Source organism: Methylobacterium sp. J-043, from assembly GCF_022829505.1.
Classification (GTDB): Bacteria; Pseudomonadota; Alphaproteobacteria; order Rhizobiales; family Beijerinckiaceae; genus Methylobacterium; species Methylobacterium extorquens_A.
Map to the genome: position 1 here is coordinate 1 of NZ_JAKSYB010000009.1, position 50,552 is coordinate 50,552.

14 protein-coding genes are annotated in these 50,552 nt (G+C 68.8%); 7 read left to right on the forward strand and 7 right to left on the reverse strand.

What is annotated here, in order from left to right; translation table 11 throughout:
- The coding region (locus MKK50_RS00170; RefSeq protein WP_499019551.1) for an LEPR-XLL domain-containing protein at nucleotides 1-33,547 on the reverse strand (33,547 nt) is incomplete at its 3' end.
- A 175-nt stretch (nucleotides 33,548-33,722) separates the two neighbouring features.
- Complete coding sequence (locus tag MKK50_RS00175) at nucleotides 33,723-34,523, reverse strand: SapC family protein (protein ID WP_499019554.1); 801 nt, start codon at nucleotides 34,521-34,523, stop codon at nucleotides 33,723-33,725.
- A gap of 847 nt (nucleotides 34,524-35,370) precedes the next feature.
- Here MKK50_RS00175 and MKK50_RS00180 point away from each other — a divergent pair.
- Entirely contained in the window at nucleotides 35,371-36,375 is a 1,005-nt protein-coding gene (locus tag MKK50_RS00180; RefSeq protein WP_499019556.1) for a helix-turn-helix domain-containing protein, read from the forward strand.
- A 96-nt stretch (nucleotides 36,376-36,471) separates the two neighbouring features.
- On the opposite strand, the gene MKK50_RS00185 is transcribed toward MKK50_RS00180, so the two are convergent.
- Genes MKK50_RS00185 through MKK50_RS00205 form a run of 5 tightly spaced genes read right to left on the reverse strand, consistent with a single transcriptional unit; the run spans nucleotide 36,472 to nucleotide 42,449 of the window.
- The gene (locus MKK50_RS00185) at nucleotides 36,472-37,404 is read right to left on the reverse strand and encodes a radical SAM protein (protein WP_499019558.1); all 933 of its coding nucleotides are present in this window, start codon (nucleotides 37,402-37,404) and stop codon (nucleotides 36,472-36,474) included.
- 17 nt (nucleotides 37,405-37,421) lie between these two features.
- On the reverse strand, nucleotides 37,422-38,297 hold the full coding sequence (locus MKK50_RS00190) for a hypothetical protein (protein ID WP_499019559.1): 876 nt from the start codon (nucleotides 38,295-38,297) through the stop codon (nucleotides 37,422-37,424).
- Nucleotides 38,294-40,687, reverse strand: coding sequence for a tryptophan 7-halogenase (locus tag MKK50_RS00195; protein WP_499019561.1), 2,394 nt, complete (start codon nucleotides 40,685-40,687; stop codon nucleotides 38,294-38,296). The genes MKK50_RS00190 and MKK50_RS00195 overlap by 4 nt, the downstream gene beginning before the upstream one ends.
- 29 nt (nucleotides 40,688-40,716) lie before the next feature.
- Nucleotides 40,717-41,376, reverse strand: coding sequence for a nucleoside/nucleotide kinase family protein (locus tag MKK50_RS00200; RefSeq protein WP_499019563.1), 660 nt, complete (start codon nucleotides 41,374-41,376; stop codon nucleotides 40,717-40,719).
- Nucleotides 41,373-42,449 carry a methyltransferase gene (locus tag MKK50_RS00205; protein WP_499019565.1) on the reverse strand — a complete coding sequence of 359 codons (1,077 nt, stop codon included), beginning with the start codon at nucleotides 42,447-42,449 and terminating at the stop codon, nucleotides 41,373-41,375. The genes MKK50_RS00200 and MKK50_RS00205 overlap by 4 nt, the downstream gene beginning before the upstream one ends.
- A gap of 362 nt (nucleotides 42,450-42,811) precedes the next feature.
- On the opposite strand from MKK50_RS00205, the gene MKK50_RS00210 reads away from it, so the two are divergent.
- From MKK50_RS00210 to MKK50_RS00235, 6 genes are all read left to right on the forward strand, one after another.
- Nucleotides 42,812-43,108, forward strand: a complete 297-nt coding sequence (locus MKK50_RS00210) for a DUF3467 domain-containing protein (protein ID WP_003606160.1) — start codon at nucleotides 42,812-42,814, stop codon at nucleotides 43,106-43,108.
- 92 nt (nucleotides 43,109-43,200) lie between these two features.
- Nucleotides 43,201-45,102, forward strand: a complete 1,902-nt coding sequence (locus tag MKK50_RS00215) for an efflux RND transporter periplasmic adaptor subunit (protein WP_499019567.1) — start codon at nucleotides 43,201-43,203, stop codon at nucleotides 45,100-45,102.
- Between the two features lie 11 nt (nucleotides 45,103-45,113).
- Nucleotides 45,114-47,261 (forward strand): PqqD family peptide modification chaperone, encoded by a 2,148-nt coding sequence (locus MKK50_RS00220; RefSeq protein ID WP_499019568.1) that lies wholly within the window; start codon nucleotides 45,114-45,116, stop codon nucleotides 47,259-47,261.
- On the forward strand, nucleotides 47,254-49,290 hold the full coding sequence (locus MKK50_RS00225; protein WP_499019570.1) for a preprotein translocase subunit SecA: 2,037 nt from the start codon (nucleotides 47,254-47,256) through the stop codon (nucleotides 49,288-49,290). The genes MKK50_RS00220 and MKK50_RS00225 overlap by 8 nt, the downstream gene beginning before the upstream one ends.
- Nucleotides 49,291-49,303: 13 nt before the next feature.
- The gene (locus MKK50_RS00230; protein ID WP_253372385.1) at nucleotides 49,304-50,173 is read left to right on the forward strand and encodes an efflux RND transporter periplasmic adaptor subunit; all 870 of its coding nucleotides are present in this window, start codon (nucleotides 49,304-49,306) and stop codon (nucleotides 50,171-50,173) included.
- 94 nt (nucleotides 50,174-50,267) lie between these two features.
- Nucleotides 50,268-50,522 (forward strand): hypothetical protein, encoded by a 255-nt coding sequence (locus MKK50_RS00235; protein ID WP_499019573.1) that lies wholly within the window; start codon nucleotides 50,268-50,270, stop codon nucleotides 50,520-50,522.
- Nucleotides 50,523-50,552 lie beyond the last annotated feature (30 nt).

Consider the following 50,552-nt stretch of genomic DNA (forward strand, 5'->3'; position numbering starts at 1 on the left):
CCAGCACGCCTGCGGTGAACACGGCCCGGCCGTTGTCGCCGAGGATGACGTGGTTGCCCGCGCCGCCATCGCTGGAGTCGGCGCCTGCGCCGCCGATGATCGTGGTGTCGCCGTCGGACGCGGTGATCGCGTCGCCGCCGCCGATCGCGGTCGCCCCCGAGGTGATGGTCGCGATCCTCCCGTTCGTGAAGGTGGCCGATCCGCTGTCGCCGAGCACGACCTGCGTGCCCTTGCCGAGCGTGATCCGGTCCGCACCCGCGCCGCCGATGACCGTGGCGCTGCCGTCCTTGGCCGACACGGTGTCGTCGTCGCCGATCTCGGGATCGATGCTCTCGATCGAGACCAGCGCACCTGCGGTGAACACGGCCCGGCCGTTGTCGCCGAGGATCACGTGGTTGCCCGCGCCGACCTCGATCGCGTCGGCGCCGGCGCCGCCGATGATCGTGGTGTCGCCGTCGGACGCGGTGATCGTGTCGCCGCCGCCAATACCGGTCGCCACCGAGGTGATGGTCGCGATCCGACCGTTCGTGAAGGTGGCCGAGCCGCTGTCGCCGAGCACGACCTGCGTGCCCTTGCCCAGCGTGATCCGGTCCGCGCCCGCGCCACCGATGACCGTGACGTTGCCGTCGCCGGTCTCGATGCTGTCGTCGTCACCGACGGCCGCCTCGTCGTCCGTGGTCTTGATGCTGGTCAGCACCGGGACCGGGACGGTCACGCCGTTGATGATCCGCGTACCCGGGACGAAGCGCGCCTCGCCGGTATCGCCGAGGATCACATGCGTGCCCCTGCCGACGGTGATGCCGTCCTTGCCGGCGCCGCCGATGATCGTCGTGTCGCCGTCGCTCGCCTTGATCGTGTCGGCGTCTCCGGTCGTCCCGGCGATGCTGCGCAGGCTGGTCAGGACGCCGTTCTCGAACACGGCCTCGCCGTTGTCGCCGAGGATGACGTGGTTGCCCGCACCCGCGGTGATGGTGTCGGCGCCGAAGCCGCCGATGACAATGTTGTTGCCGTCGGTCGCGGTGATCGTGTCGCCGCCGCCGATGCCGGTGAAGGTCGAGACGATCCGGCTGACGACGTGGGTGCCCTCGAGCGCGATGCCCGCGGTGGCCGAGCCGTCCTGCCAGATCTGGCCGTGATCGCCGACGATGACGTTGTCGCCGCCCTTGGCGTCGATCGTGTCGGTGCCCGCGGCCCGCGGCTGATCGATGAAGGGATCGGCGATCGTCACGATGCGGCGGACGTCGTCGAGGTTGAGGCTGGAATCACCGAGGATGGTGTCCGCGGCCGGTCCGCCGACGATCGTGTCGTTGCCGGTGCCGCCGGCGATGATGTTGCGCCCCTTGCCGCCGGTAATCGTGTCGTTACCGGCGCCGCCGTCGATGATGACGAGGCCGGTCGCACCCGAGGCATCGATGATGTCGTTGAGGCTGACGACGGTGTTGTCGCGATCCAGGGTTCCCTCGTCGCGGAAGCCGTAGGCGCGTCCGGTCTGCTTCGCGAAGGTGGAGTCGTAGCGGCTGCCGTCGGCGGTGGTATCGCCGAACAGGGCGAGCGTACCCTGCGAGCCGGTCACCTTGATCGTATCGGCGCCGCCGCCGCCATGGATCGCGGTGAGGGTGCCGACGGCCGTGCCGGTCACCGTGACCGTGTCGGCGCCGGAGCCGAGCAGCAGCTCGACCGACCGCATGCCGCTATAGGTCACGCCGCCCTCGAAGGTGCGCACGGTGTTGTTGGTGCTCGTCGCCGTGGTGACGTCGTTCGTCGACATGCCGAAGCCGTCGATATGCGTGGCACTCACCGTGCCGGAGACGCCCGCCGTCGTGGAGTCGTTGTAGAGCGTGACCTTGTCGAAGTCCGGCAAGCCATCATCGACGATGTTGCGGTTGACGACGGGGTTGTTCTCGCCCGGCAGGACGATCGCCGGGGTCAGCGAACGGCTCTCGGGGCCGACGCCGCCCTCCAGGACCAGCGGTCCCTCGATGGCGCTGAGTTCGTGCGGCTGACGCGAGAAGGTCTTGAGGTCCGAGGTCGTCCGCGCGCCGTTGGGGTCGCGCGCCACGGTGACCCGCACGGCCTGGTCCCAATCCGCCGCGGTGAAGGTGATGGTGGCCGGGTTGGTGCCGTCGGCCGCCTTGAACCGGCTGTCCGCGCTCGACGTGATCGTCTGGCCGTCTCCGGCCAGCGTGATCGTCACCGGCGCCTTCGGCTGCATGGTCAGGACGACGTCGTAATGGGAGGTCTGGCTCGGCGTCACCACGACGCCGCCCTCCTTGGGCGTCACCACCACACCGGCGGTGTTGCCGTCGGTCACCTGCACCCGCACCACCGGCTGGCCGACGAGCGCCGCCTTGAAGAAGCCCTCCGTCGCCGTGCCGTTCAGCGTGCTGGTGACGGTGTGGGTGATCTCCGCGACGAAGCGGTTCTCGGGCTTCAGGTCTGCCGGCGAGGAGACCAGCACCGTCTGCGGCTGGTTCCAGTTGGCGAGCGTGAAGGTGAGATAGGCCCGGCCGTTGCCGTCCCGCGGCAGCGGCGTGCCGTTGCCGTCGGTGAAGGCGACCTCCGTGCTCGACACGTTGAGCGTGACACGCACCTCTTCGCCGACCACCGGGGCGTTGTTGAGGACGACGGTGTAGCTGTCCTTGTTCTGGGGCTTGTTGCCGTTGCCCTCGATGACCGAGGTCCCGCCGCCGCTCTCGACGATGATCAGCCCCGGCTTGTCGTTGTCGATGACCTTGACCAGCGTGTTGCGAACGAAGGTGCCGTTCACCTCCGCATGGGAGCTGATCACCGAGTGGCCGATCGCCACGTTCTGGTCGCCCTCCAGCGCCGTGTCCGACTTGGCGCGGACGAAGACCGTCCGGTCGGCACTCCAGACGTAGGTGTTGCTGACGTTGTCGAGGACGGCGGTGAAGCGCAGCGTCAGCGCATCTGCCCAGGTGATGCCGTCCGTGGAGATCTCGAGGGTGCTCGCGTTGCCGGCCAGCGCGCGCATCTGCGCCGACGATTGCGCGGCCGAAACCGTGACCACGGCCCAATCGGTGCTGGTCAGGCCGGTCGTCTTCGGTGCCGGCGGCGCGATCTTGTAGGTGCCGACGCTGCTGCCGATGGCATCCGGCGTCGTGATGCTGGAATCCTCTCGCAGGGTCAGCCCGCCGCCGTCGCTGACGGAGCCCGCATCGGCCGCCGAGACCGACGCGTTGATACCCGGCACGAACAGGCCGTTGAAGGCCGGATCGGTGCTGGAGATCGTGTGGTTGATGACGGCCGAGTTGCCCTTGGCGTCGCGCGCGACGACCTCGCCGCTGACGTCGCCGGCGACGTGGAAGGTGTCGCTGCCGAGGCCGCCGATCAGCGTGGTGACGACGCCCGCCGGGGTGGAGAGCACGTAGAAGGTGTCGTCGCCCTCCAGGCCGTCGACCTCGACCGCCTGGATGTTGGTGAAGCGGATCGACAGGCCGGCACCGAAGATGCCGTCACGGGTCACCACGAAGGTATCGGCGAACTCGGTGCCGAGCGCGACGATCTTATTGAAGCCGGAGCCGCCATCGATGTCGAGCGGCGCGTTGATGTTGTATTCGATCCGGTCGTTGCCGGCACCAGCATTGAGCTTGATCTTGTTCTCGGACGCGGTGGCGAAGGCGCGCACGATGAAGACGTCGTCGCCGTCCTCGCCCTCAAGGCGCAGATCGGCCTTGTTCGAATAGATCTGGAAGGTGTCGTCGCCGGCACCGCCGTAGATCACTGCCGGGATCGAGATACCGCGGGACAGGTAGCCGCCGAAGGACAGCTTCGTCGTCTCGAACGCGTCCTCGACGAGCAGTCCATTGGGGACGTCGCGCGGCGTCGCGAAGACCTGGCCGACCTGGAAGAAATCGTTGCCCTCGCCGCCGTCGATGGTCATCAGCGCGCCGTTGTCGTCCATCGCGAAGCGGTCGTTACCCTTCCCGCCTTCGACGATGACGCGCCCGTTGATGCTCATGTCGTAGTTGATCCGCTCGACGACGGCGTTCACCGGGTAGGTGCCGTCGGCATTCGGATGGACGAGCGCGACGAAGTTGCGGCGCATCAGGAACTGATCGGCGGCATCGGTGCCGAGGATCGTCAGCGTGTCGATACCCCGGTCGGCATCGCCGGAATCCGTGACGTTGATGCGGTAGGACGAGGCGCCGGCCAGTTGGATGCGGATCGTGTCCGTGTCCTGGCCGCCGTCGATGTCGAGCGTGTCGGTGACGCTGCCGGTCTTGCTGGTGAGCGAAGGCAGACGATCCACGTTGATCGTGTCCGCGCCGTCCTCACCGAAGACCTTGGTGTTACCGGCGATCTCGCTGACGGCGAGGTCGAGTCTGTCGTCGCCCGCACCGAGCCGGATGGCCGTGGCCGCAGCGCGGACCCGGCCGCGCAGGACGAACCGGTCCTGGCCGCCGAGGCTGGTCAGCGCCAGGGTCGAGGTGGCGATCGTGGTGCCGAGCAGCGTCAGGGCGTTGTCGCCCGCGCCGAGATTCACATCGATGGTCTTGCCCGTGATCGTCGCGCTCTTGAGCAGCGTCGTGCCGTCGAGCGCGGCATCGACCACCGTGTCGTTGCCCGAGCCCGAAACCAGGCTGAAGCTGTCCGCGGCGGCGAGCGTGCCGGCGAGCGCGACTTGGTTGGCACCGTTGCCAAGGGTGATCGCGATGGTGTCGGCCGTCAGGTCGAGCGCATCCGTGACCGTCTGACCGGCCTTGCGGTGATCGCTGACGATGTCGAGGCCCGAACCGGTGGCGAGGCGGAAGGCGCCGGCAATGCGGTACATACCGGCGAGGGTGACCGTATTGGCGCCGTCGCCGAGGTCGATCGCGAGCGACTTCGCCTCGACGCTGGCCTTCTCCACCGCGCCATTCGCGACGCGCAGGTCGGTCAGCGTGTCCGCGCCGCCCGCTGCGGTGATCGTGAAGGCGTCGTCGATCTTGTAGCTGCCGGTCAACGTCAGGGCGTTGTCGCCCGCGCCCGCATTCACGGACATCGAGCCGGCCTTGTAGCTGCCCCGCAGGTCGATCTCGTCGTTACCGGAACCAGTCCTGATCGTGAGCGCGTTCGTGACCGTGTAGCTGCCGGCCAGGGTGATCCTGTTGTTCCCGCCGCCAGCGTCGAGGGTGTAGCTGCCGGCCTTGATCCCGCCGTTCAGGATGATGACGTCATCGGCGCTGCCGGTGACGAACTCCATCGCCCCCGCGATGTCGTAGCCGCCGACGAGATTGGCCGAGTTGACGCCGTCGCCGAGGTTGATCGACAGCGAGCCGGCCCGGATGTCGGTCGTGGGCGTATCGGACAGGGTGTCGATGCCCGACCCGCCCGTCATCGAGAGCGCGCCGGCGATCCGATAGGTGCCGTTCAGCGTGAGGTCGTTCCGGCCAGCCCCGGTTCCGGCGGAGATCCCCATCGAGCCGGCCGTGTAGCTGCCCTGCAGACCGATGGTATCGTTGCCCGCACCCGTCCGGATCGTAAGGGCGTTCCGCGCCTTGTAGACGCCGGAGAGCGCGAGGCTGTTGTTCCCCTCGCCCGCGTCGAGGGTGAAGCTGCCGGTATCGAAAGTGCCCGTCAGGCCGATCGTATCGGTGCCGTCGAGCGTCGTGAGCTGCATGGCGTTGGTGACGACGTAGTCACCGCCGAGGCCGACCGTGTTCGCGCCATCCCCGAGCGCGACCGTCACCGAATCCGCGCCGACGTCGGCCTTCCGCGTGACGCCGCCGAGCACCTGCGTGTCGACGAGCGTGTCGCTGCCCGCATCGGCGCCGATGATCAGCGCGCCGGTGGAGTAGGCGCCGAGCATCGTGATCTTGTTGTCGCCCGCGCCGGCACGCAGTTCGATGGAGCCGCTGCGCGTGATCGCGCCTTCCGTGACCGTCGCGGCGGTCGCCCCGCCGCTGATGGTGCGCTGACCCGTGGTGAAGATGCCGTCCAGCAGGATCTCGTCGCCGTTGCCCCCGGACTCGATCAGGATCGAGGAGCCGACGAAGGTGCCGGACAGCGTGATCTTGGAGGCCGTGTTGTCGGGCGTTCCGCTCGCACTGAAGTCCGAGCGCAGGGTGATGGTGCCCTTCGCCTTCACGACCGCACCCGCCTCGACGACGAGGTTGTCGCCGGCGTTCAGGGTCACCGAGCCGGCGGTCGAGAAGATCGTGACACCGGCCTTGACGGTCAGGTCGTCGCCCGACGAACCCGTTTCGCCGGCCTGCTCGATGATGTCGCCCGACGAGACGATGTCCTTGTCGATCGTCAGCGGGCTCGACGTGCGGATGCCGATCCGGCCCCGCGCCGCCTGCAGACCCGTGGTGTCGCTGGTGACGCCGCCGACGCGCAGGCCGCCGATGTTCCACAGCCAGATGTCGCCGTTGATCGAGCGGGCTTCGAGACCACCATACTGGTCGCCGTCGAGGCTGCGCATGTTAGCGACGATGCGCTTGGCCTCCGAGCCGATGCTGCCGGAAGCAACGAGATAGGCCTTGCCGGAACGGAGGTTGGAGCTGCCTCCGGTGGTCTCGTTGTAGTTGGTCGATCCGTTGAGGATGCTACCGGCGACCGCCGTGACGAAGGCCGTGCGCTGCGCGTCGGTGCCGACGCTGGCGAGGTAGAGATCGCCCGCACTCTCCAGCACGTAGAGGTTGCTCAGGCCGCTCTGAAGCGTGACGACACCATCCGTCGTGCGATCGACGTTGCTGTCGATCTCGAACTCGTCGCCGGCGACGCCGATGCCGTCGAGGGCGGTGAGCGAGATCGAGTGGCCGCTCACGTTGGCACGGCCCGAACCGGCCACCGGCGCGGAGTCGATGTCGCGCGGGTTGGAAAGGTCGCCCGCGTCGAGGATCGAGGCCTTGGCCGCCAGAACCACGTCACCCTTGGTGGTGACGGCCAGCACCTTCATGCTGGTTTCCGTCTCGGTCAGGACGATGTCGCCCGTGGCGCCGGCCCGGACGGTGCCGGTCAGCTTCATCTCGATGGCGTCGCCCTTGGCGCCGATCGCGCCGGCTGCCTTCAGGTAGACGTTGGCCGCGACGATCTTGTTGGTGTCCGTGTGGACACCGTCGAGGATGCTGCCCTTGTCCGAGACGAAGGTGACGTTGCCGCCCTGCGAATAGGCGGATTCCAGGTTCAGATCGCCGTTGCGGGCCGTGACGAAGATATCGCGCGCCGCACGGACGGCCAGGGTCGAACCCGTCGTCAGATCGATGCCGATCACCCGCGCCGCAGTACCGACGCTGCCGTCCCCGCCTTCGAGGACAGCGTCGCCGCCCTTGATGTTCACCGCATCCGCCGCCCCGCCGTTGAGGAGGCCGGTCGAGGACTTGAGGCGGATCTCCTTGCCGGTGACCGATTCCACGCGGCCGACGGTCAGGAGTGCGGCGGTGTTGATGAAGATCTGGGTGTTCGCGGTCACATCGAGGGCTCCGGTGCCCTCGATGACGACCGCCTTGCGCTTCTGGATCAGCAGCTTGGTGATCTGATTGAACGGATTCCCGGCGTCCTTGGCCGACTGGAACAGCACTAGGCTGCGGGCGCTCTCCGTCTTGAGCGTGCTTCCGCTCTCGAGGATGAGCGTCGAGGCGCTCGCCTGCTTGATCGTGAAGCTGGTGTCCTTGGTGGTCGCGTTGCCGGACTTCACGCCGAACGTACCGGCGACGCCGATCAGCATCCCGTCCTTGAAGCCGTCGCCGAGGAAGCTGCCCGACGCGCGGGTGACCACGGACACACCGGTCCCGTCGGTGGAGCGCACGCCGACATTCACGGTGACGCCGGTCTCGGGAACGAAGAGCTGCGTCGCCTCGAGCCGGATCACCGAGCCGCTGACGGACGCGATGCGGTAGACGCTCGTGGAGGCCGCGCTGGTGTTGGCTGTGCCGCCCGCGATGTAGAGCGTGCTGCCGACCGTGTAGGTGCCGTCCCACGCCGTGCCGTCGGTGCGGGTCAGAACACCCTGGTTGGTCGCCGTGTCGTTGCTGAAGCTGACGGTCAGGGTCGCAGGGGCCGCCTTGAGCAGGTCGAAGGCGACTTCGGCGGTCGCGCGCGGCGCCTCACCGGTGACGGCGATGCTGACGCCGATATCGATGTTGCGGGCCACACCCTGGCTGCCGAAGACCTTGTCGACGGTGATGACGTTCCCGACGACACTGATGATCTTGTAGCCCGTCGAGCTCTCGGCCGACGCATTCGGCGTCACGCCCCCGATGTAGAGCGTCCCGCTGTAGAGCTTGCCGTTCTTGTCGAAGAAGACGCTCGTATCCCAGTTCGCGCCGTCCTGGCGGGTCACGGTGCCGTTGCTACCGGACTGGCCGAAGACGACGTTGGTGGTGATCGGAGCCTTCGTGAGGAAGACGATGTCGCTCCGCTCGGCGGCGCCGAGATCGATCTGCTGATCCGTTGTCAGCGGCGCGGAGCCGGGTCCGATGTCGATCAGGCTGGTTCCGCTCACGGAGCCGACATTGCCCGACGTCACGATCTTGATGTTGGCGCCCTTGATGATCGGGTCCTGCTTGTCGACGATCGTGCTGGTCGTCTCCTTGAGCAGTCCCTGCCCGACGGCGCTGAGCAGCTCTTCCTGCGTCCAGCGCTTGATGCCGGCGTCGATGGCATCGGCCGTCGCCTTGTCGATGAAGAAGGCGGGCGCGGCCTTGCGGCTGGCCGTCAGGGCGTTCGTGTTGGGCGTGTCGGCCGTGTTGTAGGAGCCCGGCAGGCTGTTGAAGAAGGTGTTGAGCGAGCGGTACTGCGCCGTCAGCACCGTGGAGCGCAGGGTCTGCGCGGCGGTGCGGGCCGCGTCGATGGCGGCGGAGCTCCGGTTCTCCGTCTCCGCCGCGGTGCGGGCGGCGGTCACGGCGTCGAGGAGTGCCTGACCGGCCAGGCGCGGCGCGAAGGCGGCGTTGTAGACGCTCGGATCGACCTGCTGGTTGCGGTAGCTCCAGTAGCTCTCATAGTCGGCCTGCACGGCCGTCGTCTCGGCCGCGACCTTCGACGCGTCGTAGCTGTCGCCGAGCCCGCCGAAGCGAAGATGGAGCGCTGCGTAGGTCGCCTTGAGCGCGGCTTCCGCCGCTGCCACCTTGCCGGAGGTGGCCAGACGCAGGGCCGCCTCGCCGAGGGTCTGCGAGCCGGCGTCCTTGGTGAACTGCTCGGTCAGGGCGGTCAGCTCGGCGCTGCCGATCCGGGTCGATCCGTTGGCGAGATAGGTGCTGTAGAGGTCGTAGGCCGCACCGAGCTTCGCCACGTAGCGGGCGCCGAAGCCCGAGAAGGCGGCATCGAGATCCTTGTAGGCCTGCGACTGCAGCGTCGTCGCGTCACCCGCTTCGCGCATCTGCCAGTACTGGTCGTACTGCGTGCTGAAGTTCGTCACCTTCGTGGCATCGAAGCCGTCGAAGACCAGCTTCAAGTTGTTGAAATCGACATTCCTCGAGTCGCTGATCTGCTTGATCTGCGCGGAGACGTAATCCGTCAGAGCGGTGCCCGTCAGCTTGGTTCCACGAGCCTCGGCCTCGATGGCCGTGGTGTAGAGCTGCGCGATCTGGGCTTCGGTCAGACGGGTGCCCTGATCGGTTTCGAGCTGCGTGATCTGAGCCGTGACGCGCGCGATCAGCGCATCGCCGGAAATCGGGGCGGTACGCGTTGCGGCCTGCATCTTGGCGAGCGCCGATGCGGTCGCCTGCACCGTGTAGGCCGAATCGAAGCTGGTGCTGTTCGGCTGCGTCCCGCGGATCGCCCAGTAGGTGGCGTAATCACCCGAGAGGTCGGCGTGATAGACGTCGCCGTACTGGCCGTACTGGGCGTGCAGCACCCGGTACTGCAGCGTCCGGTTGGTTTCGAGCGCCTTGACCGCGTTGTCGACGTAGGTCTTCACCGCACCGGCTTCGGTGATGCCGGCATCATTCGCCTGGCTCGTGAACAGAGCGGTATAGTAGGCGCGTTCGCCGGTCTTCTCGCTGAGGGTAACCTCGAAGCTGCTGCTGTAGCGGGAGGGGTCGGCCTGCTGGTTCCGGTAGGCCCAGTAGGCGTTGTAGTCGCGCTCGCGGGTGCTCTCGTAGGCGCTGAGCGTCCGCTCGAACTTGAGGTTCGCGTCCTCGGTGGTGAGGGCGAGATCCTTCCACACGCCGTTGATGAGCTGGGACGCCACGCGGTCGTCGCGCACGACGACATTGTTGACGTTGAGCAGACTCCCGGCATCGACCTTGATGTAGACGTCGCCGTTGGCCGTCAGGCTGTTCAGGCGCAGGTCGCCCGCGCGCTCACGGATGCCGACCGAACCGGCCGCAGTGATGTCGGTCTTGTCGCGGGCCGTGGTGCCGCCGTCGAGCGTGATCGGGGTCGCCTCGGAGCCGAAGCGACCGCCCGCGATCACCTTGAGGGAGCCGCCTGACACCACGCCTTCGCCGGCCACCGTCACGCCGCTCGTCGAAACGAGCTTGACGTCGAAGCCGCCGCCCGCCGCGATCTTGTCGATCCCGAGTTCGTTGTCGACGGTCCGGACGTTGAGGTTGATGTTGCCCGCGGTCGTCGTCGCCTTGAGCGTGTTGCCGGCCCCGATGGTCGTGACGTTGAGCGCCTGATCGGTGGCGTTGTTGCCGTTGCCGACGCCGATGCCGCGGGCAGCCTGCAGCGTGACCCGCGAGCCGGTGATGGCCGCGGTCGAGCTCAGATGCTGGATCGTCCCGCCCGAAGTGATCGTCGTGGCGCCGTTGTCGTTCTTGATGCCGCCGGCGATCAGCACACGGCCGGAGCCCTGCGAGTCGATGCTGACGGTGCCGGTGGTCTCACCGGTGAACTTGATCTTGATGCCGTAGTCGGCCTGCAGGCTATGAGTCGCCTGGGTCTCGGTATAATCGACCGTCTGGAACTTGGTGTAGTAAGTCTTCTTTCCGTACCACGTGCTCGTGGTCCAGCTCGCGACTTCCTTCGGCTTCTCGGCCGAGCGCGTATATTCGGGCGCGCCCAGGAAAGCGTAACCCGACTTGCTGGTATCGACATAGTAATAGGCGGATTCGGGCTGCAGAGCGGCCTTCTCGGTGATCTCCTTGTTGAAGGCGCTCAGGGGCGGCGGATCCTTTGCGAGGAAGTCCAGGCCGGCCCAGGACGAGGTACCCGTCGTCAGTGTGTAGGTGTTCTTGGCGCCCTGACCGATGGTGAAGGCGTAGCGGTACCCGGTCTTCGGGTCGTACTGCGTCGTGCTGCTGCCGTCATACTTGGCGAGCTCGGCGCCGGTGCTGTTCAGATCGGCGCTGTAGCGCGTGACGACGCCGGCGGCGTCCTGCCGGATCAGGGTCTGGCGGAAGACGATGTCGTTGGCATCCGCAATGCCGTTGCCGTTCACGTCGGTCTTGTAGGCGAGATCCTTGATATCGATCGTGCCGATGCCGCGCCGCGACAGGTCGATGCGGTTGAGGACGACGTCGCGGTTGAGCTGATTGACGACCTCGACCTTGGCGTAACCGCCCAAAGCGCGCAGCTCGCCGACGCCGGCGTTGGTGTTGAGCATGACGCCGGTCAGATTGATCTGGCCACCGGTCGAGACGACCTCGTCGATCTCGATGGCGCCGGTCTGCCGATTGTAGCTGGCAGAATAGCCGTCGCGGGTCAGCGTGCTCAGGTTCGCGGTGCGATAGGGATTGCGGATGATCTCCTGAATTTCGTTCTCGACCGACTGATCGATGACGATTCTGTAGAGTTCACGCCCGCTCTGCACGAGGCCGTTGAGGTTCAGGAACTGCGCCTTGATCGTCACCGCACCGCTGGCAATGACGCTTGACTGCGAGCCGGACAGCGCACGAGCGATGTCGGAGGCGGACTTGCCGGTCATCGGACCGGAGCCCGCTTCGAGCACGCCCTTGATCTGACCGTAGGGATCTCCGCCGACGGAGTACGTGCGCAGGTCCTCCGTCAGACCGATTGAGACGGCGCCGCCGACATCGGTCTTCAGCTCCTTGACGGTGGTCTTGGCCGTGATGGTCAGGTCACCGCCTGCCGCCGTCGCCACGTTGAGGACCGCCGTCGGCGCATAGATGTCGCCGACGATGAGAATGGCCGGCGCAGAGTTACCGTTGCGGGCGCCGGAGGTGTTCTTGAGCGAGATGTCGCTCTTGCTGTCCTTCGTGACGACGCCGCCGGCGGTCAGGACCTGGAAGCTGACGTCACGGCCACCGGCGATCGCCTTGGCGGCCGCGGCATCCGGGCTCGCGGCGTTCTTCGTGATGATCGCCTGGCGACGGGTGTTGAAGTCGTCGCTCGACGTCACCGGGATCTGGGCGTCGTTGAAGAAGGTGCCGCCGTTGGATTCCGGCATCGTGATGCCGGCGATGACGAGATTCGCCACCGAGTTGTTGGTGATCTCGACCTTCGTGTCGGACGCGGCATCGAGCCTGCCCGAGCCGAGCAGAGCGTCGGCCCGCACGATGATGCCGCCGGCACCGGCCGAGAACGGGCTCACCGTGATGGCCTGGACCTGCTTGTAGATCGGGATGAGGATCTGCTTGCCGTCGAAGGTCGTCTGGAACTCTGCGAGCCCGTCGGCCAGCAGCTCGGCTTTGATCCGGTTCACTTCGCCTTGGTAGTAGGCTTGGAGAATGCCGTTGTCCTTGTAGGTCGAGAGGCCCTTCGTGGCTTCCTCGTAGGCCTTGATCAGGTTCGACTGGGCGTTGGCGAAGCCGAGGCTGACGGTAATGGGCAGCTTCGGCAGCGTCGCCGAGGCCGAGGTCGCACCGTCAGGCAGGGTGATCGTGAAGCTCTTGGTGTTGTCTGAATCCGCGATCGGGTTGCCGGCCGCATCGTACTTCTGGCCGTTGAGCTTGACGGTGCCCGTGATCAGGGTCGCGGCGCCGTTGCCCGGCGCCCGCGTCATGTCGTCGATGACGATGGAGATGTTGCGGGTGATGCCGGTGACGACCGTGCCGTCGACGATGACGGTGCCGATCGAGCCGGTCTGCGTGTCGCCGACGGGCGTGACGGCCGAGCCGCCGAGCAGGCTGTCGATGGCGCCGGCGACGGCGGTCGTCCAGTTCGTGCCCTTCATCCGCGCCACGGCATTGGAATTGCCCTGGCGGTTGGTGAAGAGGTTGGCGTTGCCTGCGGTCTTGATCGTGGCGCCGCCATCGATCTTGATCGTGTTGATTTCCTCGACGCGGATCTTGGCCGCCAGCGAGGTGATCGGGATCGCGCTGCCCGCGAAGTTGTCGGTCGTCGCCGACGCGTCGTAGGCGTCGTCGTAGGCCTTCTTGTTGGTGCCGACCAAAAGGTCCGCGTCGCCGTAGGCGGTGATGTCGGCGCCCGCACCGATGTTCACCGCGTTGTTCGGACGGATGATGACGGTGGTGCTGCCGCTGGCCACGGTGGCCGCGCCGTAGGTCTCGGAGTTCGAGACGGCATAGGCGTTGCCGCCGCCATTGGCCGAAAGCGTCAGGTTTCCGAGCGTGAACAGGGTCGCGTTGGCACCGATATTGACCTGCGCGACGAAGTTCCGGGTCTCGATGCTGGAATAGGCGCCAGCACCCGACAGCGCGCCGCCGGTGGTCAGCGAAACCTTGTCGTAGGCGTTGATGATGTTGTTGGCAGCAAGACGGATTCCGCCTGCGGTCCCGGCGCGGGCAACGGTGATCAGATCGGCATTGCTGCCGACATCGACCCGCGTGGTGATGTCGAGCACCGTCGAGCTGTGCGCCGCCGCGCCGCTGGCCAGACCGCCGGTCGAGCCGACGATGTTGGCCTGACCGAGCTGCGGCTTGTTCACGGTGTTCGTTGCGGTCGCGAGAATGTCGCGGGCCGTCACGCGGGAATTGATCCCGAACGCGGCTGTCACCGCGTGCGTGATGGCGTTGTTCACGACGGCGCCCGCTCCGGCGAGGGCGCCGTAGCTGTCGGTGATGATCTGGCCGTTCAGGGTGCCGACGTGATCGGCGGAGAGATAGAACAGACCGGTGCTGTCGCTGCTCTTCGTCAGGTCGACGGTGACGCCGGTGCCGAGTTCGGCGCGCGTGCTGCCGCCCATGCTGGTGCTGGCGCTGGCGGCCGTGCCCGAGACGAGGCCGCCGCTGCCGGAAATGCCCTTGGCGAAGTTGTCGTCGACGCCCGAGGCGGTGACGGTCATCGAGCCGGCATTGAGCGTGCCGAGGGACACGACGCGGGCGCTGGTCACGGTCGCCGAATTGGCCGACGAGACGGTGGCGCCGGCCGCAACGAGGCCGATGCTGGCGCTGCTGGCGGTCGAGGTCTGGCGCGTGCTGCTCGTCGCGCTGACGGCGACCGCGCCGCTGACGGCCAGCACCGTGCCGACATCGATGAGGCCGCTGACCGTGCTGCTGTTCTCGGCCAGGGTCACCGTCGAGTTCAAGCCGATGAGGCCGCCGACGGAGCCGGAGGCGGTCGCCGTGGCGGAGTCGCGGCCCGCCTGACGGGCGAGGTTGCCGAGCACCGAAAGGCTTCCGGCCGTGATCGACACGTTTTTCGTCGAGGCTCCGACCGTGGCGGCGACCTTGGCCTCGGCGACGGAGGCACCGATCGCGGCGGTGCCGGCATTGATGCCGGCAGCCGCGGCGTTGACGGACGGAAGCGCGGTGGCGACCACGCTCACGTTCGCAGCGGACACCGAGCCACCCTCGATGGCGGCGGTGACGGTCGGGCGCGCCTCGACCTTGGCGACGGAGCCGCCGGCCGCGAGTGCGAGCAGTCCGCCGGCGACGGAGATGCCGAGCACCTGCGAGTCGATCGTCGTCGTGTCGCTGGCGCTGACGGCGACATCGCCCGCGGACGCGACCCGGCTGTTGGTGATGCTAGCGCTCGTCGTGCTCGTCACGGTGTCGCCGGTGCCGGCGCCACCACCCGAGACGGAGACGCTGAACGCCGAGACGCTGCCGGACATGGCCGCGGCACGCGCGCGGCTCGTCAGGGTCGCGCTCTCGGTCGCCGTGACCGCGACGGAGCCGCGGGTGATGAGACCGCCGGTCGTGCCGAGGTTGCGGATCGCGGCCGAGACGTTGTTGGCGATCACGTTGTCCGCCGCCGCGACGGCGAGGGCGAACGAGCCGCTGCCGAAGACGCCGAACGAGGCGGCCACCGAGGCCGCTCCGGTATCGACGCTGAGGCTGGAGGTGTCGCGCGCCGAGACGGTCACGGTGCCGGCGGAAATCTTGTCGCCGGCTCCGTCGCCGTCGATCGCCGCGCTCACGATCGCGCCGATCCGGTTATGGGTGCCGGCTCCGGCCCCCGCGGCGCTGACGGCGATGGCACCGCCGGAGATCGCCACCGAGCCGGCGACGACCGTCGCCCGAATGGTCTGGCCGGAATTGGCGGTGACGGACAGGTTGCCGCCCGCCTCGATCGTCGTGTTCTGCGACAGAGCCTCGATGAGCAGTGCGGCCGACTTCGTCGTCTTGTCCTCGCCGTTGACCCGCTGCGTGATCTCGCTGCCGATCAGGTTGGTGGCGACGCCCGTGCCGATGCTGGCCCCGACCGCAACACCGCCGATGCTGACGCCGGCCGCCAGCGCGGCGACCTCTGCCACGATCCGGCTGTTGTTCGCGGCGGCGACCGCCACGTCACCGAAGGCGTTCAGACGAGCGTTGCTGACCCGTGCGCGGGTCGAGCCGCCGATCATGTTGGTGGCGATGGCACCGCCACCGGCCACCGAGACGGCAACGCCGCCACCCGAGAGCGCCACGGCGGCCGCAGCCACGCGGGCGTTGATGCTGGACCCGCCGTTGTCGGACGGAACCGTGGCTTCGACGCGGATTCCGCCTGTGCGCGTCGTCACGGTGGCGCCGTCGACGATCGCGGTCACGGCATTGTTGATCACGTTCAGGGCCACGGCGACGCCGATCGCCGGCGCCACGCCGACGGCGCCACCCGCAGCCGCGATGGCCGCCGCGCCGACATCGACGTTGATCGTGGCCTGATCCTTGGCGCGAACGGTGACGTCTCCGGCTGTAACGCTCGTCGAAGCGCCGGTGATGGCCGCGTTGGTGGCAAAGCTGATCGCGTTGCCCGAGTAGCTGCCCGAGCCGGCGACGCCGACCGCGACGGTTCCGCCCGTGACGACGGCCGAGGCCGCCGCGACGGTCGCGTCGATGGTGCTGGAGGAGGTGGCGGTGACCGCGACCGACCCCTGCGCCGTCGCGACCGTGTCGGCGATCAGAGCCTCGACCCTGGCCCCGCCATCGGTGTCGAGCGTCGGCTGATCGAGCCGGTTGCCGTGCGCATCGGTGATCTTCCAGCTGCCGATGATGTTCTGGGCGCCCGAGAGGCCGATCGCCACCGGAACGCTGGCGAGACCCGCGCCGCCGCCGGCCGCGGAGAGCGCGACCACCTTGGCGTCGATGTCCTGGCTGCTCTTGGCAGCCACCCGCAGGCCCGCGCCGCTCGTGACGCGGTTGAGGGACGACTGCCCGGTCGCCCGCTCGATCGCCGCGCGGGTGCTCGTGGTGATGACGTTGAGGGCGCCCGCGCCGCCGCCGGCCACCTGCACGCTGACGCCGCCGGCACCGCCGACGCTGACGGAGGCCGCCGTGGCGATCGCCTGGATCGACCCGCTGCTCTCGGCCTCGACCGAGAGGTCGCCGGAGGTCGTGGTGACACCGGTATCGGCGTTGCGAACGAGCGCCTCGACCGTGTTGCCGATGCGGTTGGTCGCCATCGAGACCGACACCGTCACGCCGACGCTGGCCGCTCCGGCGCCGCCGCCCGCGATACCCGCCGAACTGACGGAGGCGGTGATCGCGGAGGTGTCCTTGGCGGACAGGGTGATCTGCGTCGCCGTGATGCCGGTGGCGCCGTCGCCGTCGATGAAGGCGCGCGTTGCGACCGCAATGGTGTTGGAGGCGCCGGTGCCGGAGCCCGCCACGCTGACCGCCGCCGCGCCGCCGCCCTGAATCGATGCGGACACCGCCCCGACATCCGCCCGGATGGTCTGGTTCGAGACCGCCGTCACGTCGAGCGCGTTGTCGGAATCGACGCTCGTATTGTTGAGATAGGCCTGGATCTCGTTGCCGGCACCGATGGTGTTGGCCGCCGCACCGATGCCGACCGAGACACCGACGCCCGCCGCGCCACCACCGCCGGCTGCCGCCGCCGCAGCGACGATCAGGGCCTGGATGTCGGCATTCGAGCCGGCCGACACCGTGGACTTGCCACCGCGCACGATCACGGCACTGTTGGCGACGAAGGCGTTCGTGCGCACCGTGATGACGTTCGACGCACCGGCGCCGCCGCCGCTCACCGAGACGCCCGCAGCACCGCCGCCGCCGATGGAGATGGCCGCCGCCGCGGAGGTGGCCCGGATGCGCGCGTCGTTGCGCGCGCCGACCGAGACGCCGCCGCTGCGGGTGGTCAGGCCGGCATCGACGTTGGAGATCGATGCCTGGATGCCGCCCGCGATGCTGTTGATGGCGAGCGCGAAGCCGATCGCCACGCCGACGCCGGCCGCGCCGCCGCCGGCCCCGGAGAGCGAGGCGGCGCCCGTGACGGCGGAAATCTGGGCCGTGTTGGCGGCCGAGACGGTCACGCTGCCCGCCTTGATGCCGTCCGGGCCTGCTCCGTCACCGTCGATCGTAGCCGAGGTCTCGACTCCGATGGCGTTGGCGGCCACCGAACCGGCCGCGGCGCCCGCGACACCGGCCGCGCCGCCACCCTGGATCGCGGCGGATGCGGCCACGACGGTCGCGGTGATCTTCTGGCTCGCCGTGGCCTGAACCGTCAGGGCTGCAGCGATGTCGAGGGGGGAGTTCCGGACCGAGGCCTGGACGGCCGTGGCACCGCCGCTGCCGAGCGTATCGACGCGCTCGGCGTTTTGGCCCGTGCTGGACCATTCCCCGATGCGGTTTTCGGCACCGCTGACGCCCAGCGCGACGCCGACGCCGGCCGCACCGCCGCCGCCGCCGGACGCGGCCACCGCCGAGATGATCGCCGTGATTTCGGACGAGCCGGTCGCCGTCACCGTGAGGCCGCCGCTGCCGGTCGTGGTGATGCGGCTCGTATCCACCGTTGCGCTGACCGAGCCGAGGATCCGGTTCGAGGCAAAGGCGCCGCCGCCGGACACGCCGACGCCGGCCGAGCCGCCGCCCGCGATGCTGATGGCCGCCGCTGCTGCCGCCGCGTTGATGCGGCCGGCGCGCGTGGCGCTGACCGAAACGCCGAGCGAGCTGCTCGTGCGCAGGAGGGTGTCGGCGTTCCTGATCGCCGCCTCGACATTTCCGGCGATGCTGTTGAGCGCCAGCGTGAAGCCGACCGCCACGGAGACGCCGGCCCCGCCGCCGCCCGAGCCCGCAAGCGAGGCGGACCCGGCGAAGGCGTCGATCGTGGAGATGTCGGAGGCGCGGACCGAGACGTTGCCGGCCTCGATGCCGGCCGCACCGTCGCCGTCGATGACGGCGCGGGTTGCCACCGCGATGGCATTCGAGACCGAGACGCCGGCCGCCGAGACGCCGACGCCGGCCGAACCGCCACCGCCGATGGAGGCCGCCGCAGCAGCGACCTGGGCGGAGATCGCCTGAGCCGAGCTGGCCCCGACCGTCAGCGCGCCGCTCGTCTTGACGCTGCTCCCCGTGAGACGCGCCTCGACGACGGAGCCCTGGCTCGCGGCGGCGGTATCGACGCGGTTGCGTCCCTCGCCGGACGACGTCCAGTCGCCGATCTGGTTGGCGGCGACGGACACGCCGATCGCCACGCCGACGCCGGCCGAACCACCGACGCCGACGGCGAGGGAGGCGGCCGCAACGAGAGCCGAGATCCTCGAAGTGGCCGCGGCGGTCACGGTGACGGTGCCGCTCTGCGTGATCGTGCTGGCGGCCATCACGGCCCGGGTGACGGGGCGGATGGTGTTGAAGGCGAGCGCACCGCCACCGGCGATGGCGATGCCGCCCGATCCGCCGCCGCCGATGCTGACAGCGGCCGCCGTCGTCGTCCCCGTGATGGTCGCGTTGCTGAGGGCATCGACCAGGACTGCACCGGTGCCCGCGTCGATCCCGTCGCCGACATTGTTCACGCTGGCCCGGGTGGACGCATTGATGGTGTTGAGCGCAAGCGCGAAGCCGATCGAGACCGCGACACCGTTCGAGCCGCCGAAGGCCGCGCTGACGGCGGCCGTGAGTGCGTTGGCGGTGATGCTCGACGTATCGGCCGCCTTGACGGTGACGGCACCGGCCTTGATCGCATTGCTCGCGATCGCGCTGCCGCCCACGCCGTTGCCCTCGATGAAGGCCTGCGTGGTGACACCGATGGCGTTGATGACGGCCGTGGCGCCGCCGCTGACGCCGACGGCGTTGGAGCCGCCGCCCGCGAGGCCCGCCGAGATGGCCGCGATGTTCGCCTTGATGACGTTCTTCGACGTCGCCTCGACCGCCAGAGCGCCCTTCGCATCGACGCCGACGCGGGTCAGGGACGCCTCGACGACGGTGCCGCCGTTATTGGCCAGGGCGTAGCTGGTGTTGGCATCGGTGCCCGACGAGGACCAGACGCCGATGCGGTTCTCGGCGATGGCGGCGCCGAGCCCGACGCCCGCGGCATTGCTGCCACCGACGCCCGCGGCGAGCGAAGCCGCCAGGATCGCGGCGTTGATCGCGGCCGAGGCCTCGGCCTTGACGCTGATGTTGCCGGCCGCGCCGGTCGTGATCAGCTTGCTCTCGCTCGCCTGCGCACGGGTGCTGGTGGTGATGACGTTGCGCGCATAGGTCACCGCCGCGCTGACGGGCACGGCGTTCGAGCCGGACGCGGCCACGGCGATCGCGGCCGAGGCGGCGTTCGCGGTGATGGCGCCCGCCGATTTCGCCGAGACGAGGATCGCACCCACGGTCTGCAGGCCGCGATCAAGGTTCTTCACCGTCGCCGAGACGTCGTTGGCGATGGAGTTGAGCGCGATGCTGCCGCCGACGGCGATCGAGAGGGCGTTACCGGACGCGGCGGCGAGCGAGAGGCTGGCCGAGAGCGCCTGCGTCGTGATGGTCGAGATGTCCTCGGCCGAAACGGTGGCGCTCGCAGCCTGGAATCCGGGCGTCGCGCCGGTCTTGTCGCCGTCGATTGAGGCTGCGACCGCGAGGCCGATGTTGCTCATCGCGAAGGTGCCGCCGACGCTGACCGCGCCGGCCTTGCCGCCCGCAACGGTGACGCCGGCCGCAATCGCGACGATGTCGGTCGTGATGGCGTTGTTGGCGCTCGCCGCGACGGAGAGCGCCCCCGTCGTCGTGACTTGGCTGCCCACCAGGGTGGCCGAGACGTTGGCACGGCTTCCCAGCGAGGGCGCCTCGCTCAGCGTGTGGGCCGTCTCGTCGTAGGCGGTCCAGGCACCGATCTCGTTGTAGGCGATGGAGATGCCGAGCGCGCCCGCGCCGCCGTCTCCCGCCCCGCCGCCGATGGATGCCGCGGCGCCAACGACCAATGACTTGATCGTGGCATTGCTGCCGGCCGTGACGGTGACGTCGCCCGTCGCGTTGATCGACGCGTTCTGGCCCGTGGCCGTGGTGCTGCTGTTGATCTTGTTGACCGCCGCGACGCCGGCACCGGAGACAGCGATGCTCTTGTCTGCGCTCGCGCTCACCGCGACGCTGGCCGCCGCGGCGCGCGTCTCGATAATGCCCTGCCGCGTCGCGTCGATGGTCACGCCGCCGGCAAGGGTCGTCACATCGGCGTTCTTCACGGTCGCCGAGACGTTGCCGCTGATCTCGTTGATCGCGACGCTTGCCGCGAGAGCGACCGCGACCGACTTGCCCTGGCCGAACGAGCCGGCCACCGAGGCCGCGCCGACATCCGACGAGATGGTCGAAGCGTTCTTGGCGGTGACCGCGAGGCTGCCGGCCTCGATGGCGACCGACGTGCCGTCCGCGGCGTAAAGCTCCGCCGTGGTGGCGACGTTGACGGTGTTGCGCGCGCCCGAGCCGCCGAGGCTCGCCGTGCGCGCGTCGCCGGTCCCGCTGCCCGAGACACCGACCGAGACCGTCACGGTCGTCGCATCGATATCGGCCCTCGACTCGGCGCGCACGCCGACGGCGCCGGTCGACCGCACCGGGGTACCCGCCACCGTCGCCCGAACCGCTGTGCCCGAACCGCCGATGACGTTCTGCGCGGCGGAGACGCCGAAGGAGACGCCCGTGGCCTTGCCCTCGGCCGTGCCGGCGAGTGTGACCGCGGCCGCGCCGGTGAGCGCGACGATCTTCGCGGTGTCCAGGGCCGAGACGGCGAGACTGCCGACCTTGGCGCCGCCATTGGCACCGTCCCCGACCTTGGAATCGGTGATCTCGGCGATCGTCGATCCCTTGATCGTGTTGATCGAGAGCGCGCCGCCGCCGCTCACCGAGGCGCCGTCTCCCTTCGAGGAGACCTGCGCGCCGACCGCGGCGGCGTAGGTCTGCGCGAAGATGTCGGCGCTGCGATCCGCAGCCACCGTCACATCGCCGAGGGTCGCGAGATTGGCGATCTGCGTGATCCGCGCGGCCACCTCGCTGGTGATCGCATTGTCGGCGAGCGACAGGGCGATGGCGAGGGTCGACTTCGAGGCGGTGTTGCTCGCATCCGCGCTCAGGTTGGCCGAGAGGCCGAGGGCGACGGAGGTCGCCCGGATCACGGCGGTGTCCTTGGCCGAGACGTTGATCCCGCCCGTGCCGGAGGTGACCGCGTCGTCGCTGCTGCCGGTGCCGTCGATGACGGCCGAGGCCGAGGTGACGACCTTGTTGCGCACGAACAGGCCGCCGCCGGACAGCGCCACGTTGCCGTCGGTGCTGGAGCCGCCGGAGCTGCCGCCCGTCGAAACGCCGACCGCCATGGCGGTGGCGAGGGTCCGGGCCTCGATCCGGCCGCCCGATTCGGCCTCGACCGACACCCGGCGCCCGGCGCTCAGCCGTGACTTGGTCACGGTCGCCTTCACGTCGAGCGAACGCGCCTTGTCGGCCGCGAGGCTGCTGGTGCCGTCGACCGGGATCAGGCTGAGGTTGTAGCCGATCATGTTGAAGGCGAGCGAGACGCCGATCGCCACCGCCTGGGCCGCGCCCTTGCCGACGATGACGGCGGCCGCCGCGGCCTCGACCGAAGCCGTGACGGTGGCCGTGCTCTTGGCGGAGACGGTGATGTTGCCCTGGCCGCCGGTTCCGTCGGTGACGCTCGGGGCTTGGCTGCCGGACGCAGTGATCCGGCTGTCGGCGATCCTCGCCTCGACGCCGCCGAGGATCGTGTTGATGCCGAAGGCGCCGCTGCCGGAGACGCCGAGATTCTTGCCGTCCTCGGTGCTCAGCAGCACGGCGATGGCGGTGGCCGCGACCTTCGCGGTGATGGTGGCGGTGTTGGCGGCGGTGACGCTGACGTCGCCCGCGCTCGCCGTGAGGTCGCCGATCCGGTCGAGGCCGGCTTCGAGCACGACGTCGAGGATGGTGTTGCGGGCGAAGCTGGCGGCGACGGAGATCGAGCGTGTGGTCGTCGCGGTGCCGGTTCCGCCGGTGTTCCCCGTATTGCCGGTATTCCCGGAGGTGTTGGTACCGCCCGTGGTGCCGCTCGTGTCGGGCATGTTGTAGACCACCGCCGTGACGGGGGCCTTGACCACGGCATCAATGGCGGACGCACTACGGGCGTTGACGGCCACGCCGCCCGCCGCCTTGAGGCTCGTCACGTCGGCGATGGTGGCCGAGGTGCCGACACGCGCGAAGTTCAAGCCGGCAACGGCGCCGACGGTGGTCGCGGCCGAGCCGATCGAGGTGACGGCGTTCTCGATGGTGGCCTTGATGGTCGCCTGGGACAGAGCCTCCACCGAAACCTTGCCGGTGGCGTTGATCGGCTGGCCCGAGATCGAGGCGGTCGCGGCGAACTGGCCGCCCTTGGTCATCTGGCTGTCGAGATCGATCCCGACGAGCAACTCGGCGAGGTCGAACACCGCGTTGGTGCTCGGGCTGCCGATCTTGTTGAAGGCGGCGGTGATGCCGACGGCGGTCTCGCTCGAATCGACCGTGCTGTCGATCGTGGCGGTGATCGTCCCGGTGTTGCGGGCGCCCACCGCGACATTGCCGACGGTCGCGTTGGTGGCGGCGTCGCCGAGCGGGCTGCGGTCGATCGTGGCGGTGCTCGCGCCCATCACGACGTTCGAGGCGATCACGGCCTGGGCCGCGACGGAGTGCTTGTCGCCGGCCTTGGTGCCCGGCTTCAGCTTCGACTCGACCTTGCTGTTGACCGTCGCGGTGATCGCACCCTTCTGCTCCGCCTGGACGCTGATGTCGCCGGCCTTGGCCACGGTCATGCCGGTGAGCGTCGCCGTGGCGGCGCTGCGTACGTCGTTGGTCACGAGGATGCCGCTAACGGCGACGGCGTAGGGCTTCGACGGGGTCTGGCCGCTGGTGGTGTTCGTGTTGTCGGCCGGCGGCGTCGCCGAGCCGGCGACATCCTTGCTGTCGCCGAGGTTGAGCACGCCCGGCGGCAGGAATTTCACGAACTCGCGGAGATTGTTCTCCCGCCAGCCATTGGCCTCCGTGTAGCTCTCCGTCTTAAGGTCGGAGACGAGCTTGGTATCGCCGAAATAGACGTACAGCTTCTCGACACCACCGACCTTCGCGAACACGATGTCGCCGAACGTGACGGTCTTCGAGCCCGATTCGGTGGTGTAGGTGTAGTTGCCGAGGATTTTGTCGGCGAAGTCCTGCAGCACGCTCGGCTTGGTCAGGCTGGCAATCGCCGAGAGGTTGTTCAGCGAGGTGATGCTGCCGTTGCTGGTGGCCGAAATCGTCACCTTGCCGGCTGCGTCGAGCGTCTTCGTCGGGTCGATGGCGGTGCCGGCCGCGTTGCTGCTGTCGATCCGCGCCACCGCCTCGGAATTCACGAGGTTGCCGGAGAGCGCGAAGCCGATCGCGTAGGCGCTCGCATCCTTGAGCACCGCTTGCGAGGCACTGGCCTTGTTGGTGAGCTGGGCGTTGATCGACGCGTCCGAACGCGCGGTCACGGCGAGCGTGCCGCTGGCGTCCGTCGTCGTGACGGTGCTGCGCAGGATCTGCGCGCGCGCCCCCGACGGGTCGGCGTCGTTGCCGCTGCCGGCAGCGATCAGCGGCTGCCCCGTGATCGTGTCGGCGGCGCGGAACAGGATGTTCTGCTCCTTCCAGCCGATGGTGTTGAAGGCGAGCGTGATCGACACCGCGCCCTGGTCGCTGGAGGTCGCGGTTTTGGCCGTGGCGTCGATCGTGGCGGTGTTGGCCGCATCGACGTTCATCCCGCCGCCGGTGACGGTGCTGTCGATGATCTCGGCTCGCGCCGTGCCGAGAACGGCGTTGGTGGCGATGATGCCGCCGAGCGCGAGGCTCGTCGGCTGGCTCTTCGTGCCGAGCGTCCTGTCTGTGGACGGGTCGGCCGGCGTGGTCGGGGCCGGAGTGCCGGTGCCGCTCGTCGGCTTGTAGGAACTCGCCGACTTGACGTTGGCGGCGCTGTCGGCGGTCGCCTTGATCGTGGCGGTCTCGCTCGCCTGAACCGTGACCGTGCCGCCCGCCTCGGCGGTGACACCGGTGATGCGCGCAACGGCGTCCGCGTGGACGCTGTTGAGCACGACGAGGCCGCCGATCGCGAGCGAGGCGGAGGGCTGCGCCGCGACCGTGCCGGTCTTGGCGGCATTGTTGGCCGACGGGTCGCCCGTGGGAGCCACCGTCTCGGTCGAAGACGTAGCCGGGGCCGGTGTCGTCGTGCCGGTCCCCGTGCCTGTTCCCGTGCCGGTGGTCGGCAGCTTCAAGCCATCGGGAATGAAGTTGGATTCGAGCGCCCGCTTCCAGAGGAGCTTATTGGTGTAGTCGGTGGCTGCGAGATCAATCTTCGCGTTGCCGCCCATGTAGATGAAGATGTCCCCGGCCTTGTAGGCGCTGGACTTGTCGGCGATCAGTTTCCATTTCGTGCCGTCCGTGAAATCCGGATCGAGCGAGCTGATTTCGACCAGGATGTCGGCACCGACATACTTGTAGATTTTGCCCGAGAGATCTTCGATCGTTTCGCCGGTCTTGACCGTGATCTCGCCCTGTCCGGCCTTGTAGGTCGGCTTGGCGTAGCCGTCCGCGATCCGCACCCGCGCGCCGAAGGTGACGTCCTGCGCGTTCGCGGTCTTCGGAAGCTGGCCGTATGCCGAGAGGTCGATCGCGCCGATGCTGTCGGTGCTGAGGCCGAACGGCTTCAGGAAGTTGTTGAGCCCATCCTTCAGTTCCAGGATCTTGCCGGCGGTCTCGATGACCGCGCGATCGACGGCGACCTGCAGACGGATCAACTGGCCGACACTCTTCTCGGCCGAATCGGTGCTGTTGCGCAGCGCGGCCTCGTCGAGATAGCCGAGACGCGCCGCCTCGGCGGCGACCTTCAGCGCCTCGAGCCGCGCCTCGTCCCCACCAGCCGTGTTGACCGACAGCGCCGTCAGGTGCCCCGACAGCGCGTCGGCCGCCTCTTTGATCCGCGTCTTGAGATCGGTCTGGTCGGTGCTCGGAATCTTGGAGGGATCAATTCCGTTGAGCTGGTCGACGAGGGTCTGGTTGATCTTGACCAGGTACTCCGTCGTGACCTTGCCCGCCCTGAGTTCGAGCAGCTTCGTCTCGACCTGCTTGAGCAGCGTCGCGGGGCCGGCCTGAAGCTCCTCGATCAGCCCCTTCACGCGGGTAATCTGCGCGGTGACCTTCTCCTCGAAGGCCAGCAATTCGGCCGGTGCCCAATCGGCGCGGTTCTTGATGATGTTCGACTGGATCGTGGCCGACTGAACCTCGTTCGGGTTCGTCGAGAAGTCCGACGGCAGGTACTTGTTGAGTTTGGACTGATTGGTGACGGCGCCGCCGTCGCTCTTCGTGACGGTCGAGCTCGTGACGATCTGGACGTTCGAGGTGATGCCGGCCGCATCCGTCGCCGTGACGGCCAGGGCGCCGCCGGCCGTGATGTCACGGGTCACACCTGTGTTGTCGATGAGAGCGACGGCGCTGCCGCTCACCTTGTTCGAGGCGAGGACGACACCGAAGCCGGTGCCGGCGCCGCCCGAGACCATCGCGACGTCGACCGTGGAAGTCGCGGCGTTGCTGACGGTCGCGTTGATCTTGGCAGCGGAGGTCGCCGAGACGGTCAGATCGCCGCCGGCCTTTGCCGACGACTGGACGATCGTCGCCTTGGCGCCCGCGCCGATCTCGCCACCGAAGGCTCCCGAGATGGCCGACTGGCCGATTAGCGTGTCGATCGCGTTGAAGAGCAGGTTCTGGGTCTCGTAACCGACCGAGTTGAACGCGAGCGTCACCGCGCCGGACACGCCCTGGCCGCCCGACGTCGTCGACGACGCCCGGATGCGCGCATCGACGCCGGATTCGTTCTCGGCGCTGACTTCGAGATTGCCGGTTGTGGATTCCACCGTCGAACGCAGGACGCTGGCGTCGGCGCCGCCGCGGACGACGTTGGTCGCGGCGATGCCGTTGGCCGCGATGAGCGTGCCGCCACCGGTGCCGCCGCTGGTGCCGGCCGCGCCGGTCTTCGATTGGAAGGAGGCACCGCCGGACGACGTCACGGTGCTGAGCACGGTGGCCGAGATGTCGGCAGCGTCCGCGGCATGGACCGTCAGGTCCAGCGCGGAGGTGACCGTGGCATCGGTGATGCGGGCGCCGGCACCGCCGGTCACCTCGTTGTAAACGATCAGGCCGCCGAAGGCCTTGGACGACGAGCCGGGGGTGCGGTCGGTTGGGGTCGGAGCCGTCGAGCCCGCGGCGGGCGTCGGCGCCGCCGGCGGGTTGGCGACCGTATCGAGCTTCGGCATGACGGTCTTGGCCGCCGCCGGAATCCAGTTCGCGCTGGTGTAATCCTCGCCGTGGAGCGTGACCCGCGTGTTGTCGGCCCCGCGCCAGATGTAGATCGTGCCCTTCTCGCCCTTCGAGAGGGTGTCGGTCTTCGAGAGCAGCACGCCCTGGCCGGCCATCATGTCCTGGAAGCCGCCGTTCGACGTGTAGCGCGCCTTCTGGCGCGTGATCGTCGTGGTGCCTTCCGCGGTCTTGATGGTGGTCGTGTCTTTGTCGAGGGTGTCGCCCGTCGTGGTACCGGGCGTCGTGCCGGCCACCGTCGGCTTGGTGGACACGATGGCCCCGTCATCGACCGCGAACCAGCGGGCCGCGTTGGTGTAATCCTCGGTCGCGAGATCGACCGAGGCATCGGACGCCGCGACGAAGATGAAGACCCGGCCCTTTAGAGTGGGCTCTTCGGTCCGCTTGGCGTCGGTGTTCGAACTCGATCCGGCAGGCGCGGTGAAATCGGCGGCGAGCCGCACACGGTCACCGGCCTTCAGCGCCTTGGTGCCGGATTTCGAGGTGTAATCGTAAATGTTGAGGGCGGTGGCGACCGCCTTCTTGGCCAGTTCGGCAACGCTGCCGGAGACCGACGACGCCCCGATCATCGTGCTGGTCGATTCGATGCCGGCTTGATTCTTGGCCGAAACGGTCACCGCGCCATCGGTCGAGGCGACGGTGGCGGCGGTCTGCGCTGGGGCCTGAGCGGCGACGGTTTCCGCGCCGATGAACGCCTCGGCGCGGGCGCTGACCTTGTTCATGGCGAGCACCGCGCCCGCGGAGATCCCGCGTGCGCCGGTCTCCGCCTTGTGGACGGTTTCCTCGGAATCCGCCTGCTCGGCCTTGTTGCCGGCCTCGGCCGTGATCTTGGCCTGGCTGTCGGCAGTGACGGAGACGTCGCGCTTGGCCGTGACGGTGGAGCCGGTGATGTAGGCCTTGGCGCCGGCCGGGTTTTCGCCGTTGGTGACGGTGGCAATGAGCGGATCGCCGACGATGGTGTCGACGGCGTTGAAGAGCGGGTTCTGCTGCTGGAAGCCGACCGTGTTGAAGGCGAGCGTGAAGCCAACCGCCGACGTTTCGCCGGCGACGGAGCCGGCCGCACTCGCCTCGATCGTCGATGCGTTCTCGGCGGAGACGCTCACGCCCCCGTCTTCACTCGTAACGGTGCTGTCCTTGATGTAGGCGACCGCGCCGTTCTGCACATTGTTGGACACGAGCACGCCGTTGGCGGCCGAGCCGCCCTCGGCCTCGACTTCGCTCTCATCGGTGGCGTTGATGGACGCTTCCGATTTCGCGCTGACGCTGACGTCACCGGTGGCTTGGACGGTGGTGTTGACGATCCGGGCCGTGGCCTGACCCGACACGTCGTTGCGGGCGAAGATGCCGCCGAGAGCCATCGCCGAGGACTTCGCCGCCGCGATCTTTCCGGTCGGAGCGGCCGAGCCGCCGGTCGCACCCGGCACGACGTTGGTGGCGTCGAGCTTCTTCCACAGCGCGAAGTCGGCGAAGTCCCGCGCCGTGTTGCCGAGATCCTCGGCGGCGGTGAAGTCCGCGCCCATGTACTGGTACACGGCTCCCTTCTCGCCCTTGCCGGCCCAGGTATCGCTGAGGCGGATCTTCTCGCCGAACTTCACCTGCCGGCTGCCGGACGCGGTGGTGTAGGTGTACTCGCCGAGCAGCGCCTCGGCGTTCTTGCCGAGGCCGCTGACCGAGCCGGTCTTCTCGGCCGAAGCCGAGGCCGCCACGGCGGTCTCGGCCTCGATGCCGACCGTATCGGTGGCGGACACCGTGACGTCCGTGCCCGAAACCGTCTTGGTCCGGGCATCGATCACCGCCTCGGCGGCGCCGCTGACGCGGTTCATCGCGACGAGACCGGAGACCGCCAGGGAGTTGACGCTTGCGGCCTTGGCCGCAGCGGTGACTTCGTTGCTCAGGGTCGAGGCGATCGTGCCGGAGGACTCCGCCGTCGCGCTGACAGCGCCCGTGGCCGTAACCCGGGTATTGGTGATGCGGGCGCTGGCCTGCGCCGTCGCCGGGTTTCCAAGATTGGTTCCGACCAGGGCGTTGAGGGTGTCGAAGCCGAGATTGCTGCTCTCGTAGCCGATCGCGTTGAAGGCGAGCTGGATGCCGCCCGCCCGTGCCGTGGTCGTCGGCGCGGTCGTTTGCCCCGACCCCGTCGTCGGCGTGGTGGTGCCCGTCGTCGGCGTCGTGGTGCCACCGGTCGAGCCGCCGGCGGCGGGGTCGGCGGCGGCGTCTTCGGTACCGGAGGGGCCGCTCGACAGCGCGGTGATCTGCGCCTGGACTTCAGCTTCGATCGAGCCGGTCGTCTTCGCCTCGACCGTGACCGCGCCATCGTCGCCGGCAGTCGCGACCTCGGCGTCGGTGATAGAGGCGTCGGCGGCCGACAGGATGGTGTTGGTCGCGATCACCGCGTTGATCGCGAGCGCGCTCGAATTCGACGTGCTGGACTTGTCGAAGGCCGAGGTCTGGCCCGGAACCGTGCTCGCCGTCCCGCTGCCGGCCGTGCCCTCGGCCGTCTCGCCGGTCTGCTCACGGATCGTGGCGATCGCCTCGACGGTGGCATCGGCCTTCGACGTGATCGTCGCGCCGCGCTCGGCCGAGACCACGACGCCGCCATTCACCGTCGTCGTGGCGGAGGAATTGCTGATCGCGGCGGTGACGCCGCCCTTGATCTCGTTGCGCACGACGATGCCGCCGGCCGAGGTGCCGCCGGATCCGCTCGTCTTGGCCGGCGCAGCCTCGGTCTCGGTGACCCGGCGCCAGAGATCGCGATTCGAGAACGTCGCCGTCTTGAGGTCGAGCTTGTTCGCGGCGGTGCGGTCCGCACCCATATAGGCGTAAACGTCACCCTTCGCGCCGATGAGCTCCCAATTCGCGCCGGTGAAGTTCTCCTTCGACAGGTCGATCGAGTCCGACGTCGCCGGCGCGGTCGGCGTCTTGATGTAGCGGTAATAGGAGCCGACCTCGCCGCTGCCGGCCGGATGACCGGGGCTGACGAGAACGACGTCGCCCGTCTTGACCGTCTTCAGCGTCGGGGCCTTGCCCGGCGTCGTGCCGCCCTGCGCCTGCTTCGTCGTCGACGGCAGGTTGGACTTGATCGCGTCGAGGGTGCTGACGGTCTTGATCGCCTGCTCGCCGAGCAGCGTCGAGAAATCGACGGCCACGCGCTGGCCGAGGGTGATCGCCACCGGCTGGCTGGCGCTCAGCTTGTAATCGGACTTGATCTGCGGCTGCTTCGTGTCCAGGCCGCCGTCGCTGGCGGCTTGGCTCGACGCCACGAGCTTCACGTTGGCGTTGATCGTCGAGAGGTCCGTCGCGCGGACGCCGAGTTCCCCCCCGCTCGTGATGGTCGCGCCGCTGATCACCTCGGCGGTGGCCGTGCGGTTCATGCGGTTGGTCGCGATCAGGCCGCCGATGCTGCGCGAGCCTGCGCTCGTCACCGCGCCGGGCTCGCTGCTCAGCGTCGCCTTGCCGAGGAAGGTCCGGGCCTTGTTGATCGCCGTGCGCGTCGCCTGGGCCTTCGCTTCGTCCAGGCGCGACTGCTCCGGGGTCGACACCGTCACGGTGTTGCTGACCGTGGCGTTCACCGTGCCGGCGCTGATCGCCTTCACGCCGACGCCGCCGGTCGTGGCGGTGACGGTGGCGGCCTCGATCCGGGCACGGGTCGCCTGGGTGGCGGCAAAGGTGAAGAACCCGCTGCCGAGAATGGCGTCGATGGCCATCCCGACGACCTTGTCGGCCAGCTTGTCGCTGCCGGTCAGGCCGTCCGGCCGGTAGCCGACGATGTTGAAGGCCGCCGCACCGCCGATGGCGGTGCCGCCGGACTTGCTCTCACCGGCGACCGAGGTCTGCACCCGCGAATCGATGTTGGTCACGTCGGAGGCGTTGACGGAGATGTCGCCGGTCGCGGCGCTGACGCTTCCGCCCCGCACGGTCGCCGTGGTGCTGCCGAGCACGATGTTGACGGCGTAGGAGCCGGCCACGCCGAACTTGCTCGCGGCGACGACGGCCTTGGCGTTGGTGGTGAGGTCGAGGGCGTTCTGCGCGGTCAGCGCGACGCCTTCGGCTCCCGTCACGACCGAATCCGTGATCGTCGCCGTGATGTCGCGCTCGACCGTGTTGACGGCGGAGCTGCGGGCGATGCCGATCAACTCGCGCTTCGCCTCCTCGGCATCGCTCTCGTCTTCCAGGCTGTCGGTCCGGATCGGCTCGACGATGGCCTCCGCCTTGGTCGCATCCATCGCGACGACGGAGATGGCGCCGCTGGAAGCGGTCAGGCGCGCCGTCTCGACGACGGCCTTGGTGGAGCCGGTGAGCAGGTTGCGGGCCTGGACGGCGCGCGACTCGATCGCCGTGTCGTTGGTGGCCGCGACGGCAAGGGACGCGGCCGTGAGGGACACGCCGCGCACGGCGACCCGCACGGTGTCGCTCACGTTGACCTGGGCCGCACCCGCCTTCATCGGCGCAGGCAGCGAATTGTCGGTCTCACCGTCGCCCGCGACGAGGCTCTCGTCCGGTTTGGCCGGGTCGGTCGCATCGGTGGCGGCGCGGATGCGCACGGCCAGCGCACCGGTGTTGGCGGCATGGATCCCGGCGGCACCCTCCGCCGACACGAGGGCGGCATCGCCCGGCGCGGGGGCGGTGGCCGGAAGGCTTCCGGCGGCCGGCACGCCGAGATCGACGCTGGTCAGGCGCGTGACGGTCTGCGTGCCGGTCAGGCCGAACAGGTTGAGGATGTTGACGGCGGCCGCCGCCTTGGCGGCGGCGCTCGCAGCGGCGTCCAGGGCGGGGTCGTCGAACTGGAGGCCGGGCACCGACGCGGCGTCCCGCGCCACGAGCGTGATCGTCGAATCGGTCTTGTCGTCGGCCGAGATCTGGAGCGCGACGGCGGGATCGCTGCCGGCAATCGTACCGGCGCCGGTCTGCCTGATTCGCGAGTCGGTGCTCACCGCGCTCGGCGCGACCGTCACCTGGGTCGTGTTGTTGATCGTCGTCTCGGCCGACTTGATCAGGCCCCTGGCAGCGAGTTCGACGGGCGTGAAGATATCGCTGAAGCTGCCCTCGCCTTTGACGGCGCTCTTGACCTTGTCGAAGGTTCCGGCCGCAGCGCCGGTGATCGTCTGGACGCCGAGCAGATTGAGGCCGATGGCCTTCACATCGACCTTGGCCACCGTGTTGGCGGCGATCTTCACCGTGCCGCCGTTGACCGCCCCCTTGGAGCCGACGGCGATCGTCGAGCTGTTGGTCAGGTTCGGCTTGACGCTCGCAAGCTCCGAATTGAGCGTCGAGACCAGCGTGACGATGTTGTTGACGTCGGTGGTCAGTTCCGCGTCGCCCGTCCGCGCATCGACCGTGCCATCGAGCGTGATCCCGGCCAGCCCGTTGGCGGTGACGCTGATGGTCGAGATGTCGGCCGGCGCCGTATCGGCGATCGCGATGTCGCTACGGACGGCGACCTTCACGCCGGTTCCGCGGATCACGGCCCCGTCGTTGACGGTGACGGCCATCCGCGCGTTCGCGCTGCCGGAACGATTGAGGCCGGACGTGGCGAGGATGGGCGTCACGGTCGCGTCGGCGGCGATGGTGACTTGTCCGCTGGCGGACAGTGTCTTGCCCGACGCGACGCTCAGGGTGTTGGCACCCTCGCCGCCCTTGAAGACGATGCCGAGATCGCCCGCCAGCGCGCTCAGGTTGGCCGATACGGCGATGCTGTCGTCGCCCGCGCCGCCATTGAAGGTGACGGCGAGATTCCCGGATGCGGCAGAGAGATCGGTGTCGAAGACGATTCTGTCCGCGCCCGCGCCGCCGCTGACCGTGAAGGACGGTGCCGGCGGCAGGCTGGCCAGGTGGAGCGTGTCGTCGCCGCTGCCGAGGATCACGCCGAGGCTCGTCGTCGGCGCGGTGAAGGCGAGGCTGCCGAAGGTCGCCGCCGAGGAGCCGCTGGTCCGGGCCAGCGTGTAGCTGCTTCCGCCGCCGGACAGCGTCGCGTCGATGCTTCCCGCCACGACCGACGAGATGTCGAGTTGAAGACTCTTCTTGCCGCCGCCGAACGTGCCGCTGAGGCTGCCGTTCGCGCCGATCGTCAGCTTGTCGTCGGCCGAAGCGGCACCGACGAGATTGGCAACGTTCGAGAAGCTTCCCGCGAATTTCCCCGACGCGATCTCGCCGGCATTGGCGCCCGTCAGCTTGAACTCGGCGCCCGATTGCGCGGACCCGGTCGGCGTGTTCAGGAGGGCGATGGTGTTGTCGGAATTGTTGTTCGGATTCACCCCGGCATTGGTCGGATCGGTGAATGCGAGAATCGGCTTTTGAGTATTGCCCAAAAGTTTGAAGGAGTCGGCATCGACCGTAATGGTCTCTTTGCCGCCCGACCCTTGAAGCGTGTAAGCTTGGTTTGAACTCGCATCGATGATGCCGAACGTATGGAGCGGGTTTATACCCTGCGTCCCGTTCGTGTAGTCGAACACCTGAATGCGCTGCACCGTCTTCGTGGTGCTGTTGATGGTCTCGTCCCGCTGGATCAGCTTGACGAGAAGCTGATGCTCGACGGTCGCAGCGTCGGACGGTGCGCCGATCTGATAGGTGATGTCCGAGTTGAGAAGAACGCGCGGCTCCAACGGATCGAAAATCAGTCGATCGCGGTTGAAGAGCTTTCCGGCCTTCGTCTTCAGATGCAGGACGAGCTGACGCTTCGACGGACGCGACGGGCGCGGTGCCTCCACGGCCATGCGCGCACGATCGCGGCGGCGGAACAGGGGACCCCAGAAGCCTTCCGACTTAAACGGAAAAGCCATTGCCGCTCTCTCCAACCGGAACCTGCGCGGCCTGACCTGGCGCGCAAAGACACAGCGTCCCGGCGGACAAGAGAGCCGCCGGGGTCATCGTCACCGCTATTTCCAGATTTCGGCCGACGCTCAGCGGCTGAGCGTCGGCTCATGTCTCCCGGCCTCGGCCGGGAGCCCTTCGGGATCAGGCGTTGCCCGAGGTCTCGAAGTCGGCCGGAGAAGCCGGGGCGGTCTCGTCCGCCTGCGCAGTCTCGGCCGGGGCACCGATGCGTTCGGCGATCGGCGCAAGGTTCCGCAGCGAAGCCAGATGCAGGTAGATCAGCTCCATCTCGTCCGCCTGCATGAGCTCGGCGAGTTGCTCGGCCGAAAGAGCCTTCAGGCGATCACGGCTGACCACGCTGAAACCGGACAGCGTCGAGCGCTGACCGCTTCGCAGGGTGAACTGCGCCTGCATCGGCTCCAGGAGCCCGAACTCCTGCAGGCGCTTCACGAACAGTTTCGTGCGCTGGAACTGCACCTGGTAGGCCTGAAGGAAGCCCAGGACGTTCTGCAGATATTGTGTCCGCTCGCCGTCGGCGTCGAACAGGCGCTCGCCGCGACCCTCGTCGTTGCAGCCCGAGAAATCCTCGTCGACGCAAAGCGTGAAGGTGGCATCGGCGTCGTTCGCGTTGTCGCTGGAAAACACGAACGGGTAGCGGCGCAGGAAGGCCGGGACGTACGAACCGGTCCACGAACCGGATTCGGCCACGTAAAGGTTCTCGTTGTCGCGAATGCCGAGGAGCGCCACCGGAATGATCTCGTCGGCAGCACCGCCGAACACGATGGCATACTCGGCCGCCGAATTCGGAAACTCAGCGACCATGAGCGGTACCGAATTGACGCCGCGCGCGAAGTCGAACGACGCACCGGCCTTCACGGACCATGACCCGTGACGCTGCCGGGTGACCGGTACGGCACGCTCGTAGATGAGAAGCTGCTTACTCATTCCGACCCCACATTGCGGCGCTCGTGCGATTCCCGCATCTTCGCCTGCTGCTGCATATCAGTACCGCCCCCCGCTGCGGAGGGATGGTTCCATTTTTTCGATTGATCCAGCGTCTCAGATGCCGACTTCGCAGGCGCAACCGCGACGGCGTTACCCGAGAGGATCAATCTCGGCCATCCACTCTCGGGTGCACGGCCCTTGAACGCAATCGCGATCGGGGTTGTCGCGAAAATAGTCATAGGGCTGTACCCGGCTCGACACGGTGACGAAGCTGGGCCTTGCGATCCGATAAACCGGCACGTCAGTAAAGCGAAGCTTCGCGATCGATAGACCTCATCGCACAGTGCGTATGATATTTGCAGATGATCGACACAAACAGCATCGCTCGAAAACCCGACAAACACCAAAATCGAAAATAATTTTTTTAAAATTTGATGCAATTATTTCGACCTGATGTCGAATAATACATTTTTGCATTATAGGCTATACAGCCTATAAAGATAATATACTTTCAAATTGCGGATTTCAGCCGGCAACCCGACGGCGACCGATCCCCCCTGCGATCGTCTGAGCGGTCACTGCTGAGGACATCAGCTCTTGAAACCTCAACGGGCTACTTTAGCTGTACGCATCCTCGGCGGCGGCATCCGATCGACGGTATTCTGCAAAGACGCGAGCGGAAACTCGCGCTCTGAGTCGGAATATATTGCAACATCAATCGTAACTCTGTCGATAAACTTCGTCCAAATACGATGTGATTGCAAAGTTGCCTCTTTTCCGAGCATTTCGGCAAGCCTTGCCTGAATGGGAAAAGCGCTCCGATTGTTTTTTGGAAGTCGATTGTCCCGTGACCTCTCTCCAGCGGCTGGATTACCTCACGACCGGGCTGCCCCATGAGACCGCGGCCGAAATCTGGAGAGGCGTCGTCGGCCCCCTATTCGAACCGCGGGCCTTCCATCCCGGCCAGCAAAGCCCGACCGGCTCGGCGAGCGGTGCGGTCATCGGCGACATCATGGTGGCACGGGTGGTGTTCGGGGCGCAAAGCTATCGCCGCGACCGGGACCTCATCGCCCGCACGCCGGATCACATCCTCTTCCATCTCTACAACGTCGGCGGCTTCAACGGCCTCATCAGCGGCCGGCAAACCACGATCTGGTCTTCGCAGGTAGCGATCATCGACCTCGCCCAAGAGGTCGACACGCTCGCGGCCTCGTCGGACACGATCGCGCTCATCATCCCGCGGGCCCTGCTGCCGGGGCTTGCCGAAAACCCGCCGCCGCCGCGGCTCGACGCGGGACGCAACCGGCTCCTCGCCGCCCATATGATCGCGCTGCGTGAACGTAGTACCCTGATCGAAGAACCGGATGCCGACGAAGTCGTGGCGGAAACGCTCGACTTCCTGCGCACGCTGCTCGATCCCTCCCGCGCCGAGGCCATCATCGAGACGCCGACGCTCGCCACCACGCATCTGGCGCTCGCCGAGCAGACGATCCGAACCCACCTCGCCTCGCCGGACCTCTCGCCGGAGATGATCGCCCACGAGATCGGCGTCTCGCGCGCGACCCTCTACCGGATGTTCGCCCCCTACGGCGGCATCATGCGATCCGTGCAGGAACGGCGACTCCTGGCGGTCAGGGCCGCTCTCAGCGATCCGTTGGAAACGCGTCGCCTCTCCCGCCTCGCGACCGATTTCGGGTTTCGCAGCAAGGTCCATTTCAGCCGCAGCTTCCGCGCGCAGTTCGGCATCACCGCGAGCGAGTTCCGGGCCGAGCAGGTGGCCCTCGCCCAGAAGGATGCGCGGAGCGATCTCGACGTCCTGCACGACCGTTGGCTCCGGCTCGGGAACCGATAGCGCATCATCCTGAAGGGGGCTGGCGACACGAGATTGTCGGACAGCGAAAGGCGCTGGTTTCGAGGCGGCGTTTGCCGGAGACGCGGAACCGCCGGTTCAAGCCGGAGCCCGGCTCCAGGCCTGCCGCCGGGGCGCGGGCAACGGATGCACCAAGTCGGCTTCGAGCCCGAACTTCTCGACATAGGCGGTGTTCAGGCCGAGGCATTCCCGGGAGGTGCAGATCTCCCGGTGGGCACATTGGTAAAAGCCGTTGCGCTCGAACTCCCGCCAGAAATCCGGGTCGATGTGCAGTTCGGGCTGGCCGTTGACCAGGGCATTGCCGAGATCGCCGAGCAGGCATTCGGGGAAGTTCTTCACCTCGACGGCGCGTCCGAGCGCGCGGGCGCGCAGGACCGCCTCGCGCAGATAGGGCAGGACGTCGGCGTGGCGGGCGACGAGCCCCTTCTCGTCGCGCTCGGACATGGGGAAGTAGACCCAGAACTCCATCTGGGTCAGGCGCCGGAGATGGCCCAGCCGCGCGACGAGATCGGGCAGCAGGCGATAGCTCCGTTCGGTGACGACGGTGTTGGTGAGGGTCTCGACGCCCTCCATCGCGTCGAGGGTCTCCAAACCGCGTAGCGCCCGCTCGAACGAGCCCGGCACCAGGGTGAGTGCATCGTGGCTGGCCGCGTCACTGCCGGCGATGGAGACGAAGAACTCGTCGACACCCGCCTCGACCAGCCGGCGGCAGTAGCTCGGCTGGCCGAGATGCATGCCATGGGTCTGGATGCGGACATGGTCGAAGCCGCTCGCCCGTGCCCGGCGGGCCAGCTCGGGCAGGTCGCGCCGCAGAGTGATCTCGGACCCGGTCAGGATCAGGCCGGTCCAGCGCCGCTCGCGGGCATTGAGAGCGAGGATCTCCTCGAAATGCGCGTCCGATTCCGGCGCGAGCCGGTCCATCGTGCCCTCGATCATGCAGTGGACGCATTTGAGGTTGCAGCGAAACTCCATCGTCAGCGAGACGTAGGCGGCGTGGTCGTAGCGTCCCATGGCGTCGTCCCAGCCCCTCAGAGCAGACCGTAATACGCGCTCTTCGTCACCGTCAGCCTGCCGTCGATCAGCGCGTAGTCGATCCCGACATCGAACAGCAGGTGCGACAGGCGCCGCCGCTCCGAACGTACGAACTCGCGGATCGCGGGCGGATAGGCGAGCCGGTCGAGGAAGGCGATGAGCCCGTCGATGCCGACGCGTGAGAAATAGACGCCGTCGCACAGGCGCTTGTTGGCCACGACCACGACGCCGCAACGCATCAGTTCGGGCCACAGGATCGCGTCGAGATCGAGGCCGGGCAGATCGAAATGGGCCGAGCAGGCGGCCTTGGCCGAAATCGCGTCGCGCTCGCGGGCGGCGTCGAAGAAGCTGTAGAGATTGTCGAACACGAGTCCGTCGGCGGTGAGCCCGTAGCTGAGGCCAGACGAGACGCTGCTGCCGGGATTGCCGACATAGATGTTGAGCCGGTCGAGGCTCCGCTCGCTCCGGGCCAGGGCGTCGTCGAGATCGAGCGAGAACATGAAGTAGGGCCGCGCACCCGCATAGCGCAGGACGCAGGGCGCGAACGGCGCCAGGATCGCCAGCACGCGCTCGATCGAGACCGTGCGCTCCAGCCGGGCATAGTCGTAGAAATAGAACTCCCAGGTCGTGACGCCGCCCCGCAGCTTGGCGCCCCAGACGCTGCGGCCGGGCCCGAGGCCGTCACGCAGGGCATCGCAGATCGCGAACAGCCGGGGATCCGCCCCCGCGCAGGCCAGCGAGTGCCAGAGCAGGCTCGCCTGCCGCAGGCGTCCCGCCGTCGGCCCGACCGGCTCGTAGTCCCACAGGCAGTAATCGGCGTAGCGGTCACCCGGCGCGGTCAGTTCCAGACGGGCGGGATCGAGGCCGGTCATCCGCCGGCGATGCCGGAATAGACGGTGACGAAGGGCTGGCCATCCCGCCCGACACCACCGGCGACATGCCCCAGTGTCTCCTGAAGCCTGTCTCTCAAGACCATCGCGGCCGCCTCGCGCGGTACGCCGAGACTGACGAAGGCTTGGCCGAGCAGCGGCTCCGCATCGGCTACGGTCAGGCCGCAGGCATAGAGGTTGAGGTCGTAGGACAGGCGCAGCCCCGGCTCCTCGCGGGCTTCGAGATAGTGGACCGCGCCGCGCCCCCGCTCCCGCGCCAGCTGCAGGATCGCCTGGGCGGTGTCGCGCGCGGGTGCGCCGGCCGAACCCCACTCGCCGGCCATCCGGTTCAGCCGTGCCTCGATCTCCTCGGGCGTGCGCACCCTTGGCCAGTGGTAGAGGGTAACGACGGGCGGATGCGTTGCCTCGGGCTTCCACTTGTAGGCGCGATGGACCAGCATCGGCTCCGCCCCCGCCGCGTCCGCTCCGGTCCAGGCGGCGTCGGTGCGCGACGACCATTCGACGTAGAGCTTGTAGAGCGTGCCCGACGGGCCGTCCTCGTAGCCGAGATGAAGGATGTCCGCCCCACCGATCTGGCCGGCGGCCTCCGCGCGCTCCCGCTCCGGCAATCCGAGCCCGGCGGCCAGCCGGTCGAGCGTCGCCTCAGGCGTGAGGCCGAGGCTCGCGCGGTGCAGGCTCATGAGGAAGCGGTCGGTCTGCAATCCTGCCGGGGACGCCTTCACCGAGCGCTCGTAGCCGAAGGGCTGGCCAAGCCCCGCCACCAGGTCGGCGAGACGGGCGCCCTCCGGCGTCCGGCGCAGGGCCGCCGGGCCGACCGGCGCCGACGCGATGCGGACCGAAGGCCCGGCAACGGGCGCCTGGCCGTGCAACGCGTCCATCAGACGGACATGCGGGGCCATGGCCTCGGCGATCTGGTTCGACTGTGCACGGATGCTGGCGAGCAGTCGGGCGATCTCGCGGCCGTCGGCGACATCGACCGGAGCGAAGGGCCGACGCGGCAGAAAATCGGCGCCGGAGAATAGCAGATAATGGTCGCCCTCGCTGAACGGCGCCTCCTCGCTCAAGGCGACATGCCCGGCCAACTCATAGAGGTCGAGGCGGTCGGCGAGCCGGTCGGGGATCGTCACCGCGCGGGCCGCCGCCCAGAACGGTTCCGACCGGCGGCCGAGAACGTAATGCGCGGCCACCGCCTCGGCCGCATCGTCGTGGAAGCGGTTCAGGCGCGCGGCATAGGCGCGGCGCAGCACGTCACCGCCCTCCCCCTGCTGCGGCAGGTAGGCGAGGAAGGTTTCGAGTCCGGCCAGGACGAGATCGAGATCGAAGCCGAGGAGCGGCTCGACCGCTCCGGCCGCCGCGCCGATGGCGACGACGTTGCGCTGCCACGGCGAGGCGCGGCGACCGTGCCGCAGTTCCGCATCGACGATGCCTGCCTCCCCGTCGAAGGCGCGTCGTAAGGTGGCCGCCGCCGCATCCGGCGGGGTGGTCCGGCTGTCGTAGACGAAGAGGTGCTCCGTGCGGTCGGCCAGCGGCAGCGACGCCGTCCATCCCTCCGCCCGGCCGCGATAAGCGGTGAAGGGCGGCACCTCGGGCGATCGCGGCAGGGACAGGCGAGCGACGCGGTCTCCGGGGCCGCTGCCCGCGACCCAGGCCTCGCCGAGCCCGGTGCCGATGAGCTGCGCGGCGGCACCGGTACAATCGAGGAAGATGTCGCCCTCGACCTTCTGCCCTCCGTCGAGAACGAGGGCCCCGACATCGCCGTACAGGTCGCGCTCGATCTCGCGGACCCGCCCGGCCACCCCGCGCACGCCTTCGGAGAGGGCCAAGTCGCGCAGGAAACGGACGAGGGCGGTCCGGTCGAGGTGATAGCCGTAATCGCCGGATTCGGTGAGCGAGGACCGGTCCGCTTGCGAGCGGGGCCCGCGCCCTGCGGCCGCCATCAGCGCCTGGGGCGCGTAATCGGCGTAGCTCCCGGCCTCGTCCTCGGTGCCCTCGTCGGTGCTCTCCTGGCGAAGCTTCATCCAGTAGTGGAACAGGTCGCGGCCGGCGATCCGCGGTCCGCAGGCACCGAAGGGATGCCAGTGGCCCTGACCCTCGGCGAACCAGTCGTCGTAGCGGCTGGCGAGCCGATAGGTCGCCGCACAGCGGCGCATGAAGATCGCCTCGTCGATGCCGAAACCGGTGAGGAAGCGGGTGAAGGCCGGGCGCGTCGCCAGGGCGGCGGAGGCGCTTGCGGCCGGGGCCGGCCCGACGAGGGTGACCGTCCAGCCGGCCCGGCGCAGGACGCGCTTCAGATAGAGCGCGGCCATCCAGCCGGCGGGGCCGCCGCCGGCGACGACCAAGCGCGGAGGCGCGGAGCGTTCGGACCTGAACATCGAGTTATTGGCTCCGCGAGCGTCGCCTCTCACGCCGTCGGCGTCGGGACGGCCGTGAGGGTGGCGTGGAGAGTGGATTGGATTTCGGACTGAATGGCGGCGAGGTGCCCGGCGAGCGTGCCGGCGCCGAGGATCTGGTCGGCCGACGGCCGGACCCGATCGTGCTGCAACGCGTAGGTCGGGTGCAGCAAGGCGTCGTAGCGTCCGAGATAGGCATCGAGCGCTTCGAGAAGTCCGGGGGCCGCCGAGGGGTCGCGCTTCGCCTCCCCGGTGAAGCTGCGCAGCTTGCGTGCCAGCGCGACGTCCAGGGGCAGGTCGAGCCAGACCAGATGGTCGATCTGTGCACCCGTACCGGGATGGGCCCGGCCGAGCAGGGTGTCGAGAACGATCACGGGCCGCGCCGCGCGTCGCGAGAGGCGCAGCGTGCCGCCGCGCTCCCGGTCCGGCACCGGCTCGCCGCGCCGAAGCCGGGCCAGATCCTCGGTGAGCCCCGGCACGGGCACCGCGTCGAGGGGCGCGCCCCCCGCGAGCCACGCCGCCACCCGCTCCGGCGGCCAGCCGGTGATTTCCTCGTAGGCGTCGTAGGCGAGCACGGGTGCGCCGCCGAAGCGCTCCGACAAGGCGCGGGACAGGGTGGTCTTGCCGCTGCCCGGCGGTCCGCTGACGGCGAGGACGAAGGGCGCGCTCACCGCGCACCGCCGGGCTTGGACGCCTCGATCAAATGGAACGGCGTTTCGAGCGCGAGGCGGCGGACGGTGCAATCGACGAAGCCGAGAGCGGCCAGCGCCCCGGTATAGAGATCCGCCTCCCGGAAGAAGGGCTGGAACACGAGATCGGCGGATTGAACGTAGCCGAGGGGGCGCTCGCGCAGGGCCATCGGCGCCCGCTCGTAGATCACGAGCCGTCCGCCCGGAGCGAGTGCGCGCCCGGCGCGTTCGAGCAGGGCACGGGCCTCGTCGGCCGGCCAATCGTGCAGGACCGACTTGAAGGTCACGAGGTCGTGCCCCTCGGGTAGGGGATCGCGCCGCATGTCGCCAGCCTGGAACGTGACGCGGGCGCCTTCCGGCCGGTCCGCGAGGTTCTCGCGGCCGAGCGCGCAGACGACCGGCAGGTCGAACACCGTCGCGGTCAGGTTCGGGGCACGGCGGCAGGCCTGGGCGGCGAACTCGCCGCTATTGCCGCCGAGATCGAGCAGGCGCCGATGCCGGCCGGGCTCGATCCGGTCGAGGCCCGGCCCGGCCTCGTAGCGGGTCAGGCAGGTGGTGTAGGCGACCCAGCGCCGGGTGGCGTCGAGGTTGTCCGGCGTGATCTCGAAACAGCGGTCGTAGCGGAACAGCTCGAAGGTGCGCGCGGCCGCCATGAAGGCCGGCAGGTCGGCGACGAAGGCGGGGAAGTGCCGGCGCAGATCCTCGGACGCGGCGGCGGCAAAGGCGAGCTTCGCCTCGATGAGGTCGCGGCAGGGCAGCACGGCGCGGAAGGCGTCGCTCAGTCCGATCCGGCCCGGTTCGGGCTCGGTCGCGATACCGGCGCCGACGAGGAGACCGGTCAGGCAGGCAAGTTGCGGCTGCTCGAGCCGAAACTCGTCGGCCAGCCCCGCCGTGGCGGTGTCCGCCCGGCGGGCGAGCCGGTCGATCAACCCCGATGTGAAGGCAAAGCCGAGGGCGTGCGCGGCGGCCTCGCTTTCGAGGAATCGGTCCACGCGCGGAAAGCCGGCGCCCGGCACCTCCGGCGCCGAGATCTCGCGCGCTCCCCCATCCGGCATCAGCGTGAAGCCAAGCTCAGGCTGCGGCGCGAGACCCGGTCAAACCTCCCGCATGAAGGAGGCCTTGAATTGAGACGCTGGATCAACGCATTTTTCTTCGTGGCCATTGCCGCCGCCACATTCCATTCGTGATCGAATCGCACAAACCGTGCAATAGCTCCTATCGCCCTGTGTGCCATAAATGCAAGGCGACTTGGTTTCGCTGGGTTCGCAAGGCGAGCCGTCGTTCAACGACGGCTTTATTCGTGCAATGTCTTGACGAGGACTTAGGCTTCGCGATCCAGCCTGGCATCGGCCCGGCGATGATGTCGAGGAGCCCGAGGTAACGCCGCGCGGGGATGCGCGCAGATGAGGGAGCAGTCGTGAGCGAGAGCAGCAAGCCCGGTGCCGCCGATCAGGTGCGTGCGATCGAATGGCGTGAAGACAGCATGTCGACACAGTTCGCCAACGTCGTGAACGTGCAGGGCACCCGCGAGCAGGTGGACCTGTTCTTCGGCACCAACCGGACCTGGAACCTCGCCGAGACCGAAAGCGTGGTGGTCGATCTCTCGAACCGCGTGATCCTCACGCCGCTCGCGGCCAAGCGCCTACACTCCGTCCTCGGCGGCGTGCTGACCGAGTACGAGAACCGGCACGGGCGCCTCGACCTCGACGCCTGACCATCCGCCTCCGCCGCCGCGCCGAACGGCGTGGCGGTGCGGCCCCTCTCCAGCAAGACCCTGCGCGCCGACAGTCAAGGAATCCGGGGGCCATGAGCGAGCGTTTGGCGGCGGAGGGCTCGTCCGCGTCGGGTGTGTCCGCAGCGGGCCCGGCCGCGCGCCTGTCCCTACTGGAGCCGGCCCTGTGGCAGGTGCTCCGAACCTCCCAGACGCTTCAGGCGGCGGCGGAAGCGTGGCTCACGCTCCAAGCGCCGATGCTCGGCGCCCCGCGGGCCTGCGTCCTGCTTCCGGGCACCTCGGTGGGGCTCGCCCCGCTCGCCGTGTTCCCGGCACAGTCCGAATGCGAAGCCGGCCTGCGCGAGACCGCCGAGGCCGCCTTGCGCGAGAACCGGCCGGTCGTGCAGGCGATGGCGGAGGCCGGGCCGCAGCCGGGCACCGCCCCGCAGGAATCGGGCGCGTGGGTCGCGCTTCCGCTGGTTCTGGACGATGCGTGCTTCGCCGTCACCGCCTTTGCCCTCGACAGCCTCGACAAGGACGAACTGCGCGCCGCGATCCGTCAGGTGCAGTGGGGTAGCGCGTGGCTCGTCGCCAAGCAGGCCGAGCTGATCGGGCGGGGCGAGCGCCGGACCCTGGCCCGCTCGCGCTCCGTCCTCGACCTGCTGGCCGGGGTGCTCGAGCAGTCGCGCTTCTCCGCCGCCTGCACCGCCGCGGTCACGGACCTCGCCATCGCCTTTTCCTGCCAGCGCGCGGCGATCGGCTTCGTGCGCCGCGGGAGCGCCCGGATCACGGCGATCTCGCACTCGGCGCAGTTCGGCCGCGAGATGAACCTCGTGCGCCGCCTCGGCGCCTGCATGAATGAGGCGATCGACCAGCGCAGCCTGATCCTGTTCCCGCCGCCCGAGAACGAGGCCACCGTCACCACGGCACATGCCGACCTCGCCCGCCTTCAATATGGCGGCCGGGTGCTGACCGTGCCGATGCTCGTCGATGACCGCTTCGTCGGCGCCATCACCCTGGAGCGGCCCGCCGACCAGCCGTTCAGCCTGGAGACGGTCGAGCAGGTGAGCGCCTGCGCCGCCGCCATCGGCCCGGTGCTGGAAGACAAGCGCCAGAACGACCGCTGGCTGGTGCTGAAGGCCACCGACGCGGTGATGAACGGCGCGCGGCTGGTCTTTGGCCCGAACCATACCGGACTCAAGCTCGGCCTCGCCGCGACGCTGGCCGTGGTTCTGGCGCTCTCGGTGATCAAGATCGATTACCGCGTGACCGCCGACGCCCGCGTCGAAGGCCTCGTGCGCCGCTCGGTTGTCGCCTCCTATGACGGTTACCTGAAGACCGCCGGGCACCGCGCCGGCGACACGGTGCGCAAGGGCGACCTGCTCGCCGCCCTGGAAGACCGCGATCTCGCCCTGGAGCGCCTGCGCTGGGTCACCGAGCGCCAGCAGCGCACCTACGAATACGACAAGGCGCTCGCCACCCGGCAGCCTGCCACGATCAACGTCGTGAAGAGCCAGATCGATCAGGCCGACGCGCAGATCCGCCTGCTCGACGAGCAGATCGCCCGCTCGAAATTCACCGCGCCCTTCGACGGCCTGATCGTCTCCGGCGACCTCTCGCAATCCATCGGCGGCGCGATCAGCCGCGGACAGGTGCTGTTCGAGATCGCGCCGCTCGACAGCTACCGCGTCGTGCTCAGCGTGGACGAGCGCCTGATCGCCGACCTGCGCGAGGGCCAGACCGGGCACGTCCTGGCGACCTCCCTGCCCGACCAGCCGCAAATGCTGACGATCCAGACCATCACCCCCGTGGCCGAAGCCAAGAACGGCCGCAACCTGTTCCGGGTCGAGGGCCGGATCGCCGACGGCGCCACCCGGCTGCGGCCGGGGATGGAGGGCATCGCCAAGGTCGATGTCGACCGGCGGCTGCTCGCCTGGGTCTGGGCTCGGCCGATCGTCGACTGGGTGCGCCTTGCCCTCTGGCACTGGTGGCCGTGAGGGGTTGAGGCATGTCCCAGTCCCTGTTCAGCCAATCGTGGTACCGCGTTGCGTCTCTGCGCCCGCGCCTGCGCCGCCACGCCGAAATTCACCGGCAGAGCTTTCGCGGCGAGGTCTGGTACGTCCTTCAGGATCACCAGACCGGGCGCTTCCACCGCCTTTCGCCGGCCGCCAACCTGATCCTGTGCATGATGGACGGGCGCCGCACCCTGCAGGAGGTGTGGGAGGCGGCCGCGCGCCGCAACGAGGACGACCCGCCGACCCAGGACGACACGATCCGCCTGATCTCGCAGCTTCACGGCTCGGACCTGCTTCAGGGTGACCTGCCGCCCGATCTCTCCGAACTCGCCGAGCGCTCGGAATCGACCGCGCGCCGCACCCTGATCGCACGGGTGAAGAACCCGCTGGCCCTGCGCTTCCCCCTGTTCGACCCCGATCCGCTGCTCGACCGGCTCGCGCCGTACTTCCGGCCGCTCTTCTCGGTCTGGGGGCTCGCGGTCTGGCTCGCGGTGGTGATCTCCGGCCTCGTCGTGGCCGGCCTGCACGCGGGCGAGCTGACCGGCGACGTCGCGGGCCAGATGCTCTCGGCGCAGAACGTGGCGCTGATGATGTGCCTCTACCCCGTCATCAAGGCGCTGCACGAGGCGGGGCACGCCTGTGCCGCCAAGGCCTGGGGCGGCGAGGTGCACGAGGTCGGCATCATGCTGCTCGTGCTGTTCCCGGCGCCCTACGTCGATGCCTCGACCTCCGCCGCCTTCCCCAGCAAGTGGCAGCGGATGATGGTGGCCGCCGCCGGCATCTTCGTCGAGCTGTTCCTGGCGGGCCTCGCCGCCATCGTCTGGGCCACGGCCGAGCCGGGCCTCGTGCGGGCGGCGGCCTTCAACGTCATGGTGATCGGCAGCGTCTCGACGCTGCTGTTCAACGGCAACCCGCTCCTGCGCTTCGACGGCTACTACATCTTCGCCGACTTGATCGAGATCCCGAATCTCGGTTCGCGGGCCAACCGCTACGTCTTCTACCTGATCGAGCGCTACGCGCTGAAGATCGAGGGCGCGAAGAGTCCGGTGACCGCGGACGGCGAGCGGCCCTGGCTGTTCGTCTACGCGGTGGCCGCCTTCATCTACCGCACCACCGTCTCGATCGCGATCGCGAGCTTCATCGCCACGCAGTACTTCGTATTCGGCGTGCTGCTGGCCGGGCTCGCGCTGTTCGGCACCGTGGTCTCGCCCCTGGTGAAGGGGCTCAAGTTCATCCTCACCGATCCGAAGCTGAACCGGCGCCGGAGCCGGGCTGTCACCCTCACCAGCGCCGCCACGGGTGCGGTGCTGGCCCTGCTGTTCGTGGTGCCCCTGCCCTACACGACGATGGCGCAGGGGGTCGTCTGGGCACCCGACGACACGCAGATCCGCACCCAGACCGACGGCATCCTGACGACGCTTCTGGTGGAGCCCGGCCGCGACGCGGGGGCCGGCGAGGCCCTGGCGACGCTCGAAGACCCGAGCCTCGACAGCCGCGTCGCGGTACTGGAGGCGCAGCTCGCCGAACTGCGCCTGCGCTACGACGCCGCCCGCCTCGGCGACCGGGTGCAGGCGCAGATCCTCCAGGAGCAGATCGCCAGCACGCAGGAGATCCTGCGGGTCTACCGCGAGCGGCAGGCCGGCCTCACCGTGCGGGCATCCCAGGCGGGCCGCCTGATCGTGCCGGGCGCCGTCGATCTGCCGGGGCGGTACCTGCGCCGGGGCGAGCGCATCGGCTACGTGCTCACCGCCGACGACCCCGTGGTGCGGGTGGTGGTGCCGCAGACGGATGTGGACCTGATCCGCAGCCGGACGCAGGGCGTCGCGGCGCGGCTGGCCGAGAAGCCCGAGGAGGTGCGCATCGGCTCGATCCTGAGGGAGGTGCCGGGAGCGCAGCAGGAGATCCCGAGCCTCGCCCTCGCGACGCAGGGCGGCGGCACCATCGCCGTGGACGCCAGCAACCCGCAGAAGCCGGTGGCGCTCCAGAGCATCTTCGTCTTCGACGTGCAGCTCGCCGGCGGCATCCCCTTCAACGTGCTCGGCGAGCGGGTCTATATCCGGTTCGATCACGGGGCGGAGCCGGTCGCGTGGCGCGCGCTACGCAGCCTGCGGCAGGTGTTCCTGAGTCAGTTCCGTGTCTGACCCCGTCGCCCTCTCGGCCGCTCCAGCGCCCGGGGCCGCCTACCGCGTGCCGCCGGCCCGCGCCTATTCCGAGCGCAAGCCGCTCAAGCCGAGCCGGCTCGATCAGGCCGCCGCACGGGTGATCGGCCGCGTGCGCGTCGGGCTCGCCGGCTGGGCCGCCCGGCGCTACGCGCGGATCGCCCGCGCCGCCCTGGCGCAGGCCGAGGACATCGCCGAGCTGTCCGAAGAGGCGCTGCAGTTCCGCATTCGGGCGATCACCGGGACCCTGCGCGCCCGAAAGACCTTTCGCGATGCCGACATCGCGGAGGCCTTCGCGCTGATCCGCGAGATGTCGGGGCGGGTGAAGGGGCAGCGCCATTACGGCGTGCAGATGATGGGTGCCGCCGCCATGCTCGACGGGCGCGTCGCCCAGATGGCCACCGGCGAGGGCAAGACCCTCACGGCGACGCTGGCCGCAGGCGCGGCGGCGCTGGCCGGCCTTCCGGTCCACGTCGTCACGGTCAACGACTACCTCGCCGAGCGTGACGCCGAGGAGATGCGTCCGCTCTACGCCGCGCTGGGGCTCACCGTCGGCGTCATCAAGGAGAAGCAGGAGCAGCCTGAGCGGGCTCAGGCCTATGGCTGCCACATCACCTACTGCACGAACAAGGATCTGGCGTTCGACTACCTGCGTGACCGCATCGCGCTGGGCCAGCGCGCCAGCGACGTGCGCCTCAAGCTCGAGAGCCTGCACGCGAGCGCGAGCCGGCTCGCCCAGCTCCGCCTGCGCGGCCTGCACTTCGCCATCGTCGACGAGGCCGACAGCGTGCTGATCGACGAGGCGCGCACGCCGCTCATCATCTCGGCTCCGGCCGGCTCACAATTCGGCACGGAGGTGCTCGCCCGCGCCATGGAGATCGCCGCGGCGTTGAAGAGCCCCGAGGATTACGGGATCGAAGCGGCCGAGCACCGGATCATCCTCACCGAGGCCGGCCGCGAGCGGATCACGGATCTTGCCACGAGCGACGGGCGCGGCGAGGCCTCGGCCTGGCGCGGGCGCGTCACCCGCGAGGGACTGGTGCGCCAGGCGCTCTCCGCCCTGCACCTGTTCCACCGCGACGAGCATTACATCCTGCGCGATGGGAAAGTGGTGATCGTCGATGCCAATACCGGCCGGGTGATGCCGGACCGGAGCTGGAGCGACGGCCTGCACCAGATGGTCGAGCACAAGGAGGGCTGCGAACTCTCCGGCGCCCGCGCGACGCTGGCGCGCATGACCTACCAGCGCTTCTTCCGCCGCTATCCCCGCCTCGCCGGTATGACCGGCACGACCCGCGGCGTCGCCGCCGAATTCTGGACCGTCTACCGCCTGCCGGTGGTGCGCATCCCGACGCACCGGCCGGTGCAGCGGCGCCACCTGCCCGACGAGGTGCTTCCCGACGAAGCGGCGAAGTGGCGGCGGGTGACGGCGCGCATCGCCGAACTCCATGCCAAGGGCTGCCCCGTTCTCGTCGGCACCCGCTCGGTGGGGGCCTCTGCGCGGGCGAGCACGTATCTCACCGCAGCCGGACTGCCGCACACGGTGCTCAGCGCCGCCCAGGACGGCCAGGAGGCCGCCATCGTGGCGCAGGCGGGGCAGCACGGCCGCATCACGGTCGCGACGAACATGGCCGGGCGCGGCACCGACATCAAGCTCGGCCCCGGCGTGGCCGAACGCGGCGGCCTGCACGTCATCATGGTCGAGCGCCAGGACGCGCAGCGCATCGACGACCAGCTCGCCGGCCGCAGCGGGCGCCAGGGCGAGCCGGGCTGTTTTCAGGCGATCCTCTCCCTCGACGATCCGCTGCTGGATGGCAGCGTCATCAGCCGTGGACTCGCCCGCCGCATCATGGCGTTGCTCGGCCCCGAGCGGGGCCGGGCCTTCGGCGCGCGCCTGCTGCGCCACGCGCAGTTGCGCACCGAGCGGCTGCACGGGCGCATGCGCGCCGACCTGCTGCATTCCGACCAGATGCAGGACCGAATTCTAGCTTTTGCCGGCCATGCCGAGTGAGGACTTTTCCGCGATGACCCTTCTGGCCGGAACGCAACAAGCCCGGATCTGGCTGGCGCTCGCCGCCCTCGTCCTCTCCGCTTCGGCGGCGAGCGCTCAGGACATCCGCGTCGATTGCGTGGTGGAGCCGGCGCAGAAACTGAAGATCGGTTCGGCCACGCTCGGCATCCTCAAGAGCGTGCCGGTCAACCGTGGTGCCGCCGTGGACGCGGGCGAGATCATCGCCCGGCTCGATTCGAGCGTGGAAGAGGCCAACGTCGCCCTGTCGCGGGCGCAGGCGGAATCGACCGCCGGCATCGAGGCCCAGCAGACCCGCGTCGAACTCTACAAGCGCCGCCTCGAGCGCCAGAACCAGCTCTCGAAGGGCATCGTCACCCAGGAGAAGCTCGATCAGGTCGAGGCCGATTACGAGATCGGCCGGCGCGACCTTCAGACCGAGATCCTCAAGCACAAGCTCAACGGCATCGAACTCCAGCGCGCCGAGGCGCAGCTCGAACTGCGGATGATCCGCAGCCCGATCCGCGGCATCGTCACCGAGCGGCTGATGTCGGCGGGCGAGTTCGTGCGCCAGGACAGCGCGATCTTCACCCTGGTCCAGCTCGATCCGCTCTACGTCGAGGCCTACCTGCCGGTCTCCCGCTGGAAGGAGATCGCCCTGGGGATGCCGGCCACCGTCACGCTCGACCAGCCGATCGGCGGCGCCTACGAGGCCAAGGTCAGCGTGGTCGATCAGGTGTTCGACGCGGCGAGCGGCACCTTCGGCGTGCGCCTCGAACTGCCGAACCCGGACTTCAAGCTGCCCGGCGGCCAGCGCTGCAAGGTCGGCTTCCCGCTTCCCCCCGCCGGCCCGCTCGCGACCGCCCTGCCCCCCGGCAGCAAGTAGGCGGGAAGCCAAATAGGCGGGAAGCTAGAGCGCCATCCGAGCGATCTGGAACGGCTGTGAGGCGCATGGGTTGGGGAGGTTTGGGAGCCAATCCATGGCCTCGACCCTATCGGTCGATCTGCGTGAGCGCGTTGTGGCCGCGGTGGCGGCAGGGAGCTCGGTGTCGAAGACGATTCTGTCCGCGCCCGCGCCGCCGCTGACCGTGAAGGACGGTGCCGGCGGCAGGCTGGCCAGGTGGAGCGTGTCGTCGCCGCTGCCGAGGATCACGCCGAGGCTCGTCGTCGGCGCGGCGAAGGCGAGGCTGCCGCAGGGCGCCGCCTGGGAGCCGCCTGTCGGGGCCAGTGGTTAGCGGCTTCCGCGCCCGGCAGCGCCGCCGTCG

Bases quoted from the DNA above. Each gene is read 5' to 3' on its own strand.
- MKK50_RS00175 (WP_499019554.1), bottom strand. From the start codon at position 34,523: ATGAGTAAGCAGCTTCTCATCTACGAGCGTGCCGTACCGGTCACCCGG.
- MKK50_RS00185 (WP_499019558.1), bottom strand. From the start codon at position 37,404: ATGGGACGCTACGACCACGCCGCCTACGTCTCGCTGACGATGGAGTTT.
- MKK50_RS00190 (WP_499019559.1), bottom strand. From the start codon at position 38,297: ATGACCGGCCTCGATCCCGCCCGTCTGGAACTGACCGCGCCGGGTGAC.
- MKK50_RS00195 (WP_499019561.1), bottom strand. From the start codon at position 40,687: ATGTTCAGGTCCGAACGCTCCGCGCCTCCGCGCTTGGTCGTCGCCGGC.
- MKK50_RS00205 (WP_499019565.1), bottom strand. From the start codon at position 42,449: ATGCCGGATGGGGGAGCGCGCGAGATCTCGGCGCCGGAGGTGCCGGGC.
- MKK50_RS00215 (WP_499019567.1), top strand. From the start codon at position 43,201: ATGAGCGAGCGTTTGGCGGCGGAGGGCTCGTCCGCGTCGGGTGTGTCC.
- MKK50_RS00220 (WP_499019568.1), top strand. From the start codon at position 45,114: ATGTCCCAGTCCCTGTTCAGCCAATCGTGGTACCGCGTTGCGTCTCTG.
- MKK50_RS00230 (WP_253372385.1), top strand. From the start codon at position 49,304: ATGACCCTTCTGGCCGGAACGCAACAAGCCCGGATCTGGCTGGCGCTC.
- MKK50_RS00235 (WP_499019573.1), top strand. From the start codon at position 50,268: ATGGCCTCGACCCTATCGGTCGATCTGCGTGAGCGCGTTGTGGCCGCG.